The following is a 51,807-nucleotide window of genomic DNA, read 5'->3' as shown; positions in this document are numbered from 1 at the left end:
GGGTGGGGCCCCGCAACAAAAAGCGGGTCTGCTACACACAGGTGGGAGGCAAAGGGAAACCAAAGGGGGGGCCCCCTCTCTTCTTCAGTGTGTCACCGCCCCCCTTGCGTACACGGTCCGGCAGGCTCAGCGGCCCCAGTCCCAACCGCCGTTGCCGCCACCGTTGTTCCCCTGGCCGCCGCGTCCGTTCCCGCCGCCGATCAGGTCCGGCGGGATGGAGATGCCCGGCCACGGCGAGTGGCCTCCGCCGCCCGGCTTGGGGTCGTCGCCCGGCTTGGGCTTCCCCTTGCCGTCGGGCTTCGGCGCGTCCGGGATGGCGACGGGCACGAACGACGGCGAGTCCGCTCCCTCCAGCGCGCCCGTCATCGCGTCCTTCCAGATGGGGCCGGGGACCTGACCGCCGAAGACCTTCTCGTGGTACTCCCCGCCGATGGTGATGTACTCCATCTCCACCTGCTGGGTGGGGCTGCCGACCCAGACGGCGCCCGACAGGTTCGGGGTGTAGCCGACGAACCACGCGTTCTTGCGGCCGTCCGTCGTACCGGTCTTGCCCGCGTTGTCACGGGACGAGAGGCCGGCCTGCCGGCCCGTACCGGAGTCCACCACACCGCCCAGCAGCTCGTTGATCGTGTCGGCGGTCCGCTCCGACATGGCCTTCGTGCACGCGCTCTTCGGCACCTCCATGCTCTTGCCGTCCGCCGTCTTGATGGACTCGATGGCGATCGGCGTGCAGTACGTGCCCCGGTTGGCGAAGGCCGCGTACGCGGTCGCCATGGTCAACGGCGACATCCCGTCGGAGCCGAGGGTGAGCGCGGAGGGCTTCTCGGGGAGCTTCTTGTCGTTGCCCATCACCACGCCCAGCTTGTCCGTCATCTCCGTGACCGGGCACATGCCGATCTCGGCGATCATCTGGACGAAGTAGGTGTTGACCGACAGCTCCATGGCCTCCCTGAGCGCGTAGGGGCCGACCTCCTTCTCGTTCTCGTTCTCCACGGTGTCGCCGCCCACGTTGCGCCACGGCTTGCCGCCGCACGTCGACACCGAGTCCGGGTACGGCATCTGGTACGGCGCCGAGTACACCTGCGTCGGCGGCCTGCCCTGCTCCAGGGCCGCCGCCGCGACGAACGGCTTGAACGTCGAGCCGACCGGGAAGCCGTAGTTCGACCCGCCCATGCTCTTGTTGACCGAGTAGTTGATCTGCGTCTCGTCCTTGCCGAAGCCGTACGGCTTGGACTGGCCCATCGCGAGGATCTTGCCGGTGCCGGGCTGGACCATCGTCACCGCCGTCGCGACCTTGTCGCTCTGGTAGACGTGTTCCGTTATCGACGCCTGCGTCGCCTTCTGCGCCTGCGGGTCGAGCGTCGTGCGGATCGTCAGGCCGCCGCGGTTCCAGATCTTGTTGCGCTCCTCCCGGTCCTTCCCGAAGACGGGGCTGGAGAGGAACGCCTCGCGTACGTAGTCGCAGAAGAAGCCCGCGCCGTCGACGGCGGTGATGCAGCCGTTCTTCGGCTTGCTGACCTTCAGCTGGATCGGGGTGGCCTTCGCGCGGTCGGCCTCCGCCTGGCTGATGTCACCGACGGCCGCCATGCGCTGCAGCACGATGTTGCGCCGCTTGGTCGCCTCCTCCACGTCGTTGACGGGGTCGTAGCGGCTCGGCGACTGGACGAGGCCGGCCAGCATCGCGGCCTCCTCCAGGGTCAGGTCCTTGGCGGACTTGGAGAAGTAGCGCTTGGCCGCGGCCTCGACGCCGTACGCCTGCTGCCCGAAGAAGGTGATGTTGAGGTAGTTCTCGAGGATCTTCTTCTTCCCGAGCTCCTCCTCCACCTGGATCGCGTACTTCAGCTCCTGGATCTTGCGGCCGAGCGTCTGCTGCGTGGCCTGCGCGACCTTGTCGGGGTCGTCGCCGGCCTCCTCCACGAAGACGTTCTTCACGTACTGCTGCGTCAGCGTCGAGGCGCCCTGCGCCACACCGCCCGACTGGGCGTTGCGGTTGAGCGCGCGCAGCACGCCCTTGAGGTCGATGGCGCCGTGCTCGTAGAAGCGCGAGTCCTCGATGGCGACGATCGCCTTCTGCATGTACGGGGAGATGTCCTTGAGGTCCACGACCGTGCGGTCGCGGGAGTAGACGGTGGCGATCTGGCCACCCTCGGCGTCGAGGATCGTGGTGCGCTGGCTCAGTGGCGGCCGCTTCAGGTCGGCCGGGATCTCGTCGAACCCCTGGACCGTCCCCTTCGCCGCGAGGCCCAGCACGCCGGCCGCGGGCAGGGCGATGCCCGCCAGTACGGCTCCGGAGAGCACGCTGACACCGAGGAACTTGGCGGCCTGCTGGGTGCCGGTCAGGCCTCCGCCCGAGCGCTTCTTTGGCATGGCAGCAGCCTACGTTCTCATTCGCCGGACACGCGTATATGCCTTGGCCTAAGCTGGTCACAACTGTCACAGCAGTCGCGGATCTTTCGGCCCGACCACCGAAGGAGCCTGCCCCGCCCCTGTCTTCGCGCCCGCCGGTCGCCCTCGCCGGGCGGTGTCCGTTTCCGCCGCATGCGTCAGCGGACGCCTGTTGTTGATCATCGGACATGTCGTGTTGTAGGGGATGAGGGGGATATGTCCACGGGTCACTCCCCTGGGTGATCTGCCGCGTACGCATAGTCCGTTCGGGCCATTCAAGATTGGGCCCGAAGGGGGTGTTGCGCTGTGTCCACCTTCCGTAACGTCCTCAACTGGCGGCGGTGAATATGCCGCTCGCCGCCGTGGGGGAGCCTCGATTCGGGAGAGGACGGCGCCGGTATGGGCTGGGTAGCTGACTGGAGTGCGCAGGCGGCCTGCCGCACTACCGATCCGGATGAACTTTTCGTGCAGGGAGCGGCGCAGAACAGGGCCAAGGCGGTGTGCACCGGATGTCCGGTGCGGACCGAGTGCCTGGCCGACGCGCTGGACAACCGCGTCGAGTTCGGCGTGTGGGGCGGTATGACGGAGCGTGAGCGGCGCGCACTGCTGCGCCGGCGCCCGACCGTCACCTCGTGGCGCCGGCTCCTGGAGACCGCGCGCACGGAGTACGAGCGCAGCGCGGGCATCCTGCCCGTCGCGCTGAACGACGACGAGACGTACGAGTCGTACGCCGCGGTGGGGTAGCCGCCGTCGGTGGCCCGGCCCCGGCTCCGGCGAGGCTCCGGCTCCGGCGAGACCGCACTCCGGCGAGGCTCCGGCCCCGGCTCCGGCGAGGCCCCACTTCAGCGAGGGCCCGCCGCCGCTAGCGCGTGCCCCCGGTCGCGCCCGCGCCGCCCGCGGTCGCGTCCCCGGTCGCGTTTGCCGTCGCCAGCCGGTCACCGATCGCGCGGAGACCGGCGAGGTCGTGTACGTCGCCGGGCAGAGCGGCCACTTCGGCCACCGCCACCTCGGGGTGGAGCGCGGCGAAGCGGTCACGCGTGCGGCGCTCGCGGGCGAGCACCTGCATGCGCTCGGCGTGCAGGCGGAGCAGACCGGCCGTCACCTGGGCGACGGCGGGCGAGACCTCGACAAGGGCATCGCTGGCGGGTGACGCGGGGGGCGGCTCGGGAGAGGTGGCCTCCGACGGGCTGTCGTCGTGGCCGCCACGAACACCAGTCTTCCCGGCGCCCTGATCCACAATGCGGCACTCGTCAAGATTTTCCGCATGCTCCCCGTCCAGGACCTCCGCCGCCGCCAGCGCCCGCTCGGCCGACAGCCGCGCGGCGCCGCTCCCGTGGACCCGGTTGAGGACCAGACCGGCCAGCGGCATCTTCTCCGCCGCCAGGCGCTCCACGAAGTACGCCGCCTCACGCAGCGCGTCCCGCTCGGGCGCGGCCACCACCAGGAAGGCCGTGCCCGGCGCCTGGAGCAGCCGGTACGTGGCGTCCGCGCGCGTACGGAACCCGCCGAACATCGTGTCCATCGCCGCCACGAAGGTCTGTACGTCGCGCAGCAGCTGACCGCCGAGCAGCTTGCCGAGGGTCCCCGTCATCATCGACATGCCGACGTTCAGGAACTTCATCCCGGCCCGGCCGCCCACCTTCGCGGGCGCCATCAGCAGCTTGATGAACGTGCCGTCCAGGAACGACCCGAGCCGCTTCGGCGCGTCCAGGAAGTCCAGCGCCGAGCGGGACGGCGGCGTGTCGACCACGATCAGGTCCCACTCGTCGCGCGCCCGCAGCTGGCCCAGCTTCTCCATCGCCATGTACTCCTGCGTGCCCGCGAAACCGGCCGACAGGGACTGGTAGAAGGGGTTGCCCAGGATCGCGCGGGCCCGCTCCGGGTCCGCGTGCGCCTCGACGATCTCGTCGAAGGTGCGCTTCATGTCCAGCATCATCGCGTGCAGCTCGCCGCCGCCCTCGATGCCGTCGACGCGCCGCGGGACGTTGTCCAGCCGGTCGATGCCCATCGACTGGGCGAGCCGGCGGGCCGGGTCGATGGTCAGCACCACCACCTTGCGGCCCCGCTCCGCCGCCCGTACGCCCAGGGCCGCCGCGGTCGTCGTCTTGCCGACGCCGCCCGCGCCGCAGCACACGATGATGCGGGTCGCCAGGTCGTCGAGGAGCGGATCGACCTCCAGGGCCGGGGCCGGGTCCAGGGCTCGGGCCTGGTTCGGAGTCATGCGGTCGTCCCCCCAAGCTGCTCGCGTACGTCCTTGGCCAGCCGGTACAGCCCCGCGATGTCGGCGCCCTCCCCCAGGAAGGGCAGTTCGTACGTCGGGACCTGAAGCTTCGCCAGTACCTCGCGCTGCTCCCGCTCCAGCTCCACCCGGCGCGCGTGCTCGGCGGCCTGGTCGAGGAGCGGGGTGACCAGCCGGGCCGGGGCCTTCACCCCCGCCGCGGCGAGCGCCTTGGCGATGTCCTTGCGGTGGTCGCCGGCGGCCGCCCGTACCGCGTGCTCGTCCAGCACGTGCGGCCGGACCATGTTGACGATGACGTTGCCGACCGGGAGCGAGGCGTCGCGCAGCTCGGCGATGCCGTCCGCGGTCTCCTGGACGGGCATCTCCTCCAGCAGGGTCACCAGGTGCACGGCCGTCTCCGGGGACTTCAGCACCCGCATCACGGCCTGCGCCTGGTTGTGTATCGGGCCGATGCGCGCGAGACCGGCCACCTCGTCGTTGACGTTCAGGAACCGGGTGATGCGGCCGGTCGGCGGGGCGTCCATGACGACGTAGTCGTACGTGAACCCGCCGTGCTTCTCCCGGCGGCGTACCGCCTCGCACGCCTTGCCCGTCAGCAGGACGTCGCGTACGCCGGGGGCGATGGTGGTCGCGAAGTCGATGGCGCCGAGCTTCTTCAGCGCCCGCCCGGCCGAGCCGAGTTTGTAGAACATCTGGAGGTAGTCGAGGAGGGCGCGCTCGGCGTCTATGGCCAGCGCGTACACCTCGCCGCCGCCCGGCGCGACGGCGATCTTGCGCTCCTCGTACGGAAGCGCCTCCGTTTCGAAGAGTTGTGCGATGCCCTGTCTGCCTTCGACCTCCACGAGGAGGGTCCGCTTGCCCTCGGTCGCGAGGGCGAGCGCGAGGGCGGCGGCGACCGTCGTCTTACCGGTACCGCCCTTGCCGCTGACGACCTGGAGCCTGCTCACGCCGTCGAGCCTAACCAGTGCCCCGGCACGGCAAGCAGGAGGCTGCCCTTGGCGGCGTCGCCGTCGGTGGCAGCGGCTACAGTCGGCACCATGACCAAGTGGGAATACGCGACTGTGCCGCTTCTCGTGCACGCGACCAAGCAGATCCTGGACACCTGGGGCGAGGACGGCTGGGAGCTCGTCCAGGTCGTGCCGGGACCGAACAACCCCGAGCAGCTCGTGGCGTACCTGAAGCGGGAGAAGGCGTGACCGGCCGGGTCGAGGCGACGCTGGCCGAGCTCGGCCTGACGCTGCCGCAGGTCGTACCGCCGCTGGCGGCGTACCAGCCGGCCGTCCAGTCGGGCGTGTACGTGTACACCGCGGGCCAGCTCCCGATGGTGGAGGGCAAGCTTCCGGTCACCGGCAAGGTGGGCGGCGAGGTCACGCCCGAGGAGGCCAAGGAACTCGCGCGCATCTGCGCGCTGAACGCGCTGGCGGCCGTCAAGTCGGTCGCCGGGGACCTGGACCGCATCGCGCGCGTCGTGAAGGTCGTCGGCTTCGTCGCCTCCGCGCCGGACTTCACCGGGCAGCCGGCCGTGCTCAACGGCGCGAGCGAGCTGCTGGGCGAGGTGCTCGGCGACAAGGGCGTGCACGCGCGCAGCGCGGTGGGCGTCGCGGTGCTGCCGCTGGACGCGCCGGTCGAGGTCGAGATCCAGGTCGAGCTCGTCCAGGACTGACGGTCTGGGCTGACCGGTCTGGTACCGGCCGCTGGTACCGGCCGTCCGGGACTGACCGTCCGGGACCGAGCGTCCGGGACTGAACGGTGCGGGACTGGACCGGAGGCGGCGGGTTTCCGGGCTGCCGGATCCCTCTCGAACATCGGGCCGGATGCGCATAGCATCCGGCCATGTCCAATGGTCAGTGGTACCCACCCGAGTGGCCCGATCGGATCCGCGCGCTCGCCGACGGCTCCCTCGAGGTGGTGCCCCCGCGGCGGGCCGCGACCGTCATGCTCCTGCGCGACGCCGCCGAGGTCCCCGAAGGCACCGAGAGCACCCACGGCACGCAGGGCACGCAGGTCCACATGCTGCGGCGGCGCACCTCCATGGCGTTCGCGGGCGGCGCGTACGCGTACCCGGGCGGCGGGGTCGACCCCCGCGACCGGACCCCCGTGCGCTGGGCGGGCCCGTCCCCTGCCGACTGGGCGTCCCGCCTCGGGGTCGCGGACCCCGCCGAGGCGCAGGCCGTCGTCTGCGCGGCGGTGCGTGAGACGTACGAGGAGGCGGGGGTCCTGCTCGCGGGGCCGACCGCCGACACCGTCGTCGCGGACACCACGGGCGACGACTGGGAGGCCGACCGGGCGGCCCTGGTGGCCCGGGAGCTGGCCTTCGCGGAGTTCCTGGACCGGCGCGGGCTGGTGCTCCGCTCCGACCTCCTCGGGGCGTGGGCGCGCTGGATCACCCCGGAGTTCGAGCCCCGCCGCTACGACACCTGGTTCTTCGTGGCCGCCCTGCCCGAGGGCCAGCGCACCCGGAACGCCTCCACCGAGGCCGACCGCACGGTGTGGATCCGCCCGGCGGACGCGGCGGCGGGGTACGACCGGGGCGAGCTGCTGATGATGCCCCCGACGATCGCCACCCTGCGCTCCCTCGCGCGGTACGCCACCACGCCCGCCGCCGCCCTGGCCGCGGCACGGGACCGGGACCTCACCCCCGTACTGGCCGAGGCGCGCCTGGAGGGCGACCAGGTGGTCCTGAGCTGGCCGGGCCACGACGAGTTCACCAAGCGGGTGTCCTCGCAGCTGCCGACAGGGGGGCCTTCCGCATGACCGACGCCGCCGCGCTTCCCGGACAGCCGCGCGGAGCCGTGATCTCCGGCCCCGCCACCCGACGCGCCGTCAACGTGCTCGCGCCCAACCCGTCCGCCATGACCCTCGACGGCACGAACACCTGGATCCTGTCCGAGCCGGACTCCGCGCTCGCCGTGGTCGTCGACCCCGGGCCGCTCGACGACGGCCACCTGTCCCGGGTCGTCGAGACCGCCGAGCGGCTGGGCAAGCGCGTCGCGCTCACGCTCCTCACGCACGGCCACGCCGACCACGCGGAGGGCGCCGCCCGCTTCGCCGAGCTGACCGGGGTGCCGGTACGGGCCCTGGACCCGGCGCTGCGCCTCGGCGACGAGGGGCTACGGGCGGGGCAGCTGATCGAGGTCGGGGGCCTGGAACTGCGCGTCGTACCGACGCCCGGGCACACCGCCGACTCGCTCAGCTTCCACCTCCCGGCCGATCGCGCCGTACTGACCGGGGACACCATCCTGGGCCGCGGTACGACGATGGTGGCGCACCCGGACGGCCGTCTCGGCGACTACCTGGACTCGCTGCGGCGGCTGCGCTCGCTGACGGTCGACGACGGGGTCCACACGGTGCTGCCGGGGCACGGGCCGGTGCTGGAGGACGCCCAGGGCGCGGTCGAGTACTACCTGGCCCACCGCGCGAGCCGGCTCGCGCAGGTGGAGACGGCTGTCGAGAACGGCTACCGGACCGCGCCGGAGGTCGTGGCGCACGTGTACGCGGACGTGGACCGTTCGCTGTGGCCCGCGGCCGAGCTGTCGGTACGGGCGCAGCTGGAGTACCTGAGCGAGCACGGCCTGATCTGAGCCCGCCGGGACGCACGAAGGGCCGCCCCGCGATCCGCGGGGCGGCCCTTTCGTACGAACGGGGTACCGGTGACGGCTACCGGCGTGGGTCAGCGCGAGCGCTTGGCCAGCCGCTCCACGTCCAGCAGGATCACGGCGCGGGCCTCCAGACGGAGCCAGCCGCGGCCGGCGAAGTCGGCGAGGGCCTTGTTGACCGTCTCGCGGGAGGCGCCGACGAGCTGGGCCAGCTCCTCCTGGGTGAGGTCGTGCACGACGTGGATGCCCTCCTCGGACTGCACGCCGAAGCGGCGCGACAGGTCCAGGAGCGCGCGGGCGACGCGGCCCGGCACGTCGGAGAAGACCAGGTCCGACATCTGGTCGTTGGTCTTGCGCAGGCGCCGCGCGACGGCGCGCAGCAGGGCGCTGGCCACCTCGGGGCGGGCGTTCAGCCAGGGCTGGAGGTCGCCGTGGCCCAGGCCGAGGAGCTTGACCTCGGTCAGCGCGGTGGCGGTGGCGGTGCGCGGGCCCGGGTCGAAGAGGGACAGCTCGCCGATCAGCTCGCCGGGGCCCAGGACGGCGAGCATGTTCTCGCGCCCGTCGGGGGAGGTGCGGTGCAGCTTCACCTTGCCCTCGGTGACCACGTAGAGCCGATCGCCCGGGTCGCCTTCGTGGAAGAGCGCGTCGCCACGGGCGAGCGTCACCTCACTCATCGAGGCGCGGAGCTCCGCGGCCTGCTCGTCATCGAGCGCCGCGAAGAGCGGGGCGCGCCGCAGAACGTCGTCCACGAGTTCTCTCCTATGTCGACCTGCTCAGGGACGTTGGGTGTGGGTCCCATGATGCCGGACGGTAAAACAGTGCGATCAATCACAACAAGTTTGACGCACTGGTACGCGTGTCCGTGCGGCAGGGCCCCGATTGGGTCGTGATCGCCCGTGCCCGGGGCGGATGACGGTGTCGGCGCTTAGGCTGGCCGGGTGTCCAATTCGCCGGTGAGAGCGCAGGCCAAGGGGGCCGGGAGAGTGTCCGGGGAACAGAATTCCGCTGTGGGCGAACACGCGTCGCCTTCACCGAAAAAATCGACAAAGGCGGCTCAATCGGGCGGTTCGTCACGAGTGCGTGTGGCCGCCGCGCCAACCGCCGCGTCCAAGCCCGCGCCCAAACCGTCTCGCGCCGCGGCCGGGAAGACGGCAGGCAAGGCGGCCGGGAAGACGGTCGACAAGACCACGGGCAAGGCGGCCGGCAAGGCGGTCGGCAAGACCACGGGCAAGGCGGTCGGCAAGGCGGTCGGCAAGACCACGGGCAAGGCGGTCGGCAAGGCGGTCGGCAAGACCACGGGCAAGGCGGTTGGCAAGGCCACGGGCGCGACCGCGGGCAAGAGCGAGTCGCGGCTCGCGATGGTGCGGCGGGCCCGCCGCATCAACCGGGAGCTCGCCGAGGTGTATCCGTACGCCCACCCCGAGCTCGACTTCCGCAACCCCTTCGAGCTGCTCGTCGCGACCGTCCTGTCGGCCCAGACGACCGACCTCCGCGTCAACCAGACGACCCCGGCGCTCTTCGCGAAGTACCCGACCCCCGAGGACATGGCCGCCGCCGTCCCCGAGGAGCTGGAGGAGCTGATCCGGCCCACCGGCTTCTTCCGCGCCAAGGCGAAGTCCCTGATCGGGCTCTCCACGGCGCTCAGGGACACCTTCGGCGGAGAGGTCCCCGGCCGCCTGGAGGACCTCGTCACCCTCCCCGGCGTGGGCCGCAAGACCGCCAACGTGGTCTTGGGTAACGCTTTCGGCGTACCGGGCGTCACTGTGGACACCCACTTCGGCCGCCTCGTACGCCGCTGGAAGTGGACGGAGCAGGAGGACCCGGAGAAGGTCGAGGAGGAGGTCTGCGCGATCTTCCCGAAGTCCGAGTGGACCATGCTGTCCCACCGCGTGATCTTCCACGGCCGCCGGATCTGCCACTCCCGCAAGCCGGCCTGCGGCGCCTGTCCCATCGCGCCGCTGTGCCCGTCGTACGGCGAGGGCGAGACGGACCCGGAGAAGGCGAAGAAGCTGCTGAAGTACGAGATGGGCGGCCTGCCGGGTCAGCGCCTGGCCCCGCCGCCGGACTATCCGGGACGGCCCGCCGCCCCGCTCGCCACGGGCGACGACGAGTGACGGAGCGGGTAACGGACCGAGTGACAGAGCGGGTAACGGACCGAGTGACGAACCGGGTAACGGGCCGCATGGCAGTCCGCGTCACAGCTCGAGTCACAGAGGGTGAGGGAACGAACCGGGGAGCGGAATACGTTGGGAGAGCCGGGGGTGCCTATGACGCGCGCTGAGCAAGACGCCCGGCAGGAGGGCGCAGGACACGCGGGCCGTACCGGTACGGCCGGCGGAGCCGGTACGGCGGTGGCCGTCAGTGACGACGGCCTGCCCGCGTGGCTACGGCCCCTCGCCCGCGCGGCCCGCACCATCGCGCCCGAGGAGCTGAGCCGTTTCCTGCCGCCCGAGGAGGGGGGCCGCCAGGCCGCGGTGCTGATCCTCTTCGGCGAGGGCGAGCGCGGCCCCGAGCTGCTCCTCATGGAGCGCGCCGGCAGCCTGCGCTCGCACGCCGGCCAGCCGTCGTTCCCCGGCGGCGCCCTCGACCCCGAGGACGGCGACCCGGCCACCACGGGTCCGCTGCGCGCCGCGCTGCGCGAGGCGGAGGAGGAGACGGGCCTCGACCCCGCCGGCGTACAGATCTTCGGCGTGCTGCCGCGCCTCTACATCCCGGTGAGCGGTTTCGTCGTGACGCCCGTCCTCGGCTGGTGGAGGTCCCCGAGCCCGTTCCGCGCCGTCGACCCGGCCGAGACCGCCCGCGTCTTCACGGTGCCCGTGGCGGATCTCACGGACCCGGCCAACCGCGCCACGACCGTCCACCCCAGCGGCCACCGCGGGCCGGCGTTCCTGGTCGCTTCCGCCCTCGTGTGGGGCTTCACCGCCGGCGTCATCGACCGCATCCTCCACTTCGCCGGATGGGAGCGCCCCTGGGACCGGACCAGGCAGGTCCCGCTCGACTGGCGCTCATGACAGGCTGATGACTCCGCTCCGAGGCCGGCCGGGGTGGCCGGAGACGAATCTGCGAGGCTAATGACGGTGAACGTGCTGGACATCCTGTTGCTGGTCGCCGCCGTCTGGTTCGCGATCGTTGGCTACCGCCAGGGTTTCGTCGTCGGAATCCTGTCGGTGATCGGCTTCCTCGGCGGCGGCCTCGTCGCGGTCTACCTGCTCCCGCTCGCCTGGGGACCGCTGACGGGCGACGCCAAGGTCTCGACGACCGCCGCGATCGTCGCCGTCGTCATCGTCATCGTCTGTGCCTCCGTGGGCCAGGCCTTCACCACCCACCTCGGCAACAAGCTCCGCCGGCACATCACCTGGTCGCCCGCTCGCGCCCTGGACGCCACCGGCGGCGCCCTCGTCAACGTGGTGGCGATGCTGCTGGTGGCGTGGCTGCTCGGCTCCCTCCTCGCCCCCACCACCCTGCCGACCATCGGCAAGGAGGTGCGCGGCTCCAAGGTGCTGCTCGGGGTCGACCGGGTGCTGCCCGACCAGGCCGACACCTGGTTCGACGACTTCCGCTCCGTACTGGCGCAGAACGGCTTCCCGCAGGTCTTCAGCCCGTTCTCCAACGAGCCCATCACCGAGGTCCGCCCGCCCGACCCGGCGCTCGCGGGCAGCCCGGTGGCGGCCCGCGCCCAGAAGTCCATCGTCAAGGTCGTCGGTACGGCCCAGGGCTGCGGCAAGGTCCTCGAAGGGACCGGCTTCGTCTTCGCCGAGCGCCGTGTGATGACCAACGCCCACGTGGTGGGCGGCGTCGACGAACCGACCGTCCAGATAGGCGGTCAGGGACGGCTGTACGACGCGCGGGTGGTCCTGTACGACTGGCAGCGCGACATCGCCGTACTGGACGTACCGGACCTGCAGGCGACGCCGCTGCAGTTCACGGACACGGACGCGCGGAGCGGGGACAGCGCGATCGTCGCGGGCTTCCCGGAGAACGGCGCGTACGACGTCCGCTCCGCGCGCGTCCGCGGCCGGATCAACGCCAACGGCCCGGACATCTACCACCGCGACGAGGTGCGCCGCGATGTGTACTCGCTCTTCGCGACCGTCCGCCAGGGCAACTCCGGCGGCCCGCTGCTCACCCCGGAGGGCAAGGTCTACGGAGTCATCTTCGCGAGGTCCCTGGACGACGTGAACACCGGTTACGCCCTGACGGTCGACGAGATCCGCGAGGACATCGAGCGCGGCCGCACCGCCAACCAGCAGGTCGACAGCCAGGCCTGCGCGCTCTGACACGGACTGCCGGGCTCAACCGTCCAGCTGAGCCCGGCCTTCAATCGTCCGGTTCGCGCACGCGCCCCGCGCCGGCCGAGTCCGGCGCTCAACCACCCGGCCGAGCCCGGTAGTCCGTCAGTCCGGTAGCGGCAGTCCGGCAGTCCGGCAGTCCGTCAGTCCGGCTCAGTCGCGGGGATGCCGCAGCCGGGCCGAGACCCAGCGGGCACGGCGGCGCAGGATGAGCGAGATCCCGAGGCGGGGATCGGGCCCCTGGCCCTGCGGGCCGCTCCTCTGCGGGTTCGGCGCGGAAGCCGAGGCCGAGACCGAGCGGCGGTTGCGTGCTGCGTCAGCGTAGTCGTGCGTCCAGCCCATACCCGGACCTCTGCCCGGGCCCCAAGGTCGGTAACCGCCCGCGGCGCCGCCAATCGGCCTATGCGCGAGGCATTTGGCTGTTCGTAGGACAACCGTTCCCTCGTATTTCCGGTGCAACGTCCTACCGGTCGGGCTCGGGGTCCTTCAGCCAGTTGACGAGCTCCGTCGAGAAGGCCACCGGATCCTCCTCGTGCGGGAAGTGACCCAGCCCCTCGAAGAGCCTCCAGCGGTACGGCGCTTCCACGTACTCGCCCGAACCGGCCGCGCTGCGCGTCCGCATCACCGGGTCCAGCGCGCCGTGCAGGTGCAGCGTCGGCACCCGCACCGGCCGCTTCATGCGCCGGTTGAACTGGATGCCGTCCGGCCGGGCCAGCGACCGCACCATCCACCGGTACGGCTCGATCGAGCAGTGCGCCGTCGACGGGATGGTCATCGCCCGCCGGTACGCCGCGATCGCGTCCTCGTCCGGTTCGTCCGCCCCCGGCCCCGACCAGTCCCGGATCAGCCGGCCGACCAACGCCGCGTCGTCCGCGACGAGCTGACGCTCGGGCAGCCACGGACGCTGGAAGCCCCACACGTACGCGTTGGCGCGGGTCTGCGCGAAGTCGGAGAGCATCGCCGAGCGCCACCGGCGGGGATGCGGCATGGAGGACACCACCAGGCGCCGCACCAGCTTGGGCCGCATCACCGCCGCCGTCCACGCCAGGTAGCCGCCGAGGTCGTGCCCGACCAGCGCGGCGTCCGGCTCGCCCAGCGAACGCACCACGCCGGTGATGTCGAGGGCCAGGTTGGCGGGGTCGTAACCGCGCGGCGTACGGTCGCTGCCGCCCACGCCCCGCAGGTCCATCGCCACGGCGCGGAAACCGGCGTCGGCGAGCGCCGGCAGCTGGTGGCGCCAGGTCCACCAGAACTGCGGGAAGCCGTGCAGCAGCAGCACCAGCGGCCCGTCGCCCATCTCGGCGATGTGGAAGCGCGCCCCATTGGCGGCCACGTCCCTGTGTGTCCAGGGACCATCAATCCGTACGGGACTGCTGCCAGGGCTGCCTGTGCTGCCCGCGCTGCTTTCAGGGACCGTCATGCGGACGAGCGTGCCACAACCTCGACCTCACCCTTGACCGGAAGGGCGGGGGCGCCCGCGCCGCGCGGGTGCGGCTTGGCGTTGCCCAGCACCGCCGCCGACCGCTTCGCGGAGGCGATGGACCGCTCCGGCGGCTTGACCTTCTTGAACTTCGACACGGCCAGCAGCGCCGCCAGCGCCGCCAGTACCAGGTACGCGCCACCCACGATCAGGAAGGACCACGCGAGGCCCAGTCCCAGGTTGTGGATGCCGTACGCGGCCGCGAAGCTCAGCACCGGCAGCGAGAAGAGCGCGAACACGCCCGCGATGCTGAGGGCCGCACCGCCCATCGCGCCGCGCTTGACGTCCTGACGCAGTTCGGCCTTGGCCAGCGCGATCTCGTCGTGCACGAGCGCGGACAGCTCGGTGGTCGCCGAAGCGACCAGTTGGCCGAGGCTGCGGTCCGTGCCAGCCGCGCCGAATGCACCGTTGCCGGCGGGGTCGCTCATCGTCTCGCTCCCTCTTCTCTCCTACGGTCCGACCTCAGATCATGCCGGACCGTCGCCGTCCCTGCGCGTTGCCCCCGCCACTTCGGCCTCTGCGGCGGCCGCTTCGGCCGCCCGCCGCCGGTGGTCGGCGGCCTTCTTCTCGTACAGCTCGGCCATTCTCAGGTGGTACGCGGGGTCCCCGATCTCGTACACGTCCGGCACGCCGCTGAGGTCCTCGTCGCGCTCCTCCTCCTCGAGCAGCGCCTGGTACCTGCGCACCCGCAGCTTCAGCAGGACCGAGGCGAGTACGGCGGCGATGAGGGAGCCCATCAGGACCGCCGCCTTGACCTCGTCGGTCTGCGCCGCGTCCCCGGCGAAGGCGAGCTCGCCGATGAGGAGCGAGACGGTGAAGCCGATGCCGGCGAGCGTGGCGACGGCGAAGAGGTCCGCCCAGGCCAGGTCCTCGTTGAGCGACGCCCGCGTGAAGCGGGCGGTCAGCCACGTACCGCCGAAGATGCCGACGGCCTTGCCGACCACCAGGCCGAGCACCACACCGAGTGTCACGGGCTGGGTGAAGACGTCGCCCAGCGCGTCGCCGGAGACGGACACCCCCGCCGAGAACAGGGCGAACAGCGGCACGGCCAGGCCGGCCGACACCGGGCGCACCAGGTGCTCGATGTGCTCGCCGGGGGAGTGCTCCTCGCCCTCGCGGCGCAGGCAGCGCAGCATCAGGCCCATGGCGACGCCGGCGATGGTGGCGTGGACGCCGCTGTTGTACATCAGGCCCCAGATGACAAGCGCCAGCGGTACGTACACGTACCAGCCGCGTACGCCCTTGCGCAGCAGGAACCAGAAGACGGCGAGGCCGGCGACCGCGCCGCCGAGCGCCGCGAAGTTCAGGTCGCTGGTGAAGAAGACCGCGATGATCAGGATCGCGAAGAGGTCGTCCACGACGGCGAGTGTGAGGAGGAAGGCGCGCAGCGCGGACGGCAGCGAGGTGCCGATGACCGCCAGGACGGCGAGGGCGAAGGCGATGTCGGTGGCGGTGGGGACGGCCCATCCGGCGAGGGAGCCGCCGCCCGCGACGTTGGTCACGACGTAGACGAGGGCGGGGGCGATCATGCCGCAGAGCGCGGCGACCACGGGCAGGGCGGCGGCCTTCGGGTCGCGCAGTTCGCCCGCGACGAGCTCGCGCTTGAGCTCGACACCGGCGACGAAGAAGAAGATCGCGAGCAGGCCGTCGGCGGCCCAGTGCTGGAGGGAGAGGTCCAGGCCGAGCGCGGCCGGGCCTATGTGGAAGTCGCGGACCGTCTCGTAGCTCGCGCTGATCGGCGTGTTCGCCCAGATCAGGGCGGCGATGGCGGCGAGCAGGAGGAGGACGCCGCCGACGGTCTCGGCGCGCAGCGCGTCCGCGACGAACGTCCGCTCGGGGAAGGGCAGCCGGTCGAGGAACTTCCGGGCGGCGGACGGGGGTGCGGGGGAGTGGGACGGCTTGGGCGCGGCCACGGGGACCTCCGGTCGGTACGGCGGCGGGCAGGACGAAACACCTGCCGACCAGACTTCCCGGCGCACCCTTTATCGCTTTGTTGACGTGATCCTTACCCTAACGCGTGCGTGCGGAGAGGGCACCCGGCGCGGACGGTGCGCCGAGTGCCCTCCTGCTGCCCGCTGTGTGCCGGGTCAGTCCTCGCTGGAGGCGGCCGGCAGCTTGGTCTGGATCAGCTCCATGACGGACGAGTCGGTCAGGGTGGTGACGTCACCCAGCTCCCGGTTCTCCGCCACGTCGCGCAGCAGACGGCGCATGATCTTGCCGGAGCGGGTCTTGGGCAGCTCGGCGACCGGGAGGATCCGCTTCGGCTTGGCGATCGGGCCGAGGGTGGCGCCCACGTGGTTGCGCAGGTCGGCGACGAGGGTGTCGTCCTCGCTCGCGGTGCCGCGCAGGATCACGAACGCGACGATGGCCTGGCCGGTCGTCTCGTCGGCCGCGCCGACGACCGCCGCCTCGGCGACCTTCGGGTGCGAGACGAGCGCGGACTCGACCTCGGTGGTGGAGATGTTGTGGCCGGAGACGAGCATGACGTCGTCCACCCGGCCGAGCAGCCAGATGTCGCCGTCGTCGTCCTTCTTGGCACCGTCGCCGGCGAAGTACTTCCCCTCGAACCGCGACCAGTAGGTGTCGATGAAGCGCTGGTCGTCGCCCCAGATGGTGCGGAGCATCGACGGCCACGGCTCGGTCAGGACGAGGTAGCCGCCTCCGCCGTTGGGCACTTCGTTCGCGTCGTCGTCGACGACGGTGGCGGAGATGCCGGGCAGCGGGCGCTGGGCCGAGCCGGGCTTGGTCTCGGTGACGCCCGGCAGCGGCGAGATCATCATCGCGCCGGTCTCGGTCTGCCACCAGGTGTCCACGATCGGCGTCTTGCCGGCGCCGATGTTCTCCCGGTACCAGATCCACGCCTCCGGGTTGATCGGCTCGCCGACCGACCCGAGCACGCGGAGGCTGGACAGGTCGAACTTGGCGGGGATGTCGTCGCCCCACTTCATGAACGTACGGATCGCGGTCGGCGCGGTGTAGAGGATCGTGACCCCGTACTTCTGCACGATCTCCCAGAACCGGCCCTGGTGCGGCGTGTCGGGCGTGCCCTCGTACATGACCTGCGTCGCGCCGTTGGCCAGCGGCCCGTAGACGATGTACGAGTGGCCCGTCACCCAGCCGATGTCGGCGGTGCACCAGTAGACGTCGGTCTCCGGCTTGAGGTCGAAGACGGCGTGGTGCGTGTACGCCGCCTGGGTGAGGTAGCCGCCGGAGGTGTGCAGGATGCCCTTGGGCTTCCCGGTCGTGCCGGAGGTGTAGAGGATGAAGAGCGGGTGCTCGGCGTCGAACGCCTCGGGCGTGTGCTCGGTCGACTGGCGGCCCACCACGTCGTGCCACCACAGGTCGCGGCCCTCGGTGAAGGCGGTGTCCTGGCCGGTGCGGCGGACCACGAGCACGTGCTCCACCTGCGGGCACCTGGTCACGGCTTCGTCGATGGCCGGCTTCAGCGCGGACGGTTTGCCGCGCCGGTAGCCGCCGTCGGCGGTGATGACCAGCTTGGCGTCGGCGTCCTGGATGCGGGACGCGACGGCGTCGGCCGAGAAGCCGCCGAAGACGACGGAGTGCGCGGCGCCGATGCGGGCGCAGGCCAGCATCGCGATGGCGGCCTCGGGGATCATCGGCATGTACACCGCGACCCGGTCGCCCTTGCGGACGCCGAGCTCGGTCAGCGCGTTGGCCGCCTTGGACACCTCGTCCTTGAGCTGGGCGTAGGTCAGGGCCCGGCTGTCGCCCGGCTCGCCTTCGAAGTGGATGGCGACGCGGTCGCCGTGGCCCGCCTCGACGTGGCGGTCCACACAGTTGTACGCGACGTTGAGCTTGCCGTCGGCGAACCACTTCGCGAAGGGCGGGTTGGACCAGTCGAGGGTCTCCGTCGGCTCGGTGGCCCAGCTCAGCCGCCGCGCCTGCTCGGCCCAGAACCCGAGCCTGTCCGCCTTGGCCCGCTCGTACGCGTCCGCCGTCACATTGGCGTTCGCGGCCAGCTCGGCGGGCGGAGCGAAGCGCCGCTCCTCCTTCAACAGGTTGGCCAAGCTCTCGTTGCTCACGACATCTCCCATTCCCAGGGCGTCCGATGTGTCCCAGCCCATACCTCATCAGCCCGGTGCCCGGGATGACAAGGGTTTCCCGAGCATTGGTTTAGACCTGTTGGTGTCTGAGGCGGGGCGTCGGTGTGGTTCCCCTTCCCCGGGCGGCGGGGAGGAGGAACCACACCGACGTGCACGGCCGCCGACCGCCGGCGGTTCACCCGGCGGGGCCGTGGCCGGGGCCCTGCCCTGGCCACGGCGGAACGCCACCGGGACGGGACCGGTCACGCCGGCGCTTCCTCCCGGCGCGCGGCGGTCACGGGGTCGAAGACCTCGTCGAACCCGTCCGAGCCCGACAGCAGGTACGCCTGCGCCTCGCCGACGTGGAAGTACATGCCGTGGAGCTCCAGCGTGCCCTCGGCCAGCCGGCGTGCCACCGACTCGTGGGCCTTCAGGTGCTCCAGCTGCTGGACCACATTGGTCAGGCACAGCTGCTCGACCGCGTCCGCCGGCAGGCGGCCGGAGAGTCGCGCCCAGGTGCGGTGCTTGCTCTTCATACGGTCCACGCTTGGCTGCGCGTGCCGCAGCCAGCGCCGCAGCGGGGTCTGCGCCGCCTGCGATGTCCCGGGCGGGGCGTTCAACAGCGTCTGCATCGCGCCGCAGCCGGAGTGGCCGCAGACGGTGATCGACTGCACCTGCAGCACGTCGACCGCGTACTCGATCGCGGCCGCCACCGAGTCGTCCCCGGACTCCTCCCCCGGCAACGGCACCAGGTTGCCCACGTTCCGCACGGTGAACAGATCGCCCGGCCCGCTCGCCGTGATCATGCTGGTCACCAGGCGGGAGTCGGCGCAGGTGAGGAAGAGCTGCGATGGCCGCTGTCCGTCGCGCGCGAGCCGCGCCAGCTCGTCCCGCACCAGCGGGGCGGTGTTGCGCTGGAAGGAGCTGAGCCCGCTGGCCAGTCGGCAGCCGGTCGGACCCGACGCGTCCGCCACGGTGCCCGCTGGCTCGGGCCGGTCGGTATCCGGGTGCTCGCCGCAGTGGTGGTTGCGCCACGCGGTCCAGGGCCGGCAGCAGCCGTCCGTACCCGAGCCGAGCTCCCCGATCCGCACCCCGGAACGCCCGGCCACCTCGACCTGCCCGCCCCGCGCCAGGTGCGTCATCTGCCAGTCCTGCAGCGTTTCGTAGGCGGCGTGGTCCATGAAGGACCCGTCCAGCTCGACGACGACGTACGCGCCCTGCGGGATCTGGTGCAGCGCCCGGCTCAGCCGGGGCACGGCGAGGAACGTCAACTGCCCCCGCACCCGCACCCGCACGGTGTCGTCCTTGCTCTTCACGGTGATGCGGGTCTTGGACAGCCGGTGCAGCGCGAGGCCCGTGGCCGTCACGATGCCGAGCGCCACGCCCTCCAGGATGCCGATCAGCACGACACCGGCCACCGTCACCGCGTACACGATGACCTCGCGGTGGCGGGTCACGCTGCGGATGTGGGTGATGCTGACCATCTGGATGCCGACGATCATCACGAGCGCGGCGAGCGCCGGCAGCGGAATCAGGTCCAGGACGGGCACGAGGAAGAGGGCGGCCAGCACCACCCAGAGGCCGTGCAGCATCGTGGAGTTGCGGCTGACGGCGCCCGCCGACACGTTGGCGACGCTGCGCACCGCGACACCGGCGACCGGCAGACCCCCCAGCGCCCCGGAGACGATGTTCGCCGCTCCCTGCCCGGCCAGCTCGCGGTCGAGGTTCGAGCGCGGCACATGGACCTTGGGCTCCTTGCGGGCGGCCACCAGCTTGTCGACGGCCACGGCGGAGAGCAGGGACTGGACACTGGTGACGAGCGCGATGGTCAGGACGCCGGCGGCGATGCCGAGCGCCGGCCCCTCGGGCAACCCGGGCAGGGCGTGACTGCTCCAGGAGGGCAGGTCCACGCGCGGCACGCGCATCCCGGAGACGACGGCCAGCAGCGTCGCCGCCGCCACGGCGGCCAACGCGGCGGGCACCTTCCGCAGGAGCCGGCCGGCGGTACCCGGGATCCGTGGCCACAGCAGCAGGAGGGTGATGGTGAGCACGCTCACGGACAGCCCCGCGAGGTGGGGGTCCATCAACTGGGCCGGAAGTCCCAGGGCGTTGTCCACGGCGGAGCTCTGCGGCGTACCTCCGAGGACGACATGGAGCTGGGCGAGGGCGATCGTCGTCCCGATGCCCGCCACCATGCCGTGCACGATCGCCGGGGAGACGGCGAGCGCGGAACGGGCCACGCGCAGCGTGGCAAGGCCGAGTTGAGCGATTCCCGCGAGGACGGTGATGGCGCAGGTGGTGCGCCAGCCGTATTTCTGGATCAACTCGGCGGTGACGAGCGTCAGTCCGGCGGCGGGCCCGCTGACCTGGAGCGGCGAACCGCCGAGCCGGCCGACGACGATGCCGCCGACCGCGGCCGCGACCAGGCCGGCCTGGAGCGGCGCGCCGGTGGCGAGCGCGATGCCGAGGGAGAGCGGCAGCGCGATGAGGAAGACGACGATGGACGCGGACAGGTCGTTACCCGCGATGTGGAACCGGCCGCGGAGGCGGGACCGGCGCGGCGCGCGGAACCGGCCGTCGCCGGGCGGGCTGTGGGGTTGCTGGGGTGGGGATGGTGCGTCACCGTCCGCGCTGGACGTACGGCCAGAACGGGACAGGCGCGGGGGGATGCAGGCGGTCATGGTTCCCATGTCCTCCGGGGCGGCGCGGTCGCGGTACGTGCGAATCGAACGAACGTGTGGGGGTCGCGGCCGTGTGTCACGGCGGCCGTGGGCTACGGCGCTAAGTAGCGGGTTTGCCAACTCTCAGTAAATTGATCGTAATGCAGAGTAAAGATTCAGGCATGACTTTCGGCGCAAATAGTGCAGTGATTCACCTGATTCGGTGATTAATCGTTCTAGTACGGCTTGTCATACATTCACACTCACGCCCGTGATGCGAGGTTGACGGCGCTCTCAGTAGACCCCTGGGCCCCTGGGAGCACTCGCAAGCACCCGTAAGCACAGAAGGGCGGGCGGATGATGGCCGTCACGAAGAGGTTCACTGTCGGTACGGCCGCGGCCGCTGCCGCGACCACGGCGGCGCTCGTCGCCGGGCTGACCGGATGCGGCGGCTCCGGTGAGGCCGCCCGCACCGAGGGCGCCCCCGGCCCGAAGAAGGCGGTGGCCCCCAAGAACACGGTCCGGCTCATCGGTGACGGCTCCACCGCCTTCACCGGTGCCCAGCCCGGCCTGCGCAAGGCGGAGCGCCTGAAGCCCGGTCAACGGCCGCCGCAGTTCGTCGTCTTCTCCTGGGACGGCGCAGGCGAGGACAGCCAGAAGCTGTTCTCGCACTTCCGCAAGGTGGGCAAGAAGTACGGCGCGACGATGACGTACTTCCTCAGCGGCGTCTACCTGCTGCCGGAGGAGAAGGCGGCGCTCTACCACCCGCCCGGACACGCGCCCGGCCGGTCCGACATCGGCTTCAACGACCGCGAGGGCATCCGCGACACCGTGCGCCAGCTGCGCGGCGCCTGGCAGGAGGGCAACGAGATCGGCACCCACTTCAACGGCCACTTCTGCGGCCCGGAGTCGGGAGTGGGCACCTGGTCGGTCGATGACTGGAAGAGCGAGATCACGCAGGCCAAGGCCTTCGTCAAGAACTGGAAGACCAACGCCGGCCTGACGGAGGAGCAGCCGCTGCCGTTCGACTACGAGAAGGAACTCATCGGCGCCCGCACGCCCTGCCTGGAGGGCCGGGAGAACTTCGTGCGCGCCGCGAGCGAGCTGGGCTGGCGCTACGACACCAGCGGCATCAACAACCAGATCTGGCCGGAGAAGGAGGGCGGGCTCTGGGACCTGGGCCTGCAGATGATCCCCGTCCCCGGGCGGCAGTTCGAGACGCTGTCGATGGACTACAACTTCATGGTCAACCAGTCCGGTACCGCCAAGGGCGCCCCCTCGATGCACGCCTACTGGGGTGACCAGTTCCGCGACGGCATGCTCCAGGCCTTCGACCGCGCGTACCACGGCAACCGCGCCCCGCTGATCATCGGCAACCACTTCGAGTCGTGGAACGGCGGTACGTACATGCGCGCCGTCGAGGAGACGATCGCGCAGGTCTGCGGCCGGGAGGAGGTGCGCTGCGTCTCCTTCCGGCAGCTCGCCGACTGGCTGGACGCACAGGACCCCGCCGTACTGGCGAAGCTGCGCACCCTGAAGGTCGGGGAGGCGCCGAAGGGCGGCTGGGCGGAGTTCCTCGCCGCCCGCCCGGCCGCCCCGGCGGCCTCACCCGTCAAGGCCCGTCAGGCGGGCTGAACGGCGCCGATCCCCTCACGCAGGACGAAGGCGGGGTCGACCTGGGCCGCCAGGTCGGCGCCCGTCTTCGCGTTGCCCCAGCTTTCGGCGTTCTTGAGGTGGAAGTGCACCATCTGGCGCGTGTAGCGCTCCCAGTCGCGGTGCCCGTACGCGTCCGCCACCGCCCGGTGGAGCGTCCGCAGTGCCGCCTGGTTGTCGGACTCCAGCAGCTCGAACCGGGCCGGACGGCCCTTTTCCATCGCGCGCACCCAGTCGGAGTGGCCGACCGTCACCAGCAGGTCGTCGCCGACCTCCTCGCGCAGGAAGTCCACGTCGTCCAGGCCCTGCACCTTGTTGCCGACGACCCGCAGGGCGACGCCGAAGTCGCGGGCGTACTCCTTGTACTGGCGGTAGACGGACACACCCTTGCGGGTCGGCTCGGCCACCAGGAACGTCATGTCGAAGCGGGTGAACATGCCGGACGCGAAGGAGTCCGAGCCGGCCGTCATGTCGACGACCACGTACTCGTCGGGTCCGTCGATTAGATGGTTGAGGCACAGCTCCACCGCCCCGACCTTCGAGTGGTAGCAGGCGACCCCGAGGTCCGTCTCGGTGAAGGGGCCCGTCGCCATCAGCCTGATCTCCCCGTCGTCCAGCCGTACGGGGCGGGCGCAGGCGTCGTAGACGGGGTTGTCCTCGCGGACCCGCAGCAGGCGCGAGCCTTCGCCCGGCGGGGTCGTCTTGATCATCGTCTCGGCGGACGCGATCCGGGGATTCGCACCCCGCAGGTACTCCTTGATCAGGGGCAGGTGCGCACCCATCGCGGGCAGTGCGGCGGCCTCGGACTCGTCCAGACCGAGCGCGGTGCCCAGGTGCTGGTTGATGTCGGCGTCGACGGCGATGACGGGTGAACCGGTGGCGGCGAGGTGGCGGATGAAGAGCGAGGACAGCGTGGTCTTGCCGCTGCCGCCCTTCCCAACGAAAGCGATCTTCATATTCATATAGGGTAGCGGTGGGTAGCGACGCGATTGCGTCATGTTGTGGCGCGTATGAGGCTCGCCACTCGACGGTGGGGCGCCGGGCGCCGGGCGCGTAGCCTCCCTACTTATGAGTACGAGTGCCGCTGACCCCTTGGCCGCCCTGGGTGCCCTGCCGGGCGTGCCCGATGCCGTGGAGTCCGTACGCAAGGCCGTCGACCGCGTCTACGGCCATCGGGTGATGCGCCGCCGGAGCAGCGAGATCACCTCCGAGGCCGCGCTGCGCGGCGCTCGCGCGTCGGCGGCGCTGGCGGGCGCCGACTGGGCGCTGGAGGAGGTGCGCCGGCGCACGGACTTCAGCGGTGACGCGGAAGCCCGGACGGTCGGAGCGGCGCTGCGCCTGGGCGCCGAGGCGGGCCAGCTGCTGTCCATCTGGCGGCAGTCGCCGCTGCGCGTGCTGGCCCGGCTGCACCTGGTGGCGGCCGGCGACCCGGGTGACGCGGGCCCCTCGGGCGGGTCCGCGGCCGCGGTCGGCAGGCCCCGGCAGGAGGGCGAGACCGTCGACGAGCCGCTCATCCGGGCGCCGTTGCCGGACGCCGCCGAGGCCGTCGGCCGGCTGGAGGGGCTGGCGGACCTGCTCATCGCGGGCAGCTCGGCTCCGGCGCTGGTGACGGCAGCGGTCGTGCACGGCGAGCTGCTGGCGCTGCGGCCCTTCACCACGTACAGCGGCCTGGTGGCGCGGGCTGCCGAGCGCATCGTGCTGATCGGCAGCGGGCTGGACCCGAAGGCGATCTGCCCGGCGGAGGTGGGCCACGCCGAGCTGGGGCGGGAGGCGTACGTGGCGGCCTTCGACGGCTATCTGTCCGGGACGCCGGACGGCATGGCGGCGTGGATCGCGCACTGCGGACGCGCGGTCGAGCTCGGCGTGCGCGAGTCGACGGCGGTCTGCGAGGCGCTCCAGCGCGGCGCCGCTTAGAAGCTGGGAGAAGGGTTGCGGCGGTACCGATATCGGTACCGCCGCTGGCACGTCCGCCGGGTTACCATGCGTCCTCGATATGTGCCCATCAGGCGGGGTACTTTGCCCGACGCCTGGTGCGGCTGGCCCGTAATCGACGGGTCGACGTCGCGTGGGTGCTCGGCTTCTGTGCTTCGGTCCGTGGGGCCTTCTTGCTTAACAGGTGATCCTTTCGGAGCCTCTGGTCTCGCGGGCCGTTACCTCCTTTGTACTCCCGTCGGGGAGGAAGCGAAAGCCCTGGCTCCGCTTATTGGTTTTTCTTATCAAGCAGGGTCGAAGCGGGCGCCGCCTGGGCCTTGGGGCCGCGGTCTATGCCGACTGCCGCCGCCGGCTCGCGTACCAGACGAGCCCGGCCGTCGCCGCCGCCGCGCCCACCGCGGCCGCCGCGACCAGTGCCGGGCGGGGCGGCATCCGCAGCGCGGGCAGCCGCTGCTTGAGCCGCACCGGGCGGGTGAAGACGAGAACCGGCCAACCTCGGGCTGCCGCCTCGCGGCGCAGCGCACGGTCCGGGTTGACCGCGTACGGGTGCCCCACGGTCTCCAGCATCGGTACGTCGGTGGCGGAGTCGCTGTACGCGTAGCAGCGCGACAAGTCGTACCCCTCCGACTCGGCCAGCTCCCGGATCGCCTCCGCCTTCGTTGGGCCGTAGGCGTAGTACTCGACCTCTCCGGTGAAGCAGCCGTCCTCGCCGACGACCATGCGGGTCGCCACGACCCGGTCCGCCCCGAGGAGCTCCCCGATCGGCTCGACGACCTCGGCACCGGACGTGGAGACGATCACCACGTCCCGGCCGGCGGCGTGGTGCTCCTCGATGAGCGAGGCGGCCTCGTCGTAGATGATCGGGTCGATCAGGTCGTGCAGGGTCTCGGCGACCAGTTCTTTGACCTGCTGGACGTTCCAGCCTTTGCAGAGTGCGGAGAGGTACTCCCGCATCCGCTCCATCTGATCGTGATCGGCGCCCCCGGCGAGGAAGACGAACTGGATGTAGGCAGTCCGCAGGACGGCGCGGCGGTTGATCAGGCCGCCTTGGTAGAAGGACTTGCTGAAGGTCAGAGTCGATGACTTCGCAATGACCGTCTTGTCCAGGTCAAAGAAGGCTGCGGTGCGCGGCAAGGAGTGGTTTTCCACGAGCCTGAGCATAGGTGCCCGCCATTCGGCGTACGCTGGGGCGCGTGGGTTTGCCTGAGAGGGCTCTCGGGTACACCATGGAAGTCACGGATCGTTCGCGACCGTGCTAACCCGGTCCGACTCCTCCCCCCCCGAGTCGGCCGGAGAAGACGACCCCCGCTCTCCCCCCCGGCGGGGGTCGTCGCATGTCCGGACGCGTTTTCGCACGTCGGGCCCCCTTGGCTGCGCTCATGCCGGCCTCCTCCATGTCTCGGTCGCGCCCGTCCCCGACGCGATGCGTTCCTCACTCAGAGTAGCGGAAGTGCTGCGCTCCGGAAGTCGCTGGTATGGGCGAACGGGATATTCACAAGTGGCGAGTTGTCCACAGTTTTCGAGCAAGATCCACTTCTTTTCCGGAAGCCGTGCACGGTGATTCCAGCCGCGAAGTCCGCGGTCGGCGGATTCAACGGATCTCACCTCCCGTACGAACACCGTCGAAGGTGACGCGGAGACGGTGCGGAGGGTCCGCGAACGCGCCGCGAACATCGCGCGAATGAACGCCCCGACGACGCCTGCGCAAGCGCGGACGAAGTACGGGCGAAGTACGGGCGGAGCGGCGGGCGAAGTGGCGGGCGAGTGCGGGACAAGACCCGGCGAAGACCGGGATGAAGAGCTGGGTGAAGACAGTGAGCAGGGGGCGGAATTATGGCCGGATCGCACACATCCGACGGAGCGCCGGCATCCGACGCGCGGCAGGCCGGGCCGTTGATCATCACGGAGGACGCGGAGCTCCTCGACGACCTGCTGCGGCTGTGCGCCGCGGCCGGCGCGCACCCGGAGGTCCACCCCACGGTGCCGGAGCACCGGGCGGCCTGGGAGAGCGCCCCGCTGATCCTGGTGGGGGACGACGCGGCCGTCAGGTGCCGCGGGGCCACACGCCGGAGCGGCGTCCTGCTCGTCGGCCATGACCAGGACGATCCCGGGGTGTGGCGGCGTGCGGTGGAGATCGGCGCCGACGGCGTGCTGCGGCTGCCCGACGCGGAGAGCTGGCTCGTCGACCGGATCGCGGACGTGGCGGAGGGCGTGGGGCGACAGGCGCTCACCGTCGGGGTGATCGGCGGCCGGGGCGGTGCGGGGGCGTCGACGCTGGCCTGCGCGCTGGCGGTCACCGCGGCCCGTGGCGGGCGGCGCACGATGCTCGTGGACGGCGACCCGCTGGGCGGCGGCCTCGACGTGCTGTTCGGCGGCGAGCAGGCGGAGGGGCTGCGATGGCCTGATTTCGCCGCCTCCAAGGGCCGGGTCGCGGCCGGGGCGTTGGAGGAGTCCCTGCCCTCCCTGCAGGGCCTGCGGGTGCTCAGTTGGGACCGGGGCGACGCCGTGACGATCCCGCCCGAGGCGATGCGGTCGGTGCTCGCGGCGGCACGCAGGCGCGGTGGCGTGGTCGTCGTCGACCTCCCGCGCCGGATCGACGAGGCCACCGCGGAGGCGCTGGCGCAACTGGACCTCGGCCTGCTGGTCGTGCCCGCTGAGCTGCGCGCCGTCGCGGGCGCAAAGCGGGTGGCGTCGGCGGTCGGCATGGTCCTGCGGGATCTTCGGGCCGTGGCACGCGGACCGTACGCCGCGGGGGTGGACGAACAGTGGATCGCCGATGTGCTCGGGCTGCCGCTCGCCGGTGAACTGCCCCTGGAACCAGGGCTCATGGCCGACCTCGACGCCGGGGTCCCGCCGGGCGCCGGCGCGCGCAGCCCGCTGGGGCGGTTCTGCACGGCGTTCTGGGAGCGCGCACTCGCCGGGGAGGGGGTGTCATGACGGCGGGCCTGCTGGAATCCGTACGCCGCCGGCTCGCGGAGAGCGGCTCGGAACCGACCCCGGCCGGAGTGGCGGCGGCCCTGCGGGCGCAGGGCAGGCTGCTGGGCGACGCCGAAGTGCTCGGGGCCGCCGAGGTGTTGCGGTCCGAGCTCGTCGGCACGGGACTGCTGGAACCCCTCCTGACCGATCCCGCGGTGACGGACGTCCTGGTGTCGGCGCCGGACCGGGTGTGGGTGGACCGGGGCGGTGGGCTGGAGCTGACGGACGTGGCCTTCCCGGACGCGGCGGCCGTGCGCAGGCTGGCCCAGCGGCTCGCCGCGGTGGCCGGCCGGCGGCTGGACGACGCCCGGCCCTGGGTGGACGCCCGCCTGCCGGACGGGACGCGGATGCACGCGGTGCTGCCCCCGGTGGCGGTCGGTTCGACGTGTCTGTCGCTGCGGGTGGTCCGGCCGCGCGCGTTCTCCGTGCGGGAGTTGGTCTCGGCCGGGACGGTGCCGCCGGGCGGGGACCGGCTGCTGCGGGCGCTGGTGGAAGCCCGCGTCTCGTACCTGGTCAGCGGCGGGACCGGGTCCGGCAAGACGACGCTGCTGTCGACCCTGCTGGGTCTGGTCGGTGAGCGCGAGCGGATCGTACTGGCCGAGGACTCGGCCGAGTTGCGGCCCGACCATCCGCACGTGGTGCGGCTGGAGGCGCGTCCGCCGAACCAGGAGGGCGCCGGCCGGGTGACCCTGCGGGACCTGGTGCGGCAGGCGCTGCGGATGAGGCCGGACCGGCTGGTGGTGGGCGAGGTGCGGGGCGCCGAGGTGACCGACCTGCTGGCTGCTCTGAACACCGGCCACGAGGGCGGCTCGTGCACCGTCCACGCCAACACCGCGGCCGATGTGCCGGCCCGGCTGGAGGCGCTCGGCACGGCGGCGGGGCTCGACCGGGCGGCGCTGCACAGCCAGCTGGCGGCCGGCCTGTCGGTGGTGCTGCACCTGGCGCGCGACCGGGGCGGGCGGCGGCGGATCGCCGAGGTGCATGTGCTGGAGCGGGACCACCAGGGACTGGTGGTGACGGTGCCCGCGCTCCGGTGGGGCGCGGACGGGTTCCTGTACGAGCGGGGCTGGGAGCGGTTGCGGTCGCTGATCGGAGGTGCGCGGTGGTGACGGGACAGCCGGTGTACGCCGCGGCGGTCTGCGCAGGTGCGGCGGCGTGGCTGCTCATGGAGCGGAAGCGCGGTCTGCGGCGGACGCGATTGCTGTTCGCCGGAGCGGGAGGGGAAGCAGCCGCGGGAGGAGGCGCCGGGGAGCCCGCGCCCTGGTCCTGGCGGCGCTGGTGGCCGGCGCTGCGGCTGCGACGCGAATGGCTCTGCCTGGCGGCGGGCGGTCTGCTCGCGGTGCTCGGGGCCTCCGTACTGCCACTGCTGGCGGGTGGCGCGGCGGTGCCGCTGGTGCGGCGGCGGCTCGCGGCCCGCGAGCGCGCCAGGGCACGCGACCGGCGGGCGGAGGCGGTGATCGCGCTGTGCGGGGCCGTCGCGGCCGAGCTGCGCGCCGGATGGCAGCCGGGGCAGGCCCTGCGCTTCGCGGCCGGCTCCACGGGCGCGCTGGGTTCCGAGGAGGCCGCTGTCCTGGCGGCGGCGCGGTTCGGCGGCGACGTCCCGGAGGCCCTTCGGCGGGTGGCCCGGGAGGACGGCGCGGACGGGCTCGCCGGGATGGCTGCCTGCTGGCAGGTGGCGGCGGACGGCGGCGCCGGACTGGCGGGCGGCCTCGACCGGTTGGAGGCGGCCCTGCGGGAGCGGCGCGACCAGCGCGAGCGGCTGCGGGCGCAGCTGGCGGGCGCCTGGGCCACGGTCGGACTGCTGGCCGTCCTGCCGGTCGTGGGGCTGGCCATGGGCTGGGCCATGGGGGCCGATCCGCTGCGGGTGCTCCTGCACACTCCGGCGGGCGCGGGCTGCCTCGTCGTGGGCGGACTGCTGGAGGCGGCGGGTCTGTGGTGGGCCGGCCGGATCGTACGGGCCGGGGAGGAGCCGTGAACGCCGAGTTCTTCCACAGGCTGGGGACGGCGCTCGCGCTCGCCGCCGCGGCGGTCTGGGCGGTGTGGTCGGTGGCGGCCCTGCGCCGTGAGCGCCGAGGGCGCGGGCGGATGGCCGCGCTGCTGGAGGTGCGCTGCACCCGGCGTCCCTCACGGCGACCGCCGTACGGGGCGTGGGCGCGGCGCTGGATGGCACCCGTGGCCGCCGCCCTCGCCGGATACGTCCTGGTGGAGGGGCTCGTCGGCGGCGTGGTTGCGGTCGCGTGCGCCTATGGCGTACGGCGCTGGCAGCGGCGCCCGAGACGGCTGTCCGACGACGAGCGGGCGGCACAGGGCCTGCCGTTGGCGGCCGACCTGCTGGCGGCGTGCCTGTCGGCGGGTGCGGGGCCGCGCGAGGCGGCCGAGGCGGTCGGCGAGTCCCTGGGCGGCCCCGTCGGGGAGCGGCTGGCCCGTACGGCCGCCGAGCTACGGCTGGGCGGCGAACCGGCCGAGGCGTGGGGCGGGTTCGCCGCGATACCGGGCGCCCAGGGGCTGGCCCGCTGTCTGGAGCGGGCGTCGGCCTCGGGCGCACCCGCCGCCGACGCGGTGTCCCGGCTCGCCGCCGGGCTGCGCGCGGAACGGGAGCGGTCGGCGGCGGCCCGGGCCCAGCGGGCCCAGGTGCTGATCACCGCGCCGGTGGGTCTGTGCTTCCTTCCCGCGTTCCTCGCGGTCGGGGTGGCGCCGGTGCTCGTGGGACTGGCCGGCGGATTGCTGTGAACGGTGAACTTCGATTCGACGCAAGGGGGACTGTGATGTGGAAGCGGTTGAAGGCCGGACTCGCCCGGCTGCGCGGGGACGCGGGCATGACGACGTCCGAGTACGCGATGGGGACGCTGGCGGCCTGCGCCTTCGCGGCGGTGCTCTACAAGATCGTCACGAGTGACGCGGTGTCGGGGCGGCTGGAGTCGGTGATCGGGAGGGCGCTCGATGCGCAGTTCTGAAGCCGCGCCCGCCGTCGGTGACCGGGGCTTCGCGCCCGCCGTCGGTGACCGGGGCTCCGTGACCGCCGAGGCGGCGGTGGCGGTGCCGGCGCTGGTGGCCTTCACGATGGCGCTGATCTGGGCGCTGGCGGCGGCCGCCGCGCAGATCCAGTGCGTGGACGCGGCACGGGCCGGGGCGCGCGCGGCGGCCCGCTCGGAGCCCCGCGAAACCGCCGTGGCGGCCGCCCGCTCGGCGGCCCCCACGGGGGCGCGTGTGTCGATGGAGCGGGCCGGGGAGCTGTGGCGGGTACGGGTGGAGGCCCCGGCGCCGGGGCCGGGCACGCTCGCCCTGACCCTGCGCGCGGAGGCGGCCGCGCTCGCCGAGGACACCGTGGGGGTGGAGCCGTGAGGGGGCCTGCCCGGTCGCCGGCCCCGGCGGTCGCCCGGAGCGCGTGCCGCCGCGAGGACCGGGGCGAGGCACGGGGCGGCGCCGACCGGGGTGTCGCCACCGTGTGGGTCGTCATGGCGGCGAGCGTGCTGTGCACGGTCTTCGCGGTGGTCCTGGCCCTGGGCCAGGCCGTCGCCGCCCGGCACCGGGCGGGTGGAGCGGCCGATCTGGCCGCCCTCGCGGCGGCCGACCTGGCCCTGTGGGGCGGCGAGCACGCCTGCGCCGCGGCGGCCCGGGTCGCCCGTGCCCAGCAGGCCGAGGTGGTGCGGTGCGCCGTGCGCGGCGAGATCGCCGAGGTGACCGCACGGGCCCGTTTCGGGCCGTACGCGCCGCAGGTCAGGGCGCGGGCGGGGCCTCCTCGGGAGCAGCCGGGGCTCCCCGCAGCAGTTCCGTGAGCAGGCGCACGGCGCCGCGCTTGTGCAGGGGGTCGTTGCCGTTGCCGCACTTGGGCGACTGGATGCAGGAGGGGCAGCCCGCCTCGCACTCGCACGACGCGATCGCCTCGCGGGTCGCGGTGAGCCATTCACGGGCGGTGTGGAAGGCGCGCTCCGCGAAGCCCGCTCCGCCCGGATGGCCGTCGTACACGAAGACCGTCGGCAGCAGGGTGTCCGGGTGGAGCGGGACGGACACCCCGCCGATGTCCCAGCGGTCGCAGGTGGCGAAGAGCGGCAGCAGGCCGATGGAGGCGTGCTCGGCGGCGTGCAGGGCCCCGCCCAGCTGCTCCGGGTTCACCCGGGCGGCGTCCAGCTGGTCCTCGGTGACGGTCCACCACACGGCGCGGGTGCGCAGGGTGCGCGGCGGCAGGTCGAGTTTCGTCTCGCCGAGCACCTCGCCGGTGATCAGGCGGCGGCGCAGGAAGGAGACGACCTGGTTGGTGACCTCGACGGAGCCGTAACAGAGGCGCCCGTCGCCCCACGGGATCTCGGTGTCGGTCTCCAGTACGGAGATGGAGGTGGTGTCGCGGGCGGTGGTGGAGTACGGCGGATTGGCCTCCTCGACCAGGGCCACCGAGTCCTTCAGGTCCAGCTCCTTCACCAGGTAGGTGCGGCCCATGTGGAGGTGGACGGCGCCTTCGTGGACGGCGGCGTGGGAGGCGGGCTCGTCGACCGTGCCCAGCAGCCGGCCCGTGCCCGCCTCGACGATCCGGACGGGGCTGCCGCCCTCGCCCCGGATGTCCGTCAGGTCGGCGGCCCGTTCCCGGCGCGTCCAGTACCAGCCCGACGCGCGCCGCCGGAGCAGACCGGCCGACTCCAGCTGCGGCAGCAGGTCCGGAACGGCCGGGCCGAACAGCGCCATGTCGGAGTCGGTGAGCGGTAGCTCGGCCGCCGCCGCGCACAGGTGGGGCGCGAGGACGTACGGGTTGTCCGGGTCGAGGACGGTCGACTCGACCGGCTGCCGGAACAGCGCCTCGGGGTGGTGCACGAGGTACGTGTCCAGCGGGTCGTCGCGGGCCACCAGGATCGCGAGCGCCCCCTGGCCGGAGCGCCCGGCGCGGCCCGCCTGCTGCCACAGCGAGGCCCGGGTGCCGGGGTACCCGGCGATCACGACGGCGTCCAGGCCGGAGACGTCGATGCCCAGCTCCAGGGCGGTGGTCGCGGCGAGCCCGAGCAGCTCGCCGGAGTGCAGGGCCCGCTCCAGCGCCCGGCGCTCCTCGGGGAGGTAGCCGCCCCGGTAGGCGGCGACCCGCTTGGCCAGCGAGCGGTCGACCTCCGCCAGTCGCTCCTTCGCGATGACGGAGATCAGCTCGGCGCCGCGCCGGGAGCGTACGAAGGCGACCGACCGGACGCCCTGGACGGTCAGGTCGGTCAGGAGGTCGGCGGTCTCCGCGGTGGCGGTACGGCGGACCGGGGCGCCCTGTTCGCCCTGGAGTTCGGTCAGCGGCGGTTCCCACAGGGCGAAGACCAGCTCGCCGCGGGGCGAGGCGTCGTCGGCGACCTCGGCCACGGGCAGACCGGTGAGGCGCCCGGCGGCCAGGGCTGGCTGGGCGGCGGTGGCGGAGGCGAGGAGGAAGACGGGGGAGGAGCCGTAGCGGGCGCAGAGGCGGCGCAGGCGCCGCAGCACCTGGGCGACGTGGGAGCCGAAGACGCCCCGGTAGGTGTGGCACTCGTCGATGACGACGTAGCGCAGGGCGCGCAGGAAGGAGGACCAGCGGGGATGCGACGGGAGTATGCCCCGGTGGAGCATGTCCGGGTTGGTCAGCACGTAGTTGGCGTACTGGCGGACCCACTCCCGCTCCTCGACGGGCGTGTCGCCGTCGTAGACGGCGGGCCGGACGCGGTTGCCCAGCGGGGCGGCCAGCGCCTTGACCGAGCGCCGCTGGTCGGCGGCGAGGGCCTTGGTGGGGGCGAGGTACAGGGCGGTGGCGCCCCGGCCGTTGGGCGCCTCCGAGCCGTCGAGCAGCGCGGACAGGACGGGCGCCAGATAGGCGAGCGACTTGCCGGAGGCGGTGCCGGTGGCGATGACGACCGACTCCCCGTCGAGGGCCAGCTCCGCGGCGGCGGACTGATGGGCCCACGGATGGTCGATACCGGCCGCCCCGATGGCCTTGATCACCTCCGGCCTGATCCGATCGGGCCAGAGGGCATGCCGACCCGCCCGAGGGGGCAGGTGCTCCGTATGAGTGATGCGCGCAGCCCGGTTCGCCCCTGCGGTGAGCCGGTCGAGGACCGTACCGGGGGAGGGGCGGGAGCCCACGTTCTCGGGAGGTCGACTGGGGCGGTGATTCATGGCCATCGGCACCGAGTGTGTCACCGGCCTGACCGACAATGCTCCCAAGGCGTCGTGCATGGCTGCTGGTAAGTGATTGAATGCCATCGCGGCTGGCGATCGGTCCCCGGGCTCCACTGGGGAGATCCGAGGGACGACCGCTCGATAGCAAGGTGCTGGAGGATCCGTGGACCTGTCCCTGTCGACTCGCACTCTGGGTGACCGTACGGTCGTCGAGGTCGGTGGCGAGATTGATGTGTATACCGCGCCCAAGCTGCGCGAGCAGTTGGTCGAGTTGGTGAACGACGGCAACTACCACCTGGTCGTCGACATGGAGAGTGTGGACTTCCTCGACTCGACCGGCCTCGGCGTGCTCGTGGGTGGTCTCAAGCGTGTCCGCGCGCACGAGGGTTCCCTGCGCCTGGTCTGCAACCAGGAGCGCATTCTCAAGATTTTCCGGATCACCGGTCTGACCAAGGTGTTCCCCATCCACACCTCGGTGGACGAAGCCGTCGCGGCGACCGACTGAGCCGGCCGGAGCCTTCCGGTACGAGCCTCCGGAGGCAGGGCCTCCGGAGGGAGCTCTCCGGGCCCCGACCGTCGCCCGGCCCGGTTTCGGAGCAGGTTTCCGGAACCAGGTCTGGACAACGCCGGGCCGGAAGGGCCCTTCGAGGGCGTACACAGCCCCCGCGAGGAGCCGACCTCCGGAGGGCAGGGCAGAGGTGCCGGGCGTCCAGCCCGGTCCTCTCAGACGCACGCTCGCACGCTCTCATGTCCGAGGGGGATCGCATGGCCACCGTTGAACTTCGCTTCAGCGCCCAGCCCGAGCACGTCAGGACCGCCCGTCTGGTGGCAGCCGCCGTGGCGCGCAGGGCCGGAGTCGACGAAGCCGTGCTGGACGAGGTCCGGCTCGCCGTGGGTGAGGCCTGCTCCCGCGCGGTCGGGCTGCACCGCAGTAACGGCGTGACCGCTCCCATCCGCGTCGCGCTGACCGAGGAGGACAAGGCGTTCTCCATCGAGGTCGCCGACGACGTGCCGGGCGCGGCCGTCGCCGACGCCGACGCCGCGGGGGTTCCCCTCACCGGCGGCTCCTCCGTGCCCGCCGAGGACTTCGACGACGCGGAGGGCGAGGACGAGATGGGTCTCGCGGTCATCAGCGGGCTCGTCGACGACGTGGAAGTCTCAGCCGATGAGCACGGCGGCGTCATCCGGATGAGCTGGCCGGCGAGCCCCACCACCACGCTCCCCTGACCTCACCCACCGCACCCGTCACCGGTGGCGTGAGCGATCTCGAAAGGCCCTGCTGAGCAGGGCCTTTTTCCATTTCCCGGGCAATGGTCGATCACTGGAATTGATCGTCGATCACCGTAGGGAAGATCAAAAGTATTACTGCGTTCGGGTGGTTTCCCGAAACCGATCATTTGCCGACCGGCCAGGGAAGGTCAATTCTGTTCTACGGCGCCCTGTTTTTGATCGGGTTCCGCTCCCTACAATCCGTCCACATCTTGAGCTCTTCTGACGTCAAGGAGGACGAATGGCGGGGCTCTTCGAAACACAGCTGTCCGGGCACCCCACTTCTCTCGCCGCCGCGGTACTCACCGACGAGAATCGCGTCATCGTGATCGTCATCGTGGCCGTGGCACTCGCCGCGCTGGTCGTGGCCCAGCTCCTCGTACGGCAGGTCCTGGCCGCGGGTGAGGGCACCGACGCCATGAAAAAGATCGCGGCAGCCGTACAGGAAGGCGCGAACGCCTATCTGGCGCGGCAGTTGCGGACCCTCGCGGTCTTCGCCGTCGTCGTCTTCTTCCTGCTCATGCTGCTGCCGGCGGACAACTGGTCGCAGCGCGCGGGCCGCTCGCTCTTCTTCCTGGTCGGCGCGCTTTTCTCGGCGGTGACCGGATACATCGGCATGCGTCTGGCCGTACGCGCCAATGTGCGCGTGGCGGCGGCCGCGCGGGAGGCCACTCCCGCACCCGGCCAGCCGGAAAAGGATCTGACGGTCGTCTCGCACCGGGCGATGAAGATCGCTTTCCGTACGGGCGGCGTCGTCGGCATGTTCACGGTGGGCCTCGGCCTGCTCGGCGCCTCCTGCGTGGTCCTCGTCTACGCCGCCGACGCCCCCAAGGTGCTGGAGGGCTTCGGCCTCGGCGCGGCACTCATCGCGATGTTCATGCGCGTCGGCGGCGGCATCTTCACCAAGGCCGCCGACGTCGGCGCCGACCTCGTCGGCAAGGTCGAGCAGGGCATCCCCGAGGACGACCCGCGCAACGCCGCCACCATCGCCGACAACGTCGGTGACAACGTCGGCGACTGCGCCGGCATGGCGGCCGACCTCTTCGAGTCGTACGCCGTGACGCTCGTCGCCGCGCTCATCCTCGGCAAGGCGGCCTTCGGTGACCTCGGACTGGCGTTCCCGCTGATCGTTCCGGCGATCGGCGTGGTGACCGCGATGATCGGCATCTTCGCGGTCGCCCCGCGGCGCGCCGACCGCAGCGGGATGACCGCCATCAACCGCGGGTTCTTCATCTCTGCGCTGATCTCGCTCGCGCTGGTCGCCGTCGCCGTCTTCGTCTACCTGCCCTCCTCCTTCGCCGCCCTGGACGGCGTCACCGAGTCGGCCATCCGCACCCACGGCGGAGACCCGCGCGTCCTCGCCCTGGTGGCCGTCGCCATCGGCATCGTGCTCGCCGCCCTGATCCAGCAGCTGACCGGGTACTTCACCGAGACCAGCCGCCGCCCGGTCAGGGACATCGGCAAGTCGTCGCTGACCGGCCCGGCCACGGTCGTCCTCGCCGGCATCTCCGTCGGCCTGGAGTCCGCCGTCTACACCGCGCTGCTGATCGGGCTGTCGGTGTACGGCGCCTTCCTGCTGGGCGGCGCGTCGATCACGCTCGCGCTCTTCGCGGTGGCGCTGGCCGGCACCGGCCTGCTCACCACCGTCGGCGTCATCGTCGCCATGGACACCTTCGGCCCGGTCTCCGACAACGCGCAGGGCATCGCCGAGATGTCCGGCGACGTCCAGGGCGCCGGCGCCCAGGTCCTCACCGACCTCGACGCCGTCGGCAACACCACCAAGGCCATCACCAAGGGCATCGCCATCGCCACCGCCGTCCTCGCGGCGGCCGCGCTCTTCGGCTCGTACCGCGACGCCATCGCCACGGCGGTCGCGGACGTGGGAGCCCTGGCCACCGAGCGCAATCTCGTCATGGACATCTCCCAGCCCAACAACCTGGTCGGGCTGATCCTCGGCGCCGCCGTCGTCTTCCTGTTCTCCGGGCTGGCGATCAACGCGGTGTCGCGGTCGGCCGGAGCCGTGGTCTACGAGGTACGCAGGCAGTTCCGCGAACACCCCGGGATCATGGACTACACCGAGAAGCCGGAGTACGGGCGCGTCGTCGACATCTGCACCAAGGACGCGCTGCGCGAGCTGGCCACGCCGGGCCTGCTCGCGGTCATGGCCCCGATCGCCGTCGGCTTCACCCTCGGCGTCGGCGCCCTCGGCGCGTACCTCGCGGGCGCCATCGGCACCGGCACCCTGATGGCCGTCTTCCTCGCCAACTCCGGCGGCGCGTGGGACAACGCCAAGAAGCTCGTCGAGGACGGCCACCACGGCGGCAAGGGCAGCGAGGCGCACGCCGCGACCGTCATCGGCGACACCGTCGGCGACCCCTTCAAGGACACCGCCGGACCGGCCATCAACCCGCTGCTGAAGGTCATGAACCTGGTGGCGCTGCTCATCGCGCCCGCCATCGTGCAGTTCAGTTACGGCGACGACGCCAGCCCCGGCGTGCGGGCGGGGGTGGCGGTGCTGTCGATCGTCGTCATCATCGCGGCGGTGTACGTCTCCAAGCGGCGCACCGTGTCGATGGGTGATGAAGACAACAACTCGCCGGAAAGGGTGGCGAGCAAGGCACCCGCGATCTAGCACCTGCTCAGCAGGCGGGCGGACGGAGCGACATGACGCTCCGTCCGCCCGCTCGCGTGCCGGCGTGAGCCGTCTCTGCCTTGGTGCAAACGGTGCAAGAGCGTACGAAATGGTCGCACGACACGCGGATGTCGCCCACTTGGCGTGTATGTTCCGGGGCCGAGAGCCTTGGAAGGGACCGATCCGGTGAACAAGAAGCTTGCGGCCGCACTGTCCGGCGGTGCGGTACTGATGCTCATGCTGTCGGGCTGCGGCGGCGACGACGAGGACGGCGGCAAGGTGGACGCCTGGGCCAAGAAGGTCTGCGACCAGGCGCAGCCGCAGATCCAGAAGAGGGCCAACGCCCAGCAGGCCATCATCTCCACGGCCGCCGACGGCAAGCCCGCCGACATCCAGGCCGCGGACTCGAAGGCCTTCCAGGACATCGCCGACGCCGACAAGGCGCTCGCCAAGGCCGTACAGGAGGCCGGCGCGCCGCCCGTCGAGAACGGCGAGAAGCTCCAGCAGGACGCGGTCAAGGAGCTCAACGACACCGCCACCGCGTACGAGGGGCTGAAGAAGCAGGTCGACGCGCTCGACCCCAAGGACCAGCGGAAGTTCGCGGACGGGCTGTCCGCCGTCGCCGACGGGCTGAAGCGCATCGAGAAGATGGACCAGGACGCGCTGGCCAAGCTGCAGTCCGGCGAGCTGGGCCAGGCGATGGCGAAGCAGCCCGGCTGCCAGAAGGCCAAGGCGACGGCCTCCCCGACGCCCCCGCCGGCCAAGCCCGGCTCCGCCGCCTCGCCTTCGGCCGCGGCGGGCGCTTCCGCCGCGGCGAGCGCTTCGGCCGGCAGCGGCAAGGGCTCCGAGTAGCGCGCCGCGCCCGCTCGCCTCAGGTCCGGCGCCACCGGTCCGCGGTCGGTTCGGCATCCGTCCGCCGGCCCGGCGCCGGGCCCATCGGCGCCGGGCCGCTCGGCGGTTGTCGGTGGTGGCGGTCACAATGAACAGGTGAGTACGACCAGCCTTCTCGCCAGCCTCCCGGTGCCCGACCGCGCCGCCCGCCTCCGCGACGCCCTGCTCGCGGCCGACTTCACCGCAGACGGGTTGCTGGAGCGCCTCGGCGCAGCCGCCTACGCCGCGCTCGCCCGCAGCGAGACGGTGCCCGCCCTGCGCGCCACCCGCGGGGACGGGCCGCTCGACACCCTCGTACGGCTGTTCCTGCTCCAGCGGCCCGTGCCGCGGGACCGGGCGCGCGCCGCGCTGCCGCTGGAGGAGGCGCTCGCCGACGGCTGGGTCGCCGAGGAGGGCGAGGAGATCCGCGCCACCGTGGACGTACGCCCGTACGGCGGCCCCGAGGGCGAGGACTGGTTCATCGTCTCCGACCTCGGCTGCGCCGTGGGCGGCGCCGGCGGGGCGAGCGGTCACGACGAGGGCGTGGTCCTCGGCGTCGGCGGCGCCTCCACCACGCTCGCCGGGATCACCGTGCGCACGCCCGTCGGCTCCGCGCTGGACCTCGGCACCGGCTCCGGCATCCAGGCGCTGCACGCCGCGCAGCACGCCACCCGGGTGACGGCGACCGACCTCAACCCGCGGGCGCTGGGCTTCACCCGGCTCACCCTCGCGCTGTCCGGGGCGCCGGAGGCCGACCTGCGCACGGGCTCGCTCTTCGCGCCGGTGGAGTCGGAGTCGTACGACCTGATCGTGTCGAACCCGCCGTTCGTCATCTCTCCCCTGGCCGTGGGGGACCCCGGCACCCGGCTGACCTACCGGGACGGCGGCATGGGCGGCGACGACCTGTGCCGCACGCTCGTCCAGCAGGCGGGCGACCGGCTCAACGACGGGGGGTACGCGCACTTCCTCGCCAACTGGCAGCACGTCGAGGGCGAGGACTGGCAGGAGCGGCTGCGCTCCTGGGTGCCGCTCGGCTGCGACGCCTGGATCGTGCAGCGCGAGGTGCAGGACATCACCCAGTACACCGAGCTGTGGCTGCGGGACGCGGGCGACCACCGGGCGGGACGGGAGGCGTACGAGGCGCGGTACGAGGCGTGGCTGGACGAGTTCGAGGCGCGCAAGACCAAGGCCGTGGGCTTCGGGTGGATCACGCTGCGCAAGTCCGGTGCCGAGCAGCCGTCGATCGTGATCGAGGACTGGCCGCACCCGGTCGAACAACCGCTCGGCGAGGCGGTCCGGGCGCACTTCGCCCGCCAGGACTACCTGCGGTCGCGCGACGACGCGGCCCTGCTGGCCGACCACTTCGTGCTCGCGCCCGAGGTCGTCCAGGAGCAGGTCGGCCTGCCCGGCGCCGAGGACCCCGAGCACGTGGTGCTCCGTCAGCACCGCGGCATGCGCCGTGCCACCAAGGTGGACGCCGTCGGCGCGGGCTTCGCCGGCGTGTGCGACGGGTCCCTGAGCGCCGGGCGGATCCTCGACGCGATCGCGCAGCTGCTGGGGGAGGACCCGGTGCTGCTGCGGGACCGCACCCCGGAGGCGATCCGGCTGCTGGTGGAGGAGGGCTTCCTGGAGCCGGCGGCCACATGACAGGGGGCCGTGGGCCCGTCGAAAAGGGAGGAAACCGGCCAAGATCGTGAAGGCGGCCGCGCGGGTGAACCGGGCCCGTCCACCCCGCGCCGTTCACCCGTAATTCGCGTTCCTGACGTCCTGAGGTGTCAGCCTCGCCCCTGAGGGCACGCAGGCACCAGGGAACGGAACGGGGTACGGGCATGGAGAGCGGACCGGCCATCTTCGCCGGCGTGGCGTTCACGCTGTTCGGAGCGGCGCTGCTCGTGTGGACCGGAGCGCGCGTACTGCACCGCGCGCCGGTCGCGTACGGAGTCAGCCCGGTGGCGGCCGTCACCTTCGCGACCTGCCTCGGAGCGTCGTTCGTGATCCTCGGGGCGTGGTGCTTCGGCCGGGTCTGAGAACGATCCGGGAACCGATCCGGGAACCGATCCGGGAACCGATCCGGGAACCGGTCTCGACACCGAGCGGGAATCGATCCGAGAACCGCTCCCTGGCGGAGCGGGAGCCGCGGCGGGCGCCGTGGCGAGTACCACGGCGGCAGCCGCCACCGGAGTCTTCCGGGGCCGCCGCCGGAGCCCCGTCCGGGGTGACGGCGGAATGGGCGGCTCCGTACCGTGAGGGGAGTCCGGGCGGCAGGAATGGCCGGACTCGGGTTACCGTTCGAGTGGCCGTTGCGGTCTTTTGCCGTTTGACACGGGGGCGGGTTGTACCGTCACACTCCGCAGCGACAGCAGCATCACAGCTGTGAGCGAGCAGAGCGAGCAGAAGCGAGCACAGTGCGTGAGCAGTGTGTGAGCAGTGCACACGGTGCGCGAGCAGGCCATGCGCACGCACCGCGCCGCACACTCCACCGAGCGTCGACCGGAGAGAAGAGCGAAGTTGTCCCCGACCAGCGAGACCGCACAGGGCGGCCGCCGACTCGTCATCGTCGAGTCGCCTGCCAAGGCGAAGACGATCAAGGGCTACCTCGGCCCCGGCTATGTCGTCGAGGCGAGCGTCGGGCACATCCGCGACCTCCCCAACGGCGCCGCCGAGGTGCCCGAGAAGTACACCGGCGAGGTGCGCCGCCTCGGGGTGGACGTCGAGCACGACTTCCAGCCCATCTACGTCGTCAACGCCGACAAGAAGGCCCAGGTCAGGAAGCTCAAGGAGCAGCTCGCCGAATCCGACGAGCTCTTCCTCGCCACCGATGAGGACCGCGAGGGCGAGGCCATCGCCTGGCACCTGCTGGAGGTCCTCAAGCCCAAGGTCCCGGTCCACCGGATGGTCTTCCACGAGATCACCAAGGACGCGATCCAGGCCGCCGTCGCCAACCCGCGCGAGCTGAACAAGCGCATGGTCGACGCCCAGGAGACCCGCCGCATCCTCGACCGCCTCTACGGCTACGAGGTCTCGCCGGTCCTGTGGAAGAAGGTCATGCCCCGGCTGTCGGCCGGCCGCGTGCAGTCCGTCGCCACCCGCCTCGTCGTCGAGCGCGAGCGCGAGCGCATCGCCTTCCGCTCCGCCGAGTACTGGGACCTGACCGGCACCTTCGCCACCGGCCGCGCCGGGGACCCCTCCGACCCATCCACCCTCACGGCCCGCCTCGCCACCGTCGACGGCCGGCGCGTCGCCCAGGGCCGCGACTTCGGCTCCGACGGGCAGCTGAAGTCCTCCGCCGGCCAGGTCCTGCACCTGGACGAGGCGAACGCGCGCGCCCTGGCCGCCGCCCTCGCCGACACGTCCTTCAGCGTCCGGTCGGTCGAGTCGAAGCCGTACCGCCGCTCCCCGTACGCCCCCTTCCGCACCACCACACTCCAGCAGGAGGCCAGCCGCAAGCTCGGCTTCGGTGCGAAGGCGACCATGCAGATCGCCCAGAAGCTGTACGAGAACGGCTTCATCACCTACATGCGTACGGACTCGACGACCCTGTCCGAGACCGCCATCGCGGCGGCCCGGGCCCAGGTCACGCAGCTGTACGGCGCCGGCTACCTGCCCGACGCGCCCCGCGTCTACGCCGGCAAGGTCAAGAACGCGCAGGAGGCGCACGAGGCGATTCGCCCCTCGGGTGATCGTTTCCGCACGCCCGCCGAGACCGGACTGACCGGTGACCAGTTCAAGCTGTACGAGCTGATCTGGAAGCGGACCGTCGCCTCCCAGATGAAGGACGCCGTCGGCAACTCCGTCACCGTCAAGATCGGCGGCCACGCCGGCGACGGCCGGGACGTCGAGTTCTCCGCGTCCGGCAAGACGATCACCTTCCACGGCTTCATGAAGGCGTACGTCGAGGGCGCCGACGACCCGAACGCCGAGCTCGACGACCGCGAGCGCCGGCTGCCGCAGGTCGCCGAGGGCGACGCGCTGAGCGCCGAAGAGATCACCGTGGACGGCCACGCCACCAAGCCGCCGGCCCGCTACACCGAGGCCTCGCTGGTCAAGGAGCTGGAAGAGCGCGAGATCGGCCGCCCGTCGACGTACGCCTCGATCATCGGCACGATCCTCGACCGCGGATACGTCTTCAAGAAGGGCACGGCCCTCGTGCCGTCCTTCCTCTCCTTCGCCGTCGTCAACCTGCTGGAGAAGCACTTCGGCCGGCTCGTCGACTACGACTTCACCGCGAAGATGGAGGACGACCTCGACCGCATCGCGCGCGGTGAGGCGCAGGCCGTGCCGTGGCTGAAGCGCTTCTACTTCGGTGAGGGCGACGCGGCCGGGGCCGCGGGTGCCGCCGCCGAAGCCGGGAACGGCGACGGCGACCACCTCGGCGGCCTGAAGGAACTGGTCACCGACCTGGGCGCGATCGACGCCCGCGAGATCTCCTCCTTCCCTGTCGGCAACGGCATCGTGCTGCGCGTCGGCCGCTACGGCCCGTACGTGGAGCGCGGCGAGAAGGACCAGGAGGGCCACCAGCGCGCCGACGTCCCGGACGACCTCGCGCCCGACGAGCTCACCGTCGAGCTCGCGGAGGAGCTGCTGGCCGCGCCGAGCGGCGACTTCGACCTGGGTACGGACCCGGCGACCGGGCACCAGATCGTCGCCAAGGCCGGCCGCTACGGCCCGTACGTCACCGAGATCCTCCCCGAAGGCACCCCGAAGACCGGCAAGAACGCGGTCAAGCCCCGCACGGCTTCCCTCTTCAAGTCGATGTCCCTCGACACGGTGACCCTTGAGGACGCGCTGCGGCTGATGTCGCTGCCGCGCGTCGTGGGCACCGACGCCGAGGGCGTGGAGATCACCGCGCAGAACGGCCGCTACGGCCCGTACCTGAAGAAGGGCACGGACTCGCGGTCCCTGACGGACGAGGAGCAGCTCTTCACGATCACGCTGGAGGAGGCCCTCGCCATCTACGCCCAGCCGAAGCAGCGCGGGCGCGCCGCCGCCAAGCCCCCGCTGAAGGAGCTGGGTACCGACCCGGTGAGCGGGCGCCCGGTCGTCGTCAAGGACGGCCGCTTCGGACCGTACGTCACGGACGGCGAGACCAACGCGACGCTGCGCACCGGCGACAGCGTGGAGACGATCACGCCGGAGCGCGGTTACGAGCTGCTGGCGGAGAAGCGCGCGAAGGGCCCGGCGAAGAAGACCGCGAAGAAGGCGCCGGCCAAGAAGGCGGCGGCCAAGAAGGCGACCACCGCGAAGACGACCACCGCGAAGAAGGCCACCGCCAAGAAGACGGCGGCGAAGACGACCGCGGCGAAGAAGACGGCGACGGCCAAGACCGCCGCCAAGAAGGCCACGGCCTCCAAGGCGTCGTCGGAGGAGTAGGGGCGAGCAGGGGCCAGCAGGGGCGGGGACGGCGAGGACGGGCGAGGGGGAGGGCGCCCGTCGAGCGCGGGCGTCTGTTCGGGCGGGAGGACTGGGTGTCGGTCCGGCCGGATAGGCTGAGGGGATGACGCGAGCCGAGCAGCCAACGGTCTTGAGCCCCACCTCAGACTCCGACGCCGCACTAGCCGCGGACTCCCGCGAGCGCGCCGTACGGGCTCTGTTGCGCAACCAACCGCTGCGGCGGTTGTGGAGCGCGCAGCTCGTCGGCGGGGTCGGAGACGCCCTCGCCCTGCTGGTCCTGGTGTTGCTGGCCCTGCAGGCCGCGATCGCCGAGGACGCCCTCGGAGGCGGGTACCGGGGCGCGGCGTTCGCCGTCGCGGCCGTGTTCGGGGCGCGGATCCTCGCCACGCTGCTGTTCGGCGCCGTGCTGCTCGGGCCCATGACCACGCTCACCGCCCCCGGCGGTCCGCTCGACCGGCGCTGGACCATGGTGGGCGCCGACGGCGTGCGCGTCGCGCTGCTGATCGTCGCGCCGCTGTGGATCGACTGGACCCCCGGCAAGGCGCTCGCCTTCCTGCTGTCCACCGCCTTCCTGACCGGCGTGGCCGAGCGGTTCTGGACCGTCGCCAAGGAGAGCGCCGCCCCCGCGCTGCTGCCCGCCCCGCCCCCCGAGGGCGCGGCCGTCCGCCCGCTGCCGGACCACATGGACGCGCTGCGGCGCCTGTCGCTGCGCACCGGCTTCGCCGCCATCCCCGCCGCGGCCGCCGTGCTCCTCGTCGCCACGCTCCTCGGGAACGTGCTGGGGGCGGGCATCGACTGGTTCTCCGGCCACCAGGCGGCCCTCGGCTCGTACGTCGCGGCCGGGCTCTTCGCCGCCTCGGTCTCCGTCCTGTACTTCCTGGAGTTCCCGGACACCCAGACCCCGCGCCCGCGCTCCCCGCTGGAGGGCCTGCGCCGCCCGTCGACCGGAAGCGGCCCGGACAAGGGCCGTACGGGAGCCATACCGCTGCTCGTGCTCGGCTGCGCCGCCGTCGCCGCGGCCATCGCGGCGGCCGCCGCCGTCTCCGTACTGCACGCCAAGGACCTGGGTGGCGGGCCGGTCGCGTTCGCGCTGCTGATCCTCGCGCTGACGGGCGGGACGGGCCTCGGCATCCGGTCCGCGCGTGCCGTGCTGCCGGCGCTGTCCCGCCGCCGCCTGCTGGCGCTGGCGCTCGCGGCCACCGGGGTCGCGCTGCTCGCGATGGGGCTGGTGCCGGACACCGCGACCGTGCTGTTCCTCGCGCTCGGGGCGGGCCTGGCGGCCGGTGTCGCCGCCCACACCGGACACGTGCTGATCGACCAGGAGAGCGAGGAATTCCGGCGGCCGCGCGTCACCGCGCACCTCCAGGCGGTCGTACGGGTCGCCATCGCGCTCGGCGCGCTCTCCGCCCCGCTGCTGGCCGCCGCGATCGGACCGCACCGGCTCGCGAGCGGCGACTTCGTCTTCGCGCACGGCGGCGCCGCCTTCACGCTGATGCTGGCGGGCGCGCTGCTGCTGCCCGTCGCCGTCCTGGTCCTGGCCAGGACCGACGACCGTTCCGGCGTGCCGCTGCGCCGTGACCTGCGCGACGCGCTGCGCGGCGCGGACCCGGCGCAGGCGCCGTCGAAGACCGGCTTCTTCATCGCCCTGGAGGGCGGCGACGGAGCCGGCAAGTCCACCCAGGTCGAGGCGCTCGCCGAGTGGATCCGCGCCAAGGGCCACGAGGTCGTCGTCACCCGTGAACCGGGCGCCACGCCCATCGGCAAGCGGCTCCGCTCCATCCTGCTCGACGTGTCGAGCGCCGGACTGTCCAACCGCGCGGAGGCGCTGCTGTACGCGGCCGACCGCGCCGAGCACGTCGACTCGCTGGTCCGCCCCGCCCTGGAGCGCGGCGCGATCGTGATCTCCGACCGGTACATCGACTCGTCGGTCGCCTACCAGGGCGCCGGCCGCGACCTGTCCCCGACCGAGATCGCCCGCATCAACCGCTGGGCGACCGGCGGTCTCGTACCCCACCTGACCGTGCTGCTGGACGTCTCCCCGGAGACCGCGCGGGAGCGGTTCACGGAGGCGCCGGACCGGCTGGAGTCCGAGCCCGCCGAATTCCACCGGCGGGTACGGAGCGGGTTCCTCGCCCTCGCGGCGGCCGACCCCGGCCGCTACCTGGTGGTGGACGCGGGGCAGGAGCCGGCGTCCGTCACCACCGTCATCCGCCACCGGCTCGACCAGATGCTGCCGCTCTCCGAGGCCGAGGTGAAGGCCGCGGAGGAGGCGCGCAAGGCCGCCGAGGAGGAGGCCCGGCGCAAGGCCGAGGAAGAGGCCGCCCGCAAGGCCGAGGAGGAGCGCCTGGAGCGCGAGCGCCAGGAGCAGCTCGCCAAGCTGCGCGCCGAGGAGGAGGAGCGCAAGCGCCGCGAGGAGGAAGAGGCGCGGCGCCGCGAGGCCGAGCGCCAGGCGGAGGAGGCCCGGCGGCGGGCGGAGGAGGCCCGCCGGCTCGCCGAGGAGGAGCGGCAGCGGCGCGAGGCCGAGGAGAAGGCCCGCCGCGAGGAGCAGGAGCGGCTGCGCAAGCTGAAGGAGGAGCAGGAGCGGCTGCGCGCCGAGGCCGAGGAGCGGCGCTTGGAGAAGCAGCGCAAGGCCGAGGAGGCCCTGCTGCGCGCGGAGGAGGCCCGCCGCCGCGCAGAGGAGGCGGCGGCCGCGGCCGCGGCTTCGGCGTCGCACGCGTCGCCGGGGGTGTCCCCCACCGAGACCACGGTGCCGACCCCGGTCGTGAACCCGGACGAGGAGACCCAGGAGGTCCCCGTCCCGCGCGTCGACATGCGGAAGCCCGTCAACATGCGCAAGGACGACGAGACGGCGGTTCTGCGTCCCGTCCGGGCGGAGCCGGGCCCCGAGGCCGCCGGTCCGGCGGACGAGACGGCGGTCCTGCCTCCCGTACGCGACACCCACGACCCCCGCGCCACCGGCGACGCCCGCGGTACCGGTAGCACCGGCGACGCCCGCGGTGCCGGCGCGGACGCCGCTCTCGACGAGACCGCCGTCCTGCCGCCCGTACGGGCCGACCGGCCCGCCGACCGCGTACCGCCCGGGTTCTTCCGGGAGGAGGAGCCGGACGGCGTCGCGCCGGCCGAGCGCACCCGCGAGCTGCCGCAGGTGGACGAGCAGGGGCGGCCGCGGCGGCGCTCCGACTGGGCGGAGGAGACGCCTCTCGACGACCTGCCGTCGCTCGCCGACGAGCTGCTCGGCCCGCACGACGACGAGGACGACGACCCGCGAGGCGGCCGCCGCCGGCGCTGAGGCGCGGGCGTTGTCAGACCCGTCCCCCACAATGGGAATCCACACCGACACGATCGGCACGAGCAGCACGTACGCAGGAAGGCGGTGACCCGTGCCCGTATGGGACGACCTGGTCGGTCAGGACCGCGTCCAGACGCAGCTCGCCGCCGCGGCGCGTGACGCCGACGCGCTCGTCACGGCCGACGCGCAGGGCACGCCGCCGCCCGACGCGTCGAAGATGACGCACGCATGGCTGTTCACGGGACCGCCGGGATCCGGGCGCGAAACGGCCGCCCGGGCCTTCGCCGCCGCCCTGCAGTGCGTCAGCCCCGACCGGGCGCTCGGCGCGGAGCCCGGCTGCGGGTTCTGCGACGGGTGCCACACCACCCTCGTCGGGACGCACGCCGATGTGGAGATCATCCGCACCGACCTGCTCTCCATCGGCGTCAAGGAGACCCGCGAGCTCGTCCGGCGCGCCCAGCTCTCGCCGGCCGTCGGGCGCTGGCAGGTCATCGTCCTGGAGGACGCCGACCGCCTCACCGAGGGCGCGGGGAACGTGTTGCTGAAGGCCGTCGAGGAGCCCGCGCCCCGCACGGTCTGGCTGCTGTGCGCGCCCTCCATCGAGGACGTGCTGCCCACCATCCGCTCCCGCTGCCGCCACCTCACGCTGCGGACGCCCCCGGTGGACGCCGTCGCCGACGTCCTGGTCCGGCGCGACGGCATCGAGCCCGAGGCCGCGGCCGTCGCCGCCCGCGCCACGCAGGGGCACATCGACCGCGCCCGCCGGCTCGCCACCGACGAGCGCGCCCGGGCCCGCCGGGCCACCGTGCTCAAGGTGCCGCTGCGGGTCGAGGACGTCGGGGGCTGCCTCAAGGCCGCGCAGGAGTTGATCGACGCCGCGGCCGAGGACGCCAAGCAGGCGTCCGAGGAGCTCGACGTCAAGGAGACCGAGGACCTGAAGGCGGCGCTGGGCGCGTCCCAGGGCGGCCGCATGCCGCGCGGCACGGCGGGCGCCATGAAGGAGCTGGAGGACAAGCAGAAGCGCCGCAAGACGCGTACGCAGCGCGACAGCCTGGACCTGGCGCTCAGCGACCTGACGGGGTTCTACCGCGATGTGCTGGCCCTCCAGCTCGGTACCCGTACCGCCATCGCCAACGAGGACGTACGCGACGCGCTGGACCGCATAGCCCGGGAGTCCACCCCCGAGCGGACCCTGCGCCGGATCGAGGCGGTCCTCGCCTGCCGCGAGGCCCTGGACCGCAACGTGGCGCCGCTGCTCGCCGTGGAGGCGATGACGATGGCGCTGCGCGCGGGCTAGGGCCTGTCTTCCGGATCTTGCCGGGCTCGCGTGCCCTGGCACCGCAACCCCAGAGCTTCGCCTGGGGTGCCCCCGGCCGCGTTGTCGTCGGCCGCACTGGCCCCCGTAGCCCTTCGGGCAGGGGGAGGCTCCTTCCTCCGCCTTGCGCTGTACGGCACCAGACCCCGCTCCCTGATCCGGCCTGACCCGAAAGACAGGCCCTAGTCACCCGTACGGGTACGAAGAGGAACACTCCGTCACCATCCGGCTACGCTCCGGGAATGGACTCCGCTCGCCTGTTCCGCGTCACCGCCGTCACCCTCTCCGCCTTCGGGCTGCTCGCCGCAGGCTGCACCGACGGCGGCACCACCCTCTCCGCGTCGGCCACCGCGTCGCGCGCCATCGCATCGACCGAGGAGCTCAAGGAGTACTACGGCCAGCGCCTGAGCTGGCGCGCGTGCGGCTCGGCCGGCTTCGAGTGCGCCACGCTGCGCGCCCCGCTCGACTACGCGAAGCCGCGCGGCGAGCAGCTGGAGCTGGCCGTCTCCCGCGTCCGGGCCACCGGCCCGGGCAAGCGCCTCGGCTCCCTGCTGGTCAATCCCGGCGGCCCCGGCGGCTCGGCCGTCGGTTTCCTCCAGGGGTACGCCGGCATCGGCTACCCGGCCAAGGTCCGGGCCCGGTACGACATGGTCGCCCTCGACCCGCGCGGCGTGGCCCGCAGCGAGCCCATCGAGTGCCTCGACGGCCCGGAGATGGACGCGTACACGCAGGTCGACCAGACGCCGGACGACCCGCGCGAGCGGAACCTGCTCACCGGGTCGTACCAGCGCTTCGCGGAAGGCTGCGCCAAGCGCTCCGGCAAGCTCCTCCCGCACGTCTCGACGGTCGAGGCGGCGCGCGACATGGACATCCTGCGCGCGGTCCTCGGCGACCGGAGGCTGAACTACGTCGGTGCCTCCTACGGCACCTTCCTCGGCGCCACGTACGCCGAGCTCTTCCCGTCCCGCACGGGCCGGCTCGTCCTGGACGGCGCGATGGACCCATCCCTCCCGACCGCCGAACTCAACCGCGACCAGACGGCCGGCTTCCAGCGCGCCTTCGAGTCGTTCGCCGCCGACTGCGTCCGGCAGTCCGACTGCCCGCTCGGCACCGTCTCACCCGCCGACGCGGCCCATCGCCTCACCGCCTTCTTCCGGCGTCTCGACACCCGTCCGGTCGCGACCGGCGAGAACCGCCTCCTCGGCGAGTCCCTGGCCACCACGGGCGTGATCGCCGCCATGTACGACGAGAGCACCTGGTCCCAGCTGCGCGCGGCCCTCAAGAACGCGATGGACGGCGACGGCTCTGGCCTGCTCGCCCTCGCCGACGCCTACTACGAGCGCGAGTCCGACGGCACCTACTCCAACCTGATGTACGCCAACGCCGCCGTGAACTGCCTCGACCAGCCGCCCGCCTTCACCACATCCGCGGAGGTCACCGCCGCCATGCCCTCCTTCGAGAAGGCGTCCCCCGTCTTCGGCAGGGGCCTGGCCTGGGCCTCCCTGAACTGCGCCCACTGGCCGACCAAGCCCACCGGCGCCCCGCACCGCATCGAGGCGAAGGGCGCGGCCCCCATCGTCGTCGTCGGCACCACCCGCGACCCGGCGACCCCCTACAAGTGGGCCAAGGCCCTCGCCGCCCAGCTCGACTCCGGCACCCTCCTCACCTACGACGGCGACGGCCACACCGCGTACGGCCGCGGCAGCGAGTGCGTCGACACCGCGATCAACACCTACCTCCTCACCGGCACGGTCCCCCCGGCGGGCAAGCGCTGCCGCTAGCGACCGGCAGGTGTGCGAGGCACCCTCTGGACCTGTGTAGACTTGGGCTCGCTGCTGCACCCCCTGGGCATCCACGGGGCTTGCAGGGCGGTGCCGCCTTAGCTCAGTTGGCCAGAGCAACGCACTCGTAATGCGTAGGTCTCGGGTTCGAATCCCGAAGGCGGCTCAGCCGAAAGCCCGGCTCGGATCTCATCCGAGCCGGGCTTTTCCGTTGAGGGTGCGTGCCGTGCCGAGTGACGTCAGCTGACCCAGAAGTCCCACCAGCGCGTCAGGATCAGCATCCCGATGATCCCGAGGTGCAGGACGGGGAGCACCCAGGTGAACTCGTCGAGGAAGTCGCGCAGCGCGCGGGGTGCGGGCAGGAGGCCGTTGCGGATGGTGTGCGAGGTCACGTACCAGAACATGACGATCGTGGCGGTCCAGGCCAGGGAGCACCACAGGCACAGGGCGTTGATCTCGTACAGGGACTGGTACATCAGCCACATGCAGAAGCCGACGCCGAAGAGCGTGCCCGCGTTGAGGCCCAGCCAGTACCAGCGGCGGTAGCGGGCGCCGGCGAGGAGGGCGGCGCCGATGGCGGTCACCATGGCGTAGGTGACCAGGCCGAGCAGCGGGTTGGGGAAGCCGAAGACGGCGGCCTGCTCGCTCTTCATGATGTTGCCGCAGGAGACGACCGGGTTCAGGCTGCAGCCGGGCTGAAAGGTCGGGTCCTCCAGCAGCTTGAACTTGTCCAGGGTGATCACCCAGGCCGCGATTAGTCCCGCCGCGCCCGTGGTGACCAGCATCCATGCGAACGCCCGGCCCGCCCCCGTGCTCATGGTGGGGGCGGACCGGGCGTGCGACACCGTGTCCTTCGTGGTGGTCGTTGTCATGGTGGCGTCGCCGGTCAGACCCGTACCCGGCGGACCGGCAGCAGGCAGTGGGCGCTGGACTGGAGCAGTTCCTCGGAGACGAAGGCGCGCAGCTGGTCCGGGCTGACCTCCTGGCCTCCGACGGCGTCCGGCCAGGGGCGGGTCGCGATGATGAGGTAGACCGTGCCGGTCTCGTGGGCGTCCTTCTCCCACTCCGGCGGGACGGGGCACTGCGTCCTCATGAACGGCAGCTCCAGGACGGCCCGCTGCGCCTCCACCAGCACGGAGACCGGGATCTGCGGGGCGCGGCCCAGGTCGGTCACGCGATCGCCGATCGACAGGCCCAGCTTCTCCAGCTCGGCCCGCATCGCCTCCCCGCCGGCCTCGGGGCCCTCGGTGCCGTTCCCGAGGGAGTACACCATGAGGAACGGCGTACGCGGTGTCTCGGATTCGGCGGTGGGGTCGCTGGTCCAGGCGATGACGGCGAGGGTTCCCAGAAGGGAACGCTGCTGGCCCGGCGATGCGACGGTGGAAGAAGTCATGCCGCCGGATATTAGTGGTGTTGTCATGAGTGCTCCGGCGCGTTTCCACCCGTTCGGCCGATGGCACGGGGGCTCATTTCACTCTCCGGAACGGTTTTCGCGCCCTGTCGTTGTGCCCGGTGAATGTCCGCCGATAAGGCCGATAAGGAGGCCGTCGATGGTCGTCATGAGACGCCGTGGCGCGCTGCGTGCGCTGTTCGCGCTCACCGCCGCGGCGGTCACCGGCGCCGCCCTCTCCCGCGCCGCGCTCTTCGACGAGACGTACAAGGGACGGCGCATCCAGGGACGGCGGTTGTACGGGGACGAGCTCGACGTCCGCGTCGACGGGCGCCGTCTGCATCTGATGCGCTGCGCGGACGGTGGCTACGTCAGCCCGGTCGACCACTACCGGACGTATCCCACACCGCTCGCCGCCACCCGTGCGGCGGTGGACGAGCTTGGCCCCGCGCGGCTGGCCGAAGGAGGCGCGGCTCATGGCGTACACGCGTAAGGACCAGCGCGAT

Annotated in this window: 44 protein-coding genes and 1 tRNA gene (1 of these 45 only partly in view); 30 read left to right on the top strand and 15 right to left on the bottom strand. The window is 72.3% G+C overall.

Annotated features, from left to right (window positions below; translation table 11 throughout):
* Window positions 1-126: 126 nt before the first annotated feature.
* Window positions 127-2,367, bottom strand: coding sequence for a transglycosylase domain-containing protein (locus AC07FJ_RS13735; RefSeq protein WP_479048623.1), 2,241 nt, complete (start codon window positions 2,365-2,367; stop codon window positions 127-129).
* 417 nt (window positions 2,368-2,784) lie between these two features.
* Here AC07FJ_RS13735 and AC07FJ_RS13730 point away from each other — a divergent pair, with 417 nt between their 5' ends.
* Window positions 2,785-3,129 (top strand): WhiB family transcriptional regulator, encoded by a 345-nt coding sequence (locus AC07FJ_RS13730; RefSeq protein ID WP_355361744.1) that lies wholly within the window; start codon window positions 2,785-2,787, stop codon window positions 3,127-3,129.
* A 118-nt stretch (window positions 3,130-3,247) separates the two neighbouring features.
* Here the strand turns inward: AC07FJ_RS13730 and bagB are convergent, their stop codons facing one another.
* Window positions 3,248-4,606 (bottom strand): ATPase BagB, encoded by a 1,359-nt coding sequence (gene bagB / locus AC07FJ_RS13725; protein ID WP_479048620.1) that lies wholly within the window; start codon window positions 4,604-4,606, stop codon window positions 3,248-3,250.
* Window positions 4,603-5,571, bottom strand: coding sequence for an ATPase BagA (gene bagA / locus AC07FJ_RS13720; protein WP_479048617.1), 969 nt, complete (start codon window positions 5,569-5,571; stop codon window positions 4,603-4,605). Before bagA ends, bagB begins: the two co-directional genes overlap by 4 nt.
* A 90-nt stretch (window positions 5,572-5,661) precedes the next feature.
* On the opposite strand from bagA, the gene AC07FJ_RS13715 reads away from it, so the two are divergent.
* The 4 genes from AC07FJ_RS13715 to AC07FJ_RS13700 all read left to right on the top strand — a co-directional run bounded on the left by AC07FJ_RS13715 (window position 5,662) and on the right by AC07FJ_RS13700 (window position 8,205).
* Window positions 5,662-5,820, top strand: a complete 159-nt coding sequence (locus AC07FJ_RS13715; protein ID WP_003967454.1) for a Sp36 family protein — start codon at window positions 5,662-5,664, stop codon at window positions 5,818-5,820.
* Window positions 5,817-6,287 carry a RidA family protein gene (locus AC07FJ_RS13710; RefSeq protein ID WP_355361738.1) on the top strand — a complete coding sequence of 157 codons (471 nt, stop codon included), beginning with the start codon at window positions 5,817-5,819 and terminating at the stop codon, window positions 6,285-6,287. The genes AC07FJ_RS13715 and AC07FJ_RS13710 overlap by 4 nt, the downstream gene beginning before the upstream one ends.
* 170 nt (window positions 6,288-6,457) lie before the next feature.
* A complete protein-coding gene (locus AC07FJ_RS13705; RefSeq protein ID WP_479048612.1) occupies window positions 6,458-7,378 on the top strand; it encodes an NUDIX hydrolase in 921 nt (306 codons plus the stop codon).
* Complete coding sequence (locus tag AC07FJ_RS13700) at window positions 7,375-8,205, top strand: MBL fold metallo-hydrolase (protein ID WP_479048609.1); 831 nt, start codon at window positions 7,375-7,377, stop codon at window positions 8,203-8,205. Before AC07FJ_RS13705 ends, AC07FJ_RS13700 begins: the two co-directional genes overlap by 4 nt.
* Window positions 8,206-8,294: 89 nt before the next feature.
* On the opposite strand, the gene AC07FJ_RS13695 is transcribed toward AC07FJ_RS13700, so the two are convergent.
* Window positions 8,295-8,969: a Crp/Fnr family transcriptional regulator gene (locus AC07FJ_RS13695; protein WP_010473292.1), complete on the bottom strand. Its 675-nt coding sequence runs from the start codon at window positions 8,967-8,969 to the stop codon at window positions 8,295-8,297.
* 333 nt (window positions 8,970-9,302) lie between these two features.
* Here AC07FJ_RS13695 and nth point away from each other — a divergent pair, with 333 nt between their 5' ends.
* From nth to AC07FJ_RS13680, 3 genes are all read left to right on the top strand, one after another.
* Window positions 9,303-10,334, top strand: a complete 1,032-nt coding sequence (nth, locus tag AC07FJ_RS13690) for an endonuclease III (RefSeq protein WP_479048606.1) — start codon at window positions 9,303-9,305, stop codon at window positions 10,332-10,334.
* A gap of 153 nt (window positions 10,335-10,487) precedes the next feature.
* The gene (locus tag AC07FJ_RS13685; RefSeq protein ID WP_479048603.1) at window positions 10,488-11,231 is read left to right on the top strand and encodes an NUDIX hydrolase; all 744 of its coding nucleotides are present in this window, start codon (window positions 10,488-10,490) and stop codon (window positions 11,229-11,231) included.
* 66 nt (window positions 11,232-11,297) lie between these two features.
* Entirely contained in the window at window positions 11,298-12,497 is a 1,200-nt protein-coding gene (locus AC07FJ_RS13680) for a MarP family serine protease (protein WP_468286983.1), read from the top strand.
* A 165-nt stretch (window positions 12,498-12,662) separates the two neighbouring features.
* Here the strand turns inward: AC07FJ_RS13680 and AC07FJ_RS13675 are convergent, their stop codons facing one another.
* The 6 genes from AC07FJ_RS13675 to AC07FJ_RS13650 all read right to left on the bottom strand — a co-directional run bounded on the left by AC07FJ_RS13675 (window position 12,663) and on the right by AC07FJ_RS13650 (window position 20,713).
* A complete protein-coding gene (locus AC07FJ_RS13675) occupies window positions 12,663-12,851 on the bottom strand; it encodes a hypothetical protein (protein WP_361426005.1) in 189 nt (62 codons plus the stop codon).
* Window positions 12,852-12,972: 121 nt separating this feature from the next.
* Window positions 12,973-13,929 (bottom strand): alpha/beta fold hydrolase, encoded by a 957-nt coding sequence (locus AC07FJ_RS13670; RefSeq protein ID WP_479048599.1) that lies wholly within the window; start codon window positions 13,927-13,929, stop codon window positions 12,973-12,975.
* Complete coding sequence (locus tag AC07FJ_RS13665; RefSeq protein ID WP_479048596.1) at window positions 13,926-14,417, bottom strand: phage holin family protein; 492 nt, start codon at window positions 14,415-14,417, stop codon at window positions 13,926-13,928. The genes AC07FJ_RS13670 and AC07FJ_RS13665 overlap by 4 nt, the downstream gene beginning before the upstream one ends.
* A gap of 39 nt (window positions 14,418-14,456) precedes the next feature.
* Window positions 14,457-15,902, bottom strand: a complete 1,446-nt coding sequence (gene nhaA / locus AC07FJ_RS13660) for a Na+/H+ antiporter NhaA (protein WP_479048593.1) — start codon at window positions 15,900-15,902, stop codon at window positions 14,457-14,459.
* 174 nt (window positions 15,903-16,076) lie between these two features.
* Window positions 16,077-18,032, bottom strand: coding sequence for an acetate--CoA ligase (acs, locus tag AC07FJ_RS13655; protein WP_479048590.1), 1,956 nt, complete (start codon window positions 18,030-18,032; stop codon window positions 16,077-16,079).
* A gap of 263 nt (window positions 18,033-18,295) precedes the next feature.
* The gene (locus AC07FJ_RS13650; protein ID WP_479048587.1) at window positions 18,296-20,713 is read right to left on the bottom strand and encodes a bifunctional SulP family inorganic anion transporter/carbonic anhydrase; all 2,418 of its coding nucleotides are present in this window, start codon (window positions 20,711-20,713) and stop codon (window positions 18,296-18,298) included.
* A gap of 336 nt (window positions 20,714-21,049) precedes the next feature.
* On the opposite strand from AC07FJ_RS13650, the gene AC07FJ_RS13645 reads away from it, so the two are divergent.
* Window positions 21,050-22,327 (top strand): polysaccharide deacetylase family protein, encoded by a 1,278-nt coding sequence (locus AC07FJ_RS13645; RefSeq protein WP_479048584.1) that lies wholly within the window; start codon window positions 21,050-21,052, stop codon window positions 22,325-22,327.
* Here the strand turns inward: AC07FJ_RS13645 and AC07FJ_RS13640 are convergent.
* Window positions 22,315-23,307, bottom strand: coding sequence for an ATP-binding protein (locus AC07FJ_RS13640; RefSeq protein WP_479048582.1), 993 nt, complete (start codon window positions 23,305-23,307; stop codon window positions 22,315-22,317). The two genes, AC07FJ_RS13645 and AC07FJ_RS13640, sit on opposite strands and share 13 nt — an antisense overlap.
* Window positions 23,308-23,413: 106 nt before the next feature.
* Here AC07FJ_RS13640 and AC07FJ_RS13635 point away from each other — a divergent pair, with 106 nt between their 5' ends.
* On the top strand, window positions 23,414-24,259 hold the full coding sequence (locus tag AC07FJ_RS13635) for a Fic family protein (protein ID WP_479048580.1): 846 nt from the start codon (window positions 23,414-23,416) through the stop codon (window positions 24,257-24,259).
* A 348-nt stretch (window positions 24,260-24,607) separates the two neighbouring features.
* Here AC07FJ_RS13635 and AC07FJ_RS13630 read toward each other — a convergent pair whose 3' ends face one another.
* Window positions 24,608-25,438: an HAD-IB family hydrolase gene (locus tag AC07FJ_RS13630; RefSeq protein ID WP_361425978.1), complete on the bottom strand. Its 831-nt coding sequence runs from the start codon at window positions 25,436-25,438 to the stop codon at window positions 24,608-24,610.
* A gap of 672 nt (window positions 25,439-26,110) precedes the next feature.
* Between AC07FJ_RS13630 and ssd the strand changes: the two genes are divergently transcribed.
* From ssd to AC07FJ_RS13595, 7 genes are read left to right on the top strand one after another with little or no spacing between them, the layout of a single operon-like run.
* Window positions 26,111-27,214 carry a septum site-determining protein Ssd gene (gene ssd / locus AC07FJ_RS13625; RefSeq protein WP_479048577.1) on the top strand — a complete coding sequence of 368 codons (1,104 nt, stop codon included), beginning with the start codon at window positions 26,111-26,113 and terminating at the stop codon, window positions 27,212-27,214.
* Window positions 27,211-28,362, top strand: coding sequence for a TadA family conjugal transfer-associated ATPase (locus tag AC07FJ_RS13620; protein ID WP_479048574.1), 1,152 nt, complete (start codon window positions 27,211-27,213; stop codon window positions 28,360-28,362). The genes ssd and AC07FJ_RS13620 overlap by 4 nt, the downstream gene beginning before the upstream one ends.
* Window positions 28,359-29,228, top strand: coding sequence for a type II secretion system F family protein (locus AC07FJ_RS13615; RefSeq protein ID WP_479048571.1), 870 nt, complete (start codon window positions 28,359-28,361; stop codon window positions 29,226-29,228). Before AC07FJ_RS13620 ends, AC07FJ_RS13615 begins: the two co-directional genes overlap by 4 nt.
* Window positions 29,225-29,983 (top strand): type II secretion system F family protein, encoded by a 759-nt coding sequence (locus AC07FJ_RS13610; protein WP_479048569.1) that lies wholly within the window; start codon window positions 29,225-29,227, stop codon window positions 29,981-29,983. Before AC07FJ_RS13615 ends, AC07FJ_RS13610 begins: the two co-directional genes overlap by 4 nt.
* A 35-nt stretch (window positions 29,984-30,018) precedes the next feature.
* The gene (locus AC07FJ_RS13605; protein WP_361425964.1) at window positions 30,019-30,207 is read left to right on the top strand and encodes a DUF4244 domain-containing protein; all 189 of its coding nucleotides are present in this window, start codon (window positions 30,019-30,021) and stop codon (window positions 30,205-30,207) included.
* A gap of 58 nt (window positions 30,208-30,265) precedes the next feature.
* Window positions 30,266-30,595, top strand: coding sequence for a TadE family type IV pilus minor pilin (locus AC07FJ_RS13600; RefSeq protein ID WP_479049490.1), 330 nt, complete (start codon window positions 30,266-30,268; stop codon window positions 30,593-30,595).
* Entirely contained in the window at window positions 30,592-31,029 is a 438-nt protein-coding gene (locus AC07FJ_RS13595; protein WP_479048567.1) for an Rv3654c family TadE-like protein, read from the top strand. The genes AC07FJ_RS13600 and AC07FJ_RS13595 overlap by 4 nt, the downstream gene beginning before the upstream one ends.
* Here AC07FJ_RS13595 and AC07FJ_RS13590 read toward each other — a convergent pair.
* Window positions 30,971-33,448 carry a DEAD/DEAH box helicase gene (locus tag AC07FJ_RS13590; RefSeq protein WP_479048564.1) on the bottom strand — a complete coding sequence of 826 codons (2,478 nt, stop codon included), beginning with the start codon at window positions 33,446-33,448 and terminating at the stop codon, window positions 30,971-30,973. The two genes, AC07FJ_RS13595 and AC07FJ_RS13590, sit on opposite strands and share 59 nt — an antisense overlap.
* Before the next feature lie 79 nt (window positions 33,449-33,527).
* On the opposite strand from AC07FJ_RS13590, the gene bldG reads away from it, so the two are divergent.
* From bldG to AC07FJ_RS13535, 11 genes are all read left to right on the top strand, one after another.
* The gene (gene bldG, locus AC07FJ_RS13585; protein WP_361425952.1) at window positions 33,528-33,869 is read left to right on the top strand and encodes an anti-sigma factor antagonist BldG; all 342 of its coding nucleotides are present in this window, start codon (window positions 33,528-33,530) and stop codon (window positions 33,867-33,869) included.
* A 260-nt stretch (window positions 33,870-34,129) separates the two neighbouring features.
* The gene (locus tag AC07FJ_RS13580) at window positions 34,130-34,591 is read left to right on the top strand and encodes an ATP-binding protein (RefSeq protein WP_361425949.1); all 462 of its coding nucleotides are present in this window, start codon (window positions 34,130-34,132) and stop codon (window positions 34,589-34,591) included.
* Between the two features lie 283 nt (window positions 34,592-34,874).
* Window positions 34,875-37,265 (top strand): sodium-translocating pyrophosphatase, encoded by a 2,391-nt coding sequence (locus AC07FJ_RS13575; protein WP_479048562.1) that lies wholly within the window; start codon window positions 34,875-34,877, stop codon window positions 37,263-37,265.
* A 186-nt stretch (window positions 37,266-37,451) separates the two neighbouring features.
* Complete coding sequence (locus tag AC07FJ_RS13570; RefSeq protein WP_479048560.1) at window positions 37,452-38,117, top strand: small secreted protein; 666 nt, start codon at window positions 37,452-37,454, stop codon at window positions 38,115-38,117.
* Window positions 38,118-38,252: 135 nt separating this feature from the next.
* Window positions 38,253-39,782, top strand: a complete 1,530-nt coding sequence (locus tag AC07FJ_RS13565) for a DUF7059 domain-containing protein (protein ID WP_479048558.1) — start codon at window positions 38,253-38,255, stop codon at window positions 39,780-39,782.
* A gap of 182 nt (window positions 39,783-39,964) precedes the next feature.
* A complete protein-coding gene (locus tag AC07FJ_RS13560) occupies window positions 39,965-40,162 on the top strand; it encodes a hypothetical protein (protein ID WP_361425937.1) in 198 nt (65 codons plus the stop codon).
* 481 nt (window positions 40,163-40,643) lie between these two features.
* Complete coding sequence (gene topA, locus AC07FJ_RS13555; protein ID WP_479048556.1) at window positions 40,644-43,505, top strand: type I DNA topoisomerase; 2,862 nt, start codon at window positions 40,644-40,646, stop codon at window positions 43,503-43,505.
* A 124-nt stretch (window positions 43,506-43,629) separates the two neighbouring features.
* Window positions 43,630-46,815: a dTMP kinase gene (gene tmk, locus AC07FJ_RS13550; RefSeq protein ID WP_479048554.1), complete on the top strand. Its 3,186-nt coding sequence runs from the start codon at window positions 43,630-43,632 to the stop codon at window positions 46,813-46,815.
* 91 nt (window positions 46,816-46,906) lie between these two features.
* Window positions 46,907-48,112: a DNA polymerase III subunit delta' gene (locus AC07FJ_RS13545; protein WP_479048552.1), complete on the top strand. Its 1,206-nt coding sequence runs from the start codon at window positions 46,907-46,909 to the stop codon at window positions 48,110-48,112.
* Between the two features lie 260 nt (window positions 48,113-48,372).
* Complete coding sequence (locus AC07FJ_RS13540; protein ID WP_479048550.1) at window positions 48,373-49,911, top strand: alpha/beta hydrolase; 1,539 nt, start codon at window positions 48,373-48,375, stop codon at window positions 49,909-49,911.
* A 92-nt stretch (window positions 49,912-50,003) separates the two neighbouring features.
* A tRNA-Thr gene (locus AC07FJ_RS13535) sits at window positions 50,004-50,077 on the top strand.
* Window positions 50,078-50,150: 73 nt separating this feature from the next.
* On the opposite strand, the gene AC07FJ_RS13530 is transcribed toward AC07FJ_RS13535, so the two are convergent.
* A complete protein-coding gene (locus AC07FJ_RS13530) occupies window positions 50,151-50,729 on the bottom strand; it encodes a vitamin K epoxide reductase family protein (protein ID WP_479049488.1) in 579 nt (192 codons plus the stop codon).
* A gap of 68 nt (window positions 50,730-50,797) precedes the next feature.
* Entirely contained in the window at window positions 50,798-51,304 is a 507-nt protein-coding gene (locus AC07FJ_RS13525) for a DUF5949 family protein (RefSeq protein ID WP_479048548.1), read from the bottom strand.
* Between the two features lie 157 nt (window positions 51,305-51,461).
* Here AC07FJ_RS13525 and AC07FJ_RS13520 point away from each other — a divergent pair, with 157 nt between their 5' ends.
* Together AC07FJ_RS13520 and AC07FJ_RS13515 are read left to right on the top strand one after the other, a co-directional pair.
* Complete coding sequence (locus AC07FJ_RS13520) at window positions 51,462-51,794, top strand: tyrosinase family oxidase copper chaperone (RefSeq protein ID WP_479048546.1); 333 nt, start codon at window positions 51,462-51,464, stop codon at window positions 51,792-51,794.
* Window positions 51,778-51,807: the 5' portion of a tyrosinase family protein gene (locus tag AC07FJ_RS13515; RefSeq protein WP_479048544.1), read on the top strand. Its footprint extends 837 nt past the window's final position; the window shows 30 of its 867 coding nt (coding positions 1-30); the start codon lies at window positions 51,778-51,780; its stop codon lies beyond the right edge, outside the window. The genes AC07FJ_RS13520 and AC07FJ_RS13515 overlap by 17 nt, the downstream gene beginning before the upstream one ends.

The organism is Streptomyces sp. NPDC045998 (assembly GCF_056430285.1).
Note: the sequence above shows the minus strand (reverse complement) of the source record. Positions and strands in the feature narration are given on the sequence as shown.

Coding starts and splice junctions, on each gene's coding strand:
- AC07FJ_RS13735 (WP_479048623.1), bottom strand. CDS start 2,367: ATGCCAAAGAAGCGCTCGGGCGGAGGCCTGACCGGCACCCAGCAGGCC.
- AC07FJ_RS13730 (WP_355361744.1), top strand. CDS start 2,785: ATGGGCTGGGTAGCTGACTGGAGTGCGCAGGCGGCCTGCCGCACTACC.
- bagB (WP_479048620.1), bottom strand. CDS start 4,606: ATGACTCCGAACCAGGCCCGAGCCCTGGACCCGGCCCCGGCCCTGGAG.
- AC07FJ_RS13715 (WP_003967454.1), top strand. CDS start 5,662: ATGACCAAGTGGGAATACGCGACTGTGCCGCTTCTCGTGCACGCGACC.
- AC07FJ_RS13705 (WP_479048612.1), top strand. CDS start 6,458: ATGTCCAATGGTCAGTGGTACCCACCCGAGTGGCCCGATCGGATCCGC.
- AC07FJ_RS13700 (WP_479048609.1), top strand. CDS start 7,375: ATGACCGACGCCGCCGCGCTTCCCGGACAGCCGCGCGGAGCCGTGATC.
- AC07FJ_RS13685 (WP_479048603.1), top strand. CDS start 10,488: ATGACGCGCGCTGAGCAAGACGCCCGGCAGGAGGGCGCAGGACACGCG.
- AC07FJ_RS13675 (WP_361426005.1), bottom strand. CDS start 12,851: ATGGGCTGGACGCACGACTACGCTGACGCAGCACGCAACCGCCGCTCG.
- AC07FJ_RS13670 (WP_479048599.1), bottom strand. CDS start 13,929: ATGACGGTCCCTGAAAGCAGCGCGGGCAGCACAGGCAGCCCTGGCAGC.
- AC07FJ_RS13665 (WP_479048596.1), bottom strand. CDS start 14,417: ATGAGCGACCCCGCCGGCAACGGTGCATTCGGCGCGGCTGGCACGGAC.
- AC07FJ_RS13650 (WP_479048587.1), bottom strand. CDS start 20,713: ATGACCGCCTGCATCCCCCCGCGCCTGTCCCGTTCTGGCCGTACGTCC.
- AC07FJ_RS13645 (WP_479048584.1), top strand. CDS start 21,050: ATGATGGCCGTCACGAAGAGGTTCACTGTCGGTACGGCCGCGGCCGCT.
- AC07FJ_RS13640 (WP_479048582.1), bottom strand. CDS start 23,307: ATGAATATGAAGATCGCTTTCGTTGGGAAGGGCGGCAGCGGCAAGACC.
- AC07FJ_RS13635 (WP_479048580.1), top strand. CDS start 23,414: ATGAGTACGAGTGCCGCTGACCCCTTGGCCGCCCTGGGTGCCCTGCCG.
- AC07FJ_RS13630 (WP_361425978.1), bottom strand. CDS start 25,438: ATGCTCAGGCTCGTGGAAAACCACTCCTTGCCGCGCACCGCAGCCTTC.
- ssd (WP_479048577.1), top strand. CDS start 26,111: ATGGCCGGATCGCACACATCCGACGGAGCGCCGGCATCCGACGCGCGG.
- AC07FJ_RS13620 (WP_479048574.1), top strand. CDS start 27,211: ATGACGGCGGGCCTGCTGGAATCCGTACGCCGCCGGCTCGCGGAGAGC.
- AC07FJ_RS13605 (WP_361425964.1), top strand. CDS start 30,019: ATGTGGAAGCGGTTGAAGGCCGGACTCGCCCGGCTGCGCGGGGACGCG.
- AC07FJ_RS13590 (WP_479048564.1), bottom strand. CDS start 33,448: ATGGCATTCAATCACTTACCAGCAGCCATGCACGACGCCTTGGGAGCA.
- AC07FJ_RS13580 (WP_361425949.1), top strand. CDS start 34,130: ATGGCCACCGTTGAACTTCGCTTCAGCGCCCAGCCCGAGCACGTCAGG.
- AC07FJ_RS13575 (WP_479048562.1), top strand. CDS start 34,875: ATGGCGGGGCTCTTCGAAACACAGCTGTCCGGGCACCCCACTTCTCTC.
- AC07FJ_RS13560 (WP_361425937.1), top strand. CDS start 39,965: ATGGAGAGCGGACCGGCCATCTTCGCCGGCGTGGCGTTCACGCTGTTC.
- tmk (WP_479048554.1), top strand. CDS start 43,630: ATGACGCGAGCCGAGCAGCCAACGGTCTTGAGCCCCACCTCAGACTCC.
- AC07FJ_RS13540 (WP_479048550.1), top strand. CDS start 48,373: ATGGACTCCGCTCGCCTGTTCCGCGTCACCGCCGTCACCCTCTCCGCC.
- AC07FJ_RS13530 (WP_479049488.1), bottom strand. CDS start 50,729: ATGAGCACGGGGGCGGGCCGGGCGTTCGCATGGATGCTGGTCACCACG.
- AC07FJ_RS13525 (WP_479048548.1), bottom strand. CDS start 51,304: ATGACTTCTTCCACCGTCGCATCGCCGGGCCAGCAGCGTTCCCTTCTG.
- AC07FJ_RS13520 (WP_479048546.1), top strand. CDS start 51,462: ATGGTCGTCATGAGACGCCGTGGCGCGCTGCGTGCGCTGTTCGCGCTC.